Here is a 57,671-nt window from a genome sequence, read left to right as displayed (position 1 = left end):
CTTAGGTCTATCTTCTTACTTACAAGCCTAATGTTGTCGATAAGATCGTCCATACCTTCACCGGTCTCGGTTGAGGTGAAGAGAACGGGACTGTAGTCTATGAAGTATAGGTCCTGTTTGAAGGTTCGCAGCAACGCCTTCCTGCGTCTATCATCAGCAAGGTCCGATTTGCTGAAGACAGCAATGGTCGCCTTACCGTTCTTTTCAGCGAGTCCAGCGATGCGCTGGTCTTGATTGCCAACTCCGTCAGCCGAGTCAATTACCATTAGTATGATATCGGATCTCTCCAGAGCGTCAATTGCTCTCATTACGCTGTAGTATTCAACATTCATTACCTTCACCTTAGACTTCTTCCTCATTCCTGCAGTGTCAATGAAGGTCATTGGTATACCGTCTACAACGACAGTCTCATCGACTGTATCTCGGGTTGTCCCCGAGACTTCAGTTACAAGGCTTCTTGGACTGCCGACTATCCAGTTGAAGATAGAGGACTTTCCCGCGTTTGGCTTACCGACAATTGCTATTTTCAGATCGCTTTCTTCGCCACTTTCCGCTTGTATCGAGTGTCCCAGCGAGGTCAATCGATCGAAGATCTCGTCGAAAAGCAAATCGATGTTAAGACCGTGGGCCGAGGATACCTTTATGGGATCTCCAAAACCAAGTGAAAAGATCTCGTTTCCCATACTTGAATAAAAGTTATCGGGGTTCTCAACCTTGTTGGCAACGAAGATCACTTCAAGTCTCTGCTTTCTCAAGTAATCTGCGAGTTCGATATCGGCACTTGTAAGCCCGCTTCTTCCATCGACAACAAAAAGAATGAGGTCTCCCTCACTCAGAAGCTCAAGGGTGACCTCTTTCATCTTTTCTTCAACGATGTTTTCTGGATTCTCAAATAGTCCACATGTGTCTACAAGCTGAAAGGTTCTCTGTTGCCAGTTAACTCTCCCTACCGTGAAGTCACGGGTAACCCCTGGAATGTCATCAACTATAGCTCTCCTACCACCAACAAGTCTATTGAATAGAGTCGACTTTCCAACATTTGGTCGTCCGATTATCAGGACGGTGGCCACTAGAGGCTTTCTCCTTCTTCCTCAAGCTGATTCTTAATCATTTCTCCAAGGCTGTTGGAACTGACGGTTCCATTATCGTTGAAATCCTTGAGAACTTTCTCGGTCTCGGCCGCTTCTTTATCTTTTATGAGCTGCCTTATCGACACAACCATGTTTCGAGTGTCGTTATCCGGGTCGTAAACCAAACGGATTATCTTGAATTGATCATGCTTACCGACTTCAACCGAGTCCTCGATATTCTCTGTCCGCTCAAGAGATACCTGCGAAACGGGCAAGAAGGCCTCAACACCGTATGAGTCGACCATGATTATTGCTCCAGACTTCGTGAGTCTTGTCACGGTCCCACTAACTTGATCTCCCACAGAAAGCTCTTCGGAAACCTTCTCCCAGGGATCGGGAGTTGCCTGTTTTATGCTAAGCCTCATCCTCCTGTTAACTGTATCTATAGAAAGTATCTTTACCTCTATTTCTTCTCCTTCTTTAACAACATCCTCGATTCTATCGACGAAGTTCCACGAGACCTCAGATACCGGAACAAATCCAGATACGTACTCTTCAAGCTCGAGAATTACCCCGGTAGGCAATACCTTTGCCGTCTTAGCCTTTAGAACGTCTCCCTCTTTGTACTTGTCGCCGATGTTTTCCCACGGGTCGCCCAGGGCTTCCCTGTAAGAGAGTGAAAGGGTCCGCTTTTCTTCGTTTATCTCCTTGATGTTCACTTTGACCTCGTCTCCAACTTCTACAACGCTCTTGAGATCCTTCTTGATGTTTCCCCAGAATACTTCTGAAATGTGTACTAATCCTTCCACTCCGGGCTCAAGCGATACGAAGAAACCGAACGGGGTGATGTTTTTTACCGTTCCAACGACCGTAGAACCGACTTCGTATTTTTCCTTCAAGGTCGACCAAGGGTCTTCCGTCATCTGCTTAAGCGAGAGAGATATCTTCTTCTCTTTTTCATCGATTCCAATTACCTTTGTCCTGACCGTCTCGCCGGGCTTCAGTAGATCGCTTATCCTCACACTTGGATCCCAGCTCATTTCAGATGCCGGAATAAGCGCAGTTACATTGTCGTTTAGCTTCACGAAGGCGCCGAAATTCTTTATTGACTCGACTTTGCCTTCCAGTTCCTGGCCGACTTCGATTGTCTTGAAGTAGGCATTTATTGCCTCTTCCTGAAATGCTTTTAGCGAAACTACTACGTTTATTCCATTTCGTTGTCTCTTAAATCTTATGACCTTGAACTTCATTGTTCCTTCTGGAGCCGGATCTCCCTTTCGGATTCCCGACTCTGAGCCTGGAAGAAATGCGGGCACCGTCTTCAAAAGCCGCACATTGTACCCGGCGTTCGTCTCCGAAACTATCTTTCCGTCAATGGCTTTGCCTTCTCTGTAAGCCTTCTCAACCTTGCTGACCGCTTGCCTGGCATGGACTCTCTTTTCAGAAACAGTGCTTCTTCCTTCCTCTTCGTTGGTCTTGATGACCATGACTTCTATCTTATCTCCAACGTTGTACTCTTCTAGATCATTCACTAACTGGTCCGCAGGAACGAACCCATCGAGCTTCCCGTCCATAATCACCATCAGTCCATCAGGCTGGACGGAGAAAACCTCTGCATCCTTTCTATTTCCTTTCCTTGCCGAGGAAACATCCATCTGTTCAAATATTTCCTCCATGCTCAGGTTTTCATCTTGCTGTTTCATTTTCTCTTCCATTGTTGGTTACCTCCCTCATTTTGTCTATGTAATCCAGTATCTTCTGGATTTGTTCGTACGGAGTTGATGTACCGCTAATCAGAGCAACCTTCCCCATATCACCTTGAGGAAGATCCGATAGATCTGTTGCATGAAGCGCCTTTTTACCGAGTCTCTCTACTATTCTTACAAGCTTCTTTGTATTTGAACTGTTCTTTCCACCTATCACAATAACCGTATCAACTACGCTTGCAAGTCGTTCTGCCTCAGATTCTCTCTGAATTGTGACCTTGCAAATAGTGTTATGAACGGTTACACGACCCCGAAGCTTTTCCTTAACAAACTCTGCGAACTCCTCGAAATCGCTGTTGCTCATCGTAGTCTGCGAAACGATCGCAACACGTTCAAGGCCTTCAAGCTCTTTCAATACTTCGTTATAGTCATCTCCCGGTTCCACAATGAGATACTTGTCAAGCCTACCCGAAAGAGCCGTAACTTCCGGGTGGTTCTTCTTGCCATACACCACAACAAAGTTGCCTTGCTGCTCGAGATCGACCGCCAGGCTAAATACATTGTACACTATAGGACAAGTAAGGTCTATTACTTCATCGAAAACGTGTCGTAATTTCTCCTCCGAAGCCGGATCTACTCCATGAGCCCTTATTACTGCAACGCCATCATGTTTTTCATTCAACAGTCTGTCTTCGATTACTTCAAGACCCAGCTCCCTGAGATCGTTCATCACCTTCTCATTGTGAACGATCTCTCCCGTCGCGAAAACTTTTTTTCCTGATTTTAGAAGCTTAATCGTTTCTCTGACTGCCCTGTCGACTCCGTAGCAAAACCCTACAGATTTCGCAAGGTGCACTTTCTGCCTCTTCTCTGCAAGGGTCACTATGGTAGAAACTACTTCCTCGATACCCATCTTCGTCGTATCTAACGTAATGGCATCCGTAGCAGGCTTTAGCGGCGCAACTGATCTAGTTGAGTCATTGTGGTCTCTACTTTCGATTTCGGCTAGTATCTCCTCTAAATCAGCGGCAATTCCGCTCGATCTGAGTTGTTCCAGCCTTCTCCTTGCCCTCTCGATCACCGAGGCTGTAAGAAAAATCTTCAACTCCGCTTCGGGAATAACCACTGTTCCTATGTCACGGCCTTCCATGACTACGTTGCCTTGTCTTGAAAGACTTCTTTGTTGCTCCGTAAGGAAGTCCCTGACATACGAGTACCTAGCAATGTCCGAAGATAGAAGAGATACCTCTCTCGTTCTTATTTCATCGCCGACCGGAGTGCCGTCTAACGTTATGCCTGAATCAGAGAGCGAAAAATATGTATGACTCATCAACTCCGTCATCGATGCGAGATCGGAGAAACATACACCGGCCTCTCTTGCCTTGAGGGCAAGCGCTCTGTACATCGCACCGGTGTCTATGTAAGTGAAATTCAGTCTTGATGCTACAAGTCTAGCTACAGTCGATTTTCCTGATCCGGCGGGACCGTCGATCGCAATCCTCAAATCTAGTCCCCCGCGTCCCTTACCTGAAGCTTCAGAAGATCCAGTTGATTGCGGGACACCTCGGATGGAGCAGATGTCATTAAATCGGCACCGCTAGCTACCTTCGGAAAGGCAATAACCTCTCTTATAGATTGAGCTCCGACGATTATAGCAACTATTCTGTCTAGTCCAGGTGCGATTCCCGCATGCGGAGGCGGACCGTACTTGAAGGCATCAAGCAGGTAGCCGAACTTCTCCTCCGCCTCTTCACGCGAAAGACCTATGAGATCGAAGACCCTGCTCTGAATGTCTCTTCTGTGTATTCTCACAGATCCACTGGCAACTTCGTATCCGTTGAGAACCAGATCATAAGCCTTGGATCTAACTCTTAGCGGATCGGTTTCGGCGTACTTTTCGAGGTCTTCTAAATCAGGCATAGTAAAGGGGTGGTGTTCGGCCTCAATCCGTCCTTCCTCCGAGTTGTAGGAGAACATCGGAAAATCAGTAACCCAGAGGAAGTCAAACCCCTCTACCGAAAACTCCTCTTCCTTAATAACCTTTCCTCTTATCTGCCCAAGAGCTTTGGAAAGTGCAAGACTCTCGCCAATAGAGAAGAGCACTAGATCTCCTCTTTCCGCTTTGAAGAAGGAAATCACTTTCTCGAGTTCATCGGGACAATGCTTCAGGATAGAGGATTTCAAACCGTCACCCTCTACCTTTGCCCACATCAGACCCCCCAGGGAACTATCTCTTGCCAAGGCGGTATACTCGTCCAGTTTCTTCCTCGAGAAATGGTCTGCCTTACCTTTGACAAGCAATCCCTTTACACGTTCGCCTCTATTTATCGCTTCATTTATGACTCTGAACTCAGTTCCAGCAAAAACCTCCGTGATGTCTCTTATCTCCATCCCATATCTGGTGTCTGGCTTATCGCTGCCATACAGGTCGACAACCTCTTGATAGGTGAATCTCCGGAATGGAGTCGGAATATCTGCCGAGACAGCCTCTGCAAATGCATGCTTCATCAAACCCTCGGCCATAGAGAAGACATCCTCTTCATCTGCAAAAGACATCTCAACGTCTATCTGCGTGAACTCAGGTTGCCTGTCGGCCCGAAAGTCTTCGTCTCTGAAGCACTTTGCGATCTGGTAGTACCTGTCGAAACCAGAAACCATCAGCAACTGCTTGAAGATTTGAGGAGACTGGGGCAAAGCGTAGAACTTCCCGGGTTTCAACCGCGAGGGTACGAGAAAGTCCCTGGCCCCCTCAGGCGTAGATTTCCCGAGAATAGGAGTCTCCACATCCACAAATCCATTTCTGTTTAGATACTCCCTTGCCGCCTGCACAAAACGATGCCTGGTCAATACATTGCGCTGCATCTTCGGGCGTCTTAGATCGAGGTATCTATACCTGAGATGCATCTCTTCTGAGGACTCTTCGTCTATGTTTATATAAATAGGCGGTACTTCTGCATCTGAAAAGAGTTCCAATTCGGAGGCAAACACTTCGATTTCTCCTGTGGGGAGCTTCTTATTTACAGCATCCTCAGGCCTCTTTCTCACAGATCCAGTTACCGAAATGCAGAACTCGTTTCCCAGCTTTAAGGCCTGGCTATAGAGGTTAACATTCTGAGGATCGAAGACAACTTGCGTCAAGCCATACCTGTCCCTAACTTGAACGAACTTGATACCCCCAAGATCCCTGATACGATCGACCCAGCCGTTGAGTGTTACTGCTTTTCCCGTGTCGGATGCCGTCAATTCGCCACAGGTGTGCGTCCTTTTCTTCAACACCAACACCTCCCACAGAGTTAATATTACCATGCCACTTTCTAGGATGGAATCTCGATTTGTGGTAGAATCATTTAGAATATTTCCTTCGGGGAGGTGTAGAAATTGAAAATGAAACTTTTACTTGCCTCACTGCTTATTTTCGGTCTGGCATTCACTTCAGCTTTCGCTGCCGTCAATTATGTAGACGTCAGTTCAAATCACTGGGCATACGATGCGGTGATGAGACTTTCTGACCTAGGCATTCTGACAGGTATTGTTCAAGCCGATGGCAGGACTTACTTCAATGGAAACGATCCACTCACAAGATATCAGACAGCGGTAATGCTGAAGAAGACACTCGATTATGTTGAGCTGAATTTCGCAAAGCATGGCACTGTTCAGCAGTCAGGTACTGTCGATGGAACTATCATGTCCCGTCTTGAAGCTCTCGAGCTTGCCCTTACCGATTCTAGCGGAAGGCTAATCGATACCATGGATCTTCAGTTACGGATCACTGCTTTGGAGAACAGAATCACTTCTCTTGGAATCTCCACCAACGGGAGCGTATCTCAGAGCACCGTTGAATCCTTGAGGCAGCAGATCATGAAGTTCGTCGAGGACCTTTCTCTGACTACGAAGAAGCTCGATACTCTGGCCGTTGACGTTCAAAACGTTCAGAACTCCATGTCAAATCTTGCCGTCATGGAATCGAGAGTCAACGATGCTGTGAGAAGAGTTGATACTCTTAGCGGAAACATCAGCACAATCCAGAGTTCGCTTTCTTCAAACGAAAGATCTATATCCACTCTAGACTCTGCTGTTCGATCTCTCTCGTCTTCACTAAGCGACTACGATGCGAAGCTCAGTACGATTACAAACAGAGCTTCTGCAAACGCTATTGAGATCGCATCTCTAAAAGAATCAATGGCGACAGTGACTGCAAATGTGGCGACTGTTAGGGATCTTCAGAACAAGATTTCTTCGCTTGAGAATCAGATCGCAAATGTGAGGCTTCCCGCCGATGCTGTAAGCAAACTCGATGAGCTTTCTGCGAGAATCAATGCGATTTCCTCTGACTACGCGAAGATCGGTGATTTGCAGAACTATGTGACGAAGACCGACCTAAAGGCGAATTTGAATCTCTACGCAGGTGTTGACGAGCTTGCCAAGGTAAAGAATTCGAACGAATTGCTTACCAAGGATATCGAGACTTTGAGAAAGGACTTCACTTCGGAAACCGGAATCATCAAAGGCGATATCGGCAATCTTCAGAGAAGCATAAACGCGATAAATGAAATCGTCACTATTCACGAGAATGAACTGGCTGGACTGAAGTCTTCTGTCAGCACAGTATCCTCTCTGAGAAGCGACTTGAATGCACTGAATACGAAGTTCAACGCCCTTACCGATCAACAGTCCAAGAACTTCGCTGCAAGTCAGGCGAGTGTTGCTGAACTAGAGGCTAGGATGAATGAAGCAATGGATATGCTGAACGTCTCGGTAGATGCAAACCTGTCAAAGATTTCTCTCAGCATGGATACTATCAATACTCAGCTTGGAAAGAATGAGAGCGAAATCAAGGCTCTCAAGACCAGAACAGACTCATTGGAATCAAGACTGAATGCAACTGTGGTGAACCTCGAGAGATATGTAAAAATAAGCGATCTGGAGACCCAGCCAGTAATCGTAAACCTCTCTGAGAGAGTAGCCGAAATCAACAGCGCAACGATTGATGCAGCCACAAAGCAGGATGTAGAGGCTCTTCAGAAGAAGACTTCTCCTTGGTTGATTCTTTCTACTGTGAGTTCTCTGGCAGCTCTAGGAATATCCATCTGGGTTCTTATTGCCTCAGGCATAATATAGTAGAAGAGCTATCGTAATGATTGACCCGGGGTTTAGCCCCGGGTTTTTGCTATAATTGAAGCTGACGAGTTGTTGCTGGAGGTGCTTGATGAGAGTCGCAGAGATTTCTTCACTTAGTAAACATATAAACGAACACGTACAGATAAGGGGCTGGCTTAGAAGAAGGAGATCGAGCGGGAAGATTCAGTTCCTCTTCTTGAGGGACGGCTCGGGCTTCATTCAGGGCATCGTCGAGAAGTCAAGCGTCCCAGAAAGCGTATTCCAGGTAGCGGCTTCACTTAAGATGGAGTCAAGCGTGATTGTTTCGGGACTTGTGAAGGCAGAAGAAAGAGCTCCAGGCGGAGTCGAACTTTTCGTGGAGGATCTTCAGATAATCCAGATTCCCGAGAAAGACTTCCCGATAAACAAACCGGATCATTCAATCGATTTTCTGATGGACAACAGGCATCTGTGGCTAAGAACTCAGCGTCAGACCCATGTGCTGAAGATTCGTCACGAGATAATCCGTGCCGTAAGGGAGTTCTATAACGATCGAGGTTTTGTGCTTATCGATACGCCTATCTTCACCGGCTCGATTGGCGAGAGCGCAGGCAATACATTCGAGATAGACTACTTCGATTACGGGAAGGCTTACCTCGCTCAGACGGGGCAACTTTATCTTGAAGCAGCAGCCATGGCTCTCGGAAAGGTCTACAACCTTGGCCCCACTTTCAGGGCGGAGAAATCGAAGACCCGCAGACACCTTATTGAGTTCTGGATGAACGAAGCTGAAGTCGCCTATTATGGTCACGATGACAATATTAAGCTGCAGGAAGAGCTAGTAACTTATGTAGTGAAGAGCACTCTGGAACGCGCCGGAGAAGATCTTAAATCAATCGGAAGAGATACATCGAAACTGGAGAAGATCGAGACTCCATTCCCAAGAATAACTTATGACGAAGCAGTGAGACTTCTACAAAACAAGGGATTCGAGATTAATTGGGGCGACGATATTGGGGGTGATGAAGAAACGGCGATTGCAAATGAATTCGACAAGCCGATCGTTGTGGAGCGTTATCCGAGAATGATGAAGGCCTTCTACATGCAGCCTGATCCAGAGAGACCTGAAGTAGTACTCTGCGATGACATGCTCGCTCCTGAGGGCTATGGAGAGATAATTGGGGCATCTGAGAGAATATATGACCGAGACTTGCTTATTGAGAGGATTAACGAGTATGGTCTAGACGTTTCTTCTTATGACTGGTATCTTGATTTGCGCGATTATGGAACGGTCCCTCACAGCGGTTTTGGGATGGGTATAGAGCGTATCGTTGCCTGGATAGCAGGACTTGAGCACATCAGAGAAGCGATACCCTTCGCCAGAACCCTTTACAGAATTCATCCGTAGGAGGCACTATGGAAGAAGAACGTTTTCTTACTCCAGGTAAGGTCCAAGAGGATAGTTCAATAAAGAGCCTCAGGCCGAAAAACCTTGGGGAGTATATCGGCCAATCGAAAATCAGGCGAAGACTTAGCATAGCAATTGAAGCAGCCAAGGTACGTCAAGAGGCCCTTGACCATGTTCTGCTTGCAGGCCCTCCGGGTTTGGGCAAGACCACCCTCGCACATATCATTGCGAACGAGCTGGGCTCGGAGATCTATGTCACATCTGGACCGGTTATTGAGAAACAGGGCGATTTGGCCGCTATCTTGACCGGGCTGGAGCGGAACGATGTTCTTTTCATAGACGAGATTCACCGGCTGAATAGAACCGTTGAAGAGATTCTTTACTCTGCTATGGAGGATTTCCAGCTAGATATTATGATCGGCAAGGGTCCCAGTGCCCGATCGATTCGTCTTGATCTGAACCCGTTCACCCTTGTCGGAGCTACGACGCGCAGTGGTTTCATAGGTGCGCCTTTGAGAAACAGATTTGGAATGATTCTAGAGATGGAGTTCTATCCCGATAAGGATCTGAAACAGATCATTATTAGATCGGCAGCGCTTCTCGGAACATCGATAAGAGAAGACGCGGCAATCCTTCTTGCCCGAAGGTCGCGTGGAACGCCTAGAATTGCAAACAGGCTCCTGAGAAGAGTCAGGGATATCTCCACAGTTGAAGGGGGAAAGGAGATTACAGTTGATACTGTTCAGTCGGCAATGACGCTCCTTTCTATTGACGAGGAGGGACTAGATTCGATGGACAAGCGCCTCTTATCTGTCTTGATTGAGAGTTATAATGGTGGGCCTGCGGGCGTCAAGGCAATCGCGGCATCAATCGGGATAGAACCGGAGACAATCAGCGAAGTCTACGAGCCGTTCTTGCTGCAGAACGGCTTCCTGGTAAGGACAAACCGAGGAAGAATGGTTACGGAAAAGGCTTATCGCCATTTGGGATTCCCATTTGAATCACGTAATTCACCTCTTTGGAACTACATTGATCAGAGAGAAGGGGATGAAGACTAATATGACATTCGGGCTTGATCGCTCAATCTGTTGTGCTGATTTAGATTTCTCTTCGGGCTGATCACAGTTTTCCAATTCAATGTATTCTTTGTAGTCGTTTTACGAATCTGGTAGTCGTTTTTCTTTGTTGTGGGGTGAGAGTTGTGAAGGCAGCGGTGTTCTATAACAGAACGAGAATCTCCTCTGAAACACTGAACTGGCTTTCAAGGGAAATTGAATCTCACGGAATCGCTACTTCGTTTTGTGAGGATGGTACTTCGTGCTTACCGGCAAGAACAGAAGTAATTCTTACCTTCGGTGGCGACGGGACTGTTCTCAAGGCAGTGCCTCTGGCAGTAATGAACGATCTGCCGATAATGAGCTTCAGAGTTGGTAGTGTAGGCTTTCTCGCAGCCTTTGAACTCAGTATGCTCCACACTGCACTTGATCTACTTCTCCTCGGAAAACTTGAGAGCGTCACAAGACATGTAATGGAGATAGAAATCGGAGACTCTATCAGATATGCTCTTAACGACTGCGTTGTAGAACGTTCTTCACCAAGCAGGACCGTTTCTTTCAGTGTGAATGTGTGTGGGCAGAGCAGTTATCCCGTTGTTGGTGACGGTATTGTCTTCGCGACAAACACTGGTTCAACTGCATACTCGATGGCCGCCGGGGGTGCTCTGGTAGATCCAGATGCCGGCTGCTTTCAGGTTACTCCCATATGTCCTCATAACCCCTTCGTCGGATCGGTCGTTCTCGCCGCTTCGAGAAGAGTTCTAATGGAAGTGAGGCAAGACAAGGGCTATCCTATTGAGGTCTACGTTGACGGAACATTTGTTTCGAATATCAGGACGGGAGACAAGATCAACGTCGGTCTTTCAGAAAAGATAGTGTCTCTCCTCAGAGAAGGAAGCTTCGATTTTGTTGCTCTTCTCAAGAAGAAGCTGGCCTTTGGAGGTCGACTGAAAGATGATATCTAAAGTTGGTCTCGAAAGAATAGGAAACCTGAGAATTGAGATTCTCAGAATGGCGCGATATGTCCAGAGCATATTTAACAAGACATCTGTTGCTGTTCTAGAGAGAAATGAACACCAGGCAAGAGATGTGATTTATTCCGACTCTGTGATAGATTATCATCAGGTGGAACTACAAGCAATGATAATCGGCCTAACCGGAATACTGACGCCAACAGGAAAAGAATTAAGACTCTTGACTCTCTCGATGAATATCGTCAGCACTCTTGAAAGTATAGGCGACAAGTGTGTGTTTATATGTGAGAGGGGATTGTCACTTTCAAAGCGTCCGCCGATAGGCTATCATGAAAAACTGAAGACGATGTTCGAATCTGTCTCCGTAATGACAAAAGGCGCAATAGACAATTTGGTTGACCCCTCTCTTTCTGAAGCTGTAAGATTGTGTAAGAATGACGATTTCGTTGATCGAATTCAGGAAGAGGTAAAGACCGATCTCGTTCGCTACTGCGAAGAATCGCCATCAATAATCAGCAGAGCACTAGACTTAATGATGGTTTTCGGAGCTCTGGAAGAGATAGCAGATCATTCGACTGAACTTATGGAAGCAGCAGTGTATATTGAAACCGGCAAATACTATAGATGTGTTAATGACGGTTTCCAACCCATTGATTTCAATGCCCAGAACAACAAGGGGTGATTCTTCTTGAAGACTCTTATAAAGTACATAGGAGCTCAAGCATTAGGTTCGATTTTTATTGGTCTGGTTGGGTTCATAATTTTCGTGAGCTTAGAGTTACTCTACTACTTGTCTGACATGATAATAAGATACAAGGTGGGCATAGATAAGCTCTTCTTGCTCATTTATTACAATCTTCCCGAGTTCATTGTTCTTGGAATACCGGTGGGAATACTCCTGGCTATCTTCTGGGTACTCTCGAGAATGAGATCGGACAACGAACTGATTGCCCTGCAGACGCACGGAATATCTCTCAAACGGCTCGTAATTCCCTTCCTGCTTATTGGGGTTCTTTTCAGCGGCTTTGCTTATCTGCTTAACGACTATCTTGTCCCCACGGCCTCAACAAAGGCAAGTGAGGCAATGGCAAGATTTGTTTACAGACAACCTGAAGTCACGCTGAGAGAAAATGTTTTCATGCAGGACGGTCAGGGGAGAATGATATACGTAAGAAGAATAGATCAGAAAACAAAAGAGCTTAAGAATGTCTCGATTTATGAGGTCTACAGAGGTCAGGTTACGTTGACGACTGCTGAGAGTGCCATCATTGTTCCAAATAAATGGATATTGAGTGATGCCAAGATTTACCAGACAGATGAGTCAGGCTTTCTGGGAGTTGAGATGCATTTCGGTACTGCAGAATTTGAAATTGATGACGACATTGAACGATACCTGGCGAGCTTCAAATCTCCGAAGGAGAAAACTAGTGCCGAGCTGAGAGAAGACATAAAGGCGTTCAAGAACACCGGCATAAATACTTCTTCGCTCGAAGTCGCTCTGCAGGAAAAGTATTCGATGTCGATCGCTCCTCTCGTTATTGTCTTGCTCGGTGTTCCGGTTTCGCTTATGTTCAATCTTCAATCGAAGTCTTGGTCGGTTATTCTGACCTTCTTGCTCGTTGTCATATATCAAGGATCGGGTGCATGGCTTAGCGGTATGGGGAAGGAGAATCTGATTAACCCCTCTCTTGCCCCGTGGATTCCGAATATCGTCTTTTCTATCCTTGGTGTCGTAATCTACTCGCTCATAGATACGAAAGCCAGTTACCGGCTTTCGGAATTCTTCACGAGAATCCTGAAGGGTTCCGCCATTGTTATAATCCTGCTTGTTCCAGGCTTACTCGAAGGATCAAATGTGAGGATCGTGGGGGGAACGATCGCTGGAACGAAAGACGGCAGAGAGATACTCATTGGAGACGGCGTGAGAGTAGAGTACTTCAGTGAGACTATGACGGCAACTATAGATGCGTCGAATGCCTCTATACTGAATATCGACTCCACACCGGAATCGATCTCATTCTGGGGTAACGTGAAGATGGTAAGTGACGAGACAACTATAGTCTCAGATAGATTGATTCTTGATCTAACGAACGAGAGAGTCGAAAGTATGCAGGTGTTCTCGCGCACTGAGATTGAAGTGCCAGCGTCCAGAGGCGATACATCCAAGACAGCTTCGAAAGTCCCGTTCTATGTTTACGGCGATTATGTTCAATCGACTATGGAAGCATCACCTACCCTGAACATAACGGACGGCTACATAACCACTTGCGATAAATCTCACCCCCATTACAGATTCAGGGTCTCATCGGCAGTTGTGACGCCTGGAAAGGGGATGTCGGTGCAGAACATGCTGCTGTACATCGGCAATATCCCGGTATTCTATCTGCCGTACTACTACTTCCCGCTAGACGACCCGGACAGACGTCCCTTCGATGTCGATCTTAGCGGAATTGCAGATGCTCAGACACGGATAACCGTTCGTTACCTGGAAGTCGACTGGCTTCTTCTTCAAGGAACGTGGTACAGAGATTGGATGTCTACCGAAGACGCCTTCACAGCAAAGTCTGTACTCTATACACCTATAGGTGAAATAGAATTCTTCGGTCAATTCGGCCAGCAGAAAGAGACAAGCTACGGCGCTTATGTCTTGCTAAAACCTTCTTTTGATCAAATAAGAATGCAGGGAGGCGCTCTATACATTAGCGGGCCTCCGTTAAAGGAACTTCAGACCCCCTTCACAGGCATTAACTTGGGAGAAAGCATTGTCAAGAACAAAGTAACTCAGCTTGATCCTTTCGCCGTGAAAGAGACGATGGGCGCGACCGAAATGCAGCTCGCTTATGTTCAAATACTCTCCCCCGAAGATTGGGAGTTGAAGCTAGATGTTATCGGAGCTTTCGCAAGATATGACGATAAGAATCTCTGGATGGTCAACGTTCAGAATCTAACGATTCCTTCGGATGAGATTATCGATGCTGGTTTCTTTAAGCTCAGTACCTCGGAGTTCAGAGTCAGCGGTCTTTTCGGCCAGCGATACATAAACAAGAATATCCTGTATTCTCTGAGAGCCAACGCTTCCGCAGTCAAGACTGAGGGAGCGCTGTTCGGTGCAGATTTTTCCGTTCAGTCTTTGAATTTCAAACTAGCATCAAACGCCGCTACTCTTACAGAACTTTTCAGTCCCTCCAATATGGAAGATTTCGTGCTTGAGGTAAATAAGTATCTCTTCGCTGCTGGGAATCTAAAGATCGGCGGCGACGTGAAGAGCACTTTCGACGCTTCTACTACTGAGCTTAACATTACTATGCCGGCAGATAACAAGGGTATCGGCCGCAACTATCTGACCTTTGCATCAGAAGACGGTAAATTGAAAATCAACGGAAGATACGCCCTGGACTACAATTCTATTCATGAAAAGAATAAGGATAGATTGTTCTGGATAGATCCCTTTGACATTGTATATGATGGCTTCATCTCTCTTGAACTGAAGTTCTATTTTGAATCGCGATACGACGGCTCTTTCAAGTTTGAAGGGAAGAAGTTACGTGTATACAAAGACATTGAACTGTACAAAGGTGAATGGGGACCGCTTTCGGTTGGAGTGGTCCTGGAGCCCGCGTATGAAGTGGGCTTCTACTATGATTCAGATGAAGGATGGAAACTCACTAAGAACGAGATACCTGTAACGCTCAAGAACGAGCTTACCTATAGACCATTTGACTGGTACTACGTCAGTGTGCAGTACAATCCAGTGCTAACCTATGACTTCCTGAAAGAGGAATGGCGCCTCGACCACCCGGGAAAGCTGCTGACTGGAATTGAGACGGAGGTCCTCAAGGCCGATTATGTTCTTGAATTGGACTATGAAGAACTGGTGGCCAGTCCTACCGAAATGAATTGGCTGGGAAAGGGCCTTCTTAAGACCGAAGGAGAAGTTGAGTTCTGGGGTCTGAAGTTCGGTCAGAAGACAGAAACAATTTTCATGCCTGTTACTTCCAAAGCCTCAGAGACTGCCTACTCCTTCACTTTCGATTCGAAGGTCTTCTCACATAAGACCGAGAGCAAAGTATTCTGGCAGAGTGAAGACATGTTTGACGACTTCGTCAACAAGGAGAGATTGACCCTCGAAATCGCTACCGAAACAAAACTTGAATTCACTCTCGACTGGACTTTCGATGCCTCGCCAAATGTTGCTGAAGATGAAAGAATGCTGAAGGATCTGGTCTTTGGTTCCTCTATCAAGATCAAAGATTTCGCCTCATTTGGAGTGAAGTTCAGATATCCTTATCTCTCAGGCTCAAGAAAGATGTACGACAGATTGAAGTTTGAGGTGAATGACCTCTCGGTGGGAGAAGTCTCCTGGAGGGCAGCTTCACTGGACTTCACGACGGATTTCACGAAGTTCGATTCAAAGTACAAGTATCCCGAAAAGTATTTCACTAAATCAGAGTCTCAGGCTAGATTCCTGATATGGCAGTCAACAAGGCTGACTATTTCAACTTTCTCGGTCAGCGAGTATTTTATCGCGACCTCTACAGCGTCTGAAACAGGGTATTCAGCATACTCGTTTGGAGTCTCCAATGTCAAACTCGATAACAAGACTATCCTTGGGGGAAGAACGGCGAAATTCGAGGAGTTTGGACTCTCGATGGAGCTCCGTAAAGCAGAGGATTACTACTTCACTATGCACATCAACGAGCTTTTCTTCCCTATGGGCACGCTCTCTGATACTCCAGGAGTTCTCAACAGGCTCTCTCTGGGAATAGACGGAAGCGGTAAGAGGAGCTTCGTAGAGATTGGAACCTATGCAGGAGATGTCTCACTCTGGGATGAATCGATAACGAAGATTTCACCGATGTACTTCGATCTGCACTGTATGGCTCTGGAGCTTGTATTGAGGTTGGGCTTCGGGAGCGAAATCAACACGTTCCAGGACTCCCTTGAGACAATTGCACTAAAATTCTATATAAAGGAACTGAAGGATAGGTATCTTGTGATTGGACTTCACAAGGGTGATCCATACTTCAGGTTCAGATTCTGAGGTGAGAATTGTTGACCGATTACGTCAAAAGAAAGGAATTGCTTCTGGAGCTCAATTCAAGTATAAGTGATTGCTCTCTTTGCCCGCTTAGCTCTTCGAGGACAAACACAGTACCCGGTGAAGGCTCAATCGAGACACCCGTTGTATTTGTCGGTGAAGGGCCAGGTGCCGATGAAGATGCTTCTGGTAGACCATTCGTGGGCAAGGCAGGCGAGCTTCTCACTAAAATACTGGACTCAGTGAAGCTTTCAAGGCAGGACGTCTTCATCACAAATATCGTTAAGTGCAGACCCCCAAAGAATAGAGTTCCGTCTGCAGAAGAACAGAGAGCTTGCTCCCCATATCTTCTCTCACAACTGGCTATAATAAAACCTAAATTGATTGTTGCTCTGGGCGCCACTGCACTTTCGTATTTCGTTGAAAGAGATGGACTCCAGATAACGAAGGTGAGGGGGCAGCTCTTCGATTGGATTGGAGGTATAAAAGTATTCGTCATGTTCCATCCAAGTTATCTGCTTAGAAACGCATCAAGAGCCCCAGGTTCACCAAAGAGTCTTACTTGGGAGGATATCCAGAAAGTCAGAAAGATGTACGATCAACTACTGGCTGGAGAGGAAATTGACATATAGGAGGAAAGCATGGCCGAAAACTATTTGGTGACAGGAGGAGCGGGATTCATAGGTTCACATGTTGTGGATGAGCTTATAGCCGCCGGTAAGATTCCAATCGTTGTTGACAATCTTTCGAGTGGGAAGATTGAGAACCTGGATCCAAGAGCACTGTTCTATGAGCAAGACATCACAGACCAAGAGATGATGGAAAAGGTCTTCATGCTTCACAGACCTGTCGCTCTCTTCCATCTGGCAGCCCAAATAAGCGTTTCTAGATCGGTAAGAGAACCCGAAGAAGACGCGATGATCAACATAATAGGAACCCTGCGACTTCTGAAGATCGCTGCAAAATACGGAGTCAAGAAAGTCGTCTTCTCATCGACGGGAGGAGCGATCTATGGTGATGAGGTCAAGAAGATACCTACAGATGAGGAAGAGCTTCCGAAACCGCTTTCTCCATATGGCATTGCGAAGTTCTCAACCGAGAACTATCTGAGGTTCTTCTCCAATGAGCTTGGCATGAATTATGTGGCTCTGAGATACGCGAATGTTTATGGGCCCAGGCAGGACCCATACGGAGAAGCTGGAGTCGTCGCGATTTTCTCCGAGAGAATGCTCCGAAATCAGGAGGTCGTCATTTTCGGTAACGGAGAATGTGTAAGGGACTACGTTTTCGTCTCTGATGTTGCAAAGGCGAATCTTCTGGCACTCGAAAAAAGTGAAGATTGCATAATGAACATAGGAACCGGAAAGGGAACCTCAGTCAACGAGCTATTCACACAAATGAAGAGAATCACTGGCTATGCAAGAGAAGCCATTCACAAAGAACCGCGTCCGGGCGACCTGAAGAAATCGATTCTAGATGCGAATAAGGCTAGAAACCTACTAGGATGGGAGCCTGAAGTGAAGCTTGAAAAGGGGCTTGAGAGTACAATTGAGTATTTCAGAAATGAACTGGTCTCCTCTTAGTGAGAGATTACGACCGCGAGAGTTCGACGATGTAGTAGGACAGGAACATCTTACAGGAAAGAAGGGAATAATTCGAGGTGCCGTCGAGAGCGGCAAACTCTTTTCAATGATACTTTACGGCCCACCTGGAACCGGAAAGACAACTATCGGAGAAATCATCAGATCAAAGCTGGGAAACCGATATCACTTCGAGTTCTTTAGCGCGAGTCTCCAAGGAACGGCTGATCTCAAGAAGCACTTTGAGCACGCCGAGAGACTGAAGAAAGTAGGTCAGCAACTTGTGCTCTTCGTGGATGAGATCCACAGATTGAATAAGAGCCAGCAGGACGTATTTCTTCCTGTTACGGAAAAGGGCTTGATAATACTGATCGGGGCGACAACGGAGAATCCCAGTTTCGAAGTCAATCCTGCGCTTCTCTCCCGCTGTCGTCTCGTAATTCTCAAGGGTCTCAACGAAAGCGATATTGACAATCTTCTGAAGAAGGCCCTTGAGAAGGACAGGGTTCTCAAGAGTTCGGGAGTGACCGTCTGCGATGAAGTAATCGAAGTGATTTCTCAGAGCAGCGGTGGAGATGCCCGGATTGCTTTGAACCTTCTCGATACTCTTGTGGAGAGCGCTGCGGCTCTTGACAGAACCTCTCTTGATCTTCAGGTTATGAACGAGCTTTCTGTACTTCCTTCGGGAAGGTATACCAAGAAGGGCGAGGAACATTACGATCTGATCTCCGCTTTCATTAAGAGCATGAGAGGAAGCGATCCAGACGCAGCTCTTTACTATATGCTGCGAATGCTAGAGGGAGGTGAAGACCCGAAGTTTATTGCCAGGAGAATGGTAATCTTTTCTTCGGAAGATATCGGCCTCTCCGATCCCATGGCGCTCGTTATTGCCAATGCCACCTTTCAGGCCGTCAGCAATGTAGGACTCCCTGAGTGCGTTCTGAATCTCTCCGAGGCCGCAATCTATCTCGCAGTCGCGACCAAGAGCAATAGAACCTGCAGCGCCATGATGAAGGCAAGGGAGATGGTCAAGGCTACACCTAATCTGGACGTACCTCTTAAGCTGCGCAATGCCGTGACGAAGATGATGAAAGAACTGGGATATGGTAAGGGATACAACTATCCACACACAACTGGAGGGTTTTCACGTGAGTATTATCTCCCAGAATCCATAAAGGAGGAAGTCTTCTATGTTCCCGGAACTAACGGAAAGGAACGATACGTTCTTGAGAGACTTAGGTCACTATGGAAGGGTATGAAGCTCTACCCGGACGAAAAATGAAAAGCTTCATTCTAGAGGATGAAAAGATCATTCAGCTCGAAATCTCCGACATAACCCAACAGGAAGTTGACGTTATTGTCAATGCAGCCAATGGCTACATGAGGCACGGAGGTGGAGTGGCAGGAGCTTTGGTGAGAGCAGGCGGAAAGGAGATTCAGCTTGAAAGTGACGCATATGTTAGGCAGAATGGACCTTTAGGGATCTCCGAAGTAGCCGTAACCGGAGCCGGCAACCTGCTAGCAAAGAATATTATACACGTCTTTGGTCCACAGTATGGAGAACTTGACTTGGAAAACAAACTCTACAATTCGTTCACTAATGTTCTTAACAAGGCTGCCGAAATGGGAGCTGTTACGCTCGCCACTCCGGCAGTCTCCACGGGCATATTCGGAGTTCCGGTATCTATTTGTGCAGATCAGTTTCTGAAAGCGGTTGTAGATCATCTATCAAACAAGTCATCATCGTTGAAACTGATAAAGATGTGCTTGATGGACAAGAAGGCCTACGACGAGTTCCTCAATATCGCTCTAGACTACTTCAGTTCAGAAGGATAACTCTGTAAACTCCTTCTTCGAGAAGACTTTCAGCGGTTTCCTCATCCTTCGTCAGCCATACAGTGAAAACGTCAACATCCTGACCGGCATACTCTGAAGCGATAGGGTCGTTTTCAAGCACGTAGTTGTAGTCTTCTTCGTTAACCCTAACTATCTTGGGCGTTCCAAAGTAATCTGACGGCTTACTTCGATAATCATCGATGGTCATCCCTTCGTACGATTTGCTGCCAATATAACGAAGTATCGGTACGAAATCGTTTGCAGGCACATAGCCGGGCAGCTGAGTCAATAACCCACCATCACTTGTGAAGAACCAGAAAGTAGGCGTTCCCCGTATTTGGAAGTGGGCGTATAGATCACCATAGGTCATCTCCCTGACTTCTTCTCCAACTATGTAAGAAGCCGTTCCGGGATTACTCTTGTAGATCTGAGAGAAAATGAAGCCTGCTCGAAGCAGTTCCTCAACAGTCTCATCAGCAAGCGTCTCCTTAATAAATCTCACGCAATACCCACAGGTGTTATCTGAAAACATTACTATAGCTTCCTTCTCCTGGATCTCTGCCAGTCGCAGTGTCTTGTCAAAATCATCTAGCATTCCGACATAAGATAAGATCATCACAGGTAGAATCAGAGCAATCACAATCAGCATCTTTCTCATAAAATCAACCTCCCGTTACGAACTGTAATAAATTCAGATTGCCTGTCATCGTAATAAGTCCGGCAGCCAATAGCACTACGAAGACCGATATCCTAATAACCATTCTCCACTTACTCTCGCCACTAAACGAGAGCTTGGAGGTAAGCTTCGCTACAACTCCACTGAGGGTAAGGAATGGGATACTCAGACCTAATGAATAAACCAGAAGCATCATGCCACCCTCCGCTATCGCAGACTGGTTTGCAGCCAAGACAAGAATCGAACCAAGAATCGGTCCCGCACAAGGTACCCACACCAGACCGAGAACGGCTCCGAGCACAAAGCCACTAACAGCAGATCCTCCGAACTTCCAAACGTTAAGGTTTACTCCCCTAATTCCTATCTCGAAGAGATAGAGGAAGCCAAAGAGAATGAAGAGGCTTCCAGAAATAACATTCATCAGGACTTCATTCTGCCTTATGAACGTGCCAAGACCTGTTGCACCGATACCAAGAATGAAGAAGAAGATAGACATACCCAGTGTAAAAAACGCTCCTCTTATGAAGCGCGCCTTTGCATCATTTGCTCCACCCATAAGAACTCCAAAGAAGACTGGAATAAGCGGAAGAATACATGGAGAGAAAAAAGAAAGCAATCCCCCTAAGAAGGCGCTGCCGTATGTCACGCTGGTTGTTACAATGGGACTAATCAATGGTGAAAGGCCGATTGTTCCGGTTGCTACAGAAGTCAATTCATTCATATTACCCCTCCCGGGTATATTATAAACTATTCTCGTTTTCCATGCAAATGAACTCTTTGTGAAGAAGTGTAGCATAAGGGCGGCATCAACCATCCGCCACCGAGAATGAGGCTTTACATTGAAGAGCAAGTTTTTTTGCGAATGAATTCTTAGGATCTCTGTTATCAACTCTTGATTCTCCGGGCAATGATGCGCTTTCCATGTTTTACTTGAGGAAGAGAGTACTCAGACTTTGTCTCTTTGCCATCGTTGATTCAAGAGCGATTAAGAGTAGCTTGGCGCTGCGCTCGGAAAGGTTTGTTCTGGAAAATCGCCGTGTTTCTTTGAGTTTGGTGGAACACGTATCAATGGAGGAAGTTTATGGAGGGAAGACTGAGCGTACCTGACGGAAAGATCTGGTATGAAGTCAAAGGCAAGGATCAGGAAAAGACTCCTCTGATTGCTATTCATGGCGGTCCCGGTGTTCCACACAATTATCTGAAGACAATCGAGTTACTGGCCGACGAACGACCGGTGGTTTTCTATGATCAACTGGGGTGTGGAGAATCCAATAGACCTGAGGAAAGGACTCTTTGGAGAATCGATAGGTTTGTGAAGGAAATCGAGTGTCTAGTTGCCGATCTCGGCTTTCCTAAACCTTTTCTTTTAGGCCAATCCTGCGGAACGGTCCTTGCCTGCGAGTACTCTTTGAAACATCCTGATCGCGTTAAGGGACTGGTTCTATCAGGACCCGCGATGAGCATTTCGAGGTTTGAGGAGGACGCAAGGTGACTCATGGTAACATTATCCGATGAATCAAGAGCTGCGATACTTGAGGCGGAAAAAAGCGGTGACTTCGGAAAACCTGGCTATCAGGATGCGATATCGGAGTTCTACAGCAAGTACGTATGTAGAATGGAAACCTGGCCCGAATGCATGAACGATGGTGTAGCAGGGATAAGTGGGAAGTATACAATTATATGTACGGTCCGAGCGAGTTCACTGTGACTGGTACACTGAAGGGTTACGATCTGAGCCCTCGCCTTAGTGAAATAGAGATTCCTGTTTTGCTGCCCTGCGGAGAATACGACGAGGCGACACCAGAAACAACATCCTTTTACGCAAGCAAATTTCGAAACGCAACAGTGAGGGTATTCGAAGATGCTTCTCACGAGCATCATCTCGAAAAGACAGTAAAATACATTCAAGAAGTACGCAGCTTTCTTGATCGTATCGAGAACTGATCAAGGGGAAAACGGTATCTCAACTCAGTGATTCTTCCGAGAGATCACCGCGTTCAGCACAGACTTATTCCTTCTGAACAGCAGGCCTGTATATGATCAGTTCCGAACCTGCAGGAATACGGTCAACCCTAATCAGATCGGGGTTGTATTTCATAATCTCAGAGGTATCGATACGGTACATTTCGGATATCGACCTCAGCGTTTCGTTCCACCCTATAGTATGGATAAAGCCCGTCCCCACCGACCAGTTGTTATCTACGGATGCGCTAACTACAAATCTTCCAAGCACATGATCGATGATCACTTCGGAAACCTCGAGCATGACATCCCTAACCACCGGCCTTCTCTCAAACATGCTGTACCCACCGCCACCGCCGGCCCGATAGCTGCTCATAACTACTTCGTACTTTTCATCCATATCGACAGGCTTTCCCTGATACCTGATACTAAGTACTCTCTCACCAACCGGTCTATCCACAGCAATTATGTATTCTATTCCTTCCCACATATCATAATCTCGACTCGTTAGCTTTGGAGTCAACCAACTTTCTGAGATGGATATCTTGTTGTCAGTACAAGTGAAGTATTCTGCGCTCCTTTCCAGGGCGGCTTTGATGTCTGAACCGGATACCTGAATAACCTTCAAAGTGCTTGACATGGGGTAGATCGAGATAAGATCCCGAATTGTTATTGGCCCTGTCTTCCAGCCTGTAATTTCGTCTGTACAAATGGCGGCACACGAGATCGTTGCACCGGTCGCTTCCATCTGAACTCTGTTTATGAACTGAGCAAGAGGATTATCCTTCATCTTAGCTTCAAGCGGATCTTCTATGAAGAAATCTCCAATAGAAAACCCGACCGGTCTTTCAAGCCATTTCTGGACTCTTGTTTCGAAGTCCTTCAAAGCTCCAACGACATAGTCGTCAGGATCATATGAAGCCATAGACACCTGCTCGACCGACTTTTCAACGATCTGCCAGCCGTCTTCTATTCTCTCCAGCTTCAAGTCAACCTTGCCGACAAACCTTCCGAGACTGGACGGTTGAGAGACAACTACTCCGTCTATTATCTCGGCGATAGTCCTATGTTGATGCCCCGTAAGAAGCACATCAATACCCTCGATTGTCTTTACAAGTTCAAAACCTACATTCTCGTCCGTAAGCTCCTCGGTTGGTTCTCCCGTAGTGAGATCTCTTTCAAAGCCTCCGTGATAAGCAACTATAAGCACATCGACTTCATCTTTGAGTTTAGGAACAAGTTTCTCTGCAACGTTCACAGGGTTAAGAAATGCAAGCCCGGCGATATGTTCTGGATCCTCCCATCTTGGGATAAGGTTCGTGGTTAGGCCGAGAATCGCAATTCTTACGTTCTCGCCTTCTTCTTCAAGAGTTATTATCGAATACGGCTGAAACACATGTTCAGCAGAGTCATCGAAGACAATGTTCGCTGAGAGAAAGGGAAACTCTGCCGAGACCATCGCGTCCTCAAGATTACGTGGGCCGTAGCTGAATTCGCAATTTCCTATCGTAGAGGATGTCAAATCGATCAAGTTCATAGCCCTTATAACAGGATTGATGCCTGAGTTGTCGATCTTCGCAAAGAAATACGAAAACGGCGTTCCCTGGATCAGATCACCTGTATCTATAACAAGTGTGTGTGGATTGGTATGTCTAATTTGACTGACGAAAGAAGAGATCTTTGCCAGACCTACGTCCGAAGAATTTCCCGTCACATAGTCGACAGGAAAAACGCTCCCATGTATGTCGCTTGTATGGAGAATTGTAAGATGAAAATCCGAAGCAAATGAAAGTACAAGAGAAGAGATAATGAAAAACGAAGTAAGGAGCCTTCGCACCTAAACCCCTCCTTTAGCCTCACACCTCAAATTGTGCAGCGAGAAAAGAAAGCGGGATGACAGGCATCCCGCAGAGATTCATCTTGCTGCTAACTTAGAGTCAATTGAGAAGATTCCGTTGATGTTATCGCCGACCATCCTCAGCCTCTTCACGACATCCCTGAAGGTCTTTTCCTCTTCAACCTGTTCAGTGACATACCACTGAAGAAAATCATTCGTTGCGTAATCCCCTTCTTCATCGGAAATCGTGACGAGATTGTTGATCCTTGAAGTGATGTATTTCTCATGTTCGAGTCCTTTTTCGAACACATCTAAAATCGACTTGTAGTTAATGGTCGGTTTCTCAATGCCTGGAATATCAACGGTTGCATCTACGTCCTTAAGGTAATCAATGAACTTCATTGCGTGTTCTTCTTCCTCTTTGGCCTGCTTCCACATGAAGTTCTCCGTACCGAAGTATCCGTTCTTGTGTGCCCACGCGGCCATTCCCATGTAGATAAAAGCAGACTCGAATTCAGCCTTTATTTGAGCGTTGATCTCCTTTTCCATTCTTGCAGTTATCATAGTTAGCCTCCTTCTCCATTCGGTTTAAGCGTCAACAGTTCCTTCATGATATTTTACCACCGCGAAGAGAACTCTCAAAGTATCTTAACGAGTTGGAACCAGCAGTTCACTCTCTGAGCTGTTCTAATAGACTTATACGAAGCAACCTATTCTTAGTTATTTGCTGCCTTTCGATTTGGAATGTCAATCTCATAAATGTATAATCTCTACATAAGGACGGCCAATTTCTCAACAAAGGGGGGTAATAACAATGAGGAAGATCTTCTTGTTTTTCTCAGTGCTGCTGATTGCAGCGGCGCTGATGGCGGCACCACTGAAAGTTGCTTTTGTCTACGTAGCACCGGTCGGCGATGGTGGCTGGAGCACCATGCACAATGAAGGTAGGCTTCATCTCGAGAGAGTTTTCGGGGATCAGATAGTAACTGATTTTATTGAAAGCGTTCCCGAAGGTGGAGAAGCCGAAATTGTGTTCAGAGGATATGCTCAAAGAGGTTATGATTTGATCTTCGGAACCAGTTTTGGCTACATGGACCCTATGGTAAAAGTATCTCAGTCTTTCCCCAACTCAACCTTCATGCACTGTTCGGGTTATATGACCACTGACAATCTCGGTACATATTTCGGAAGGATGTACGAACCGAGGTTCCTTAGCGGTCTAATCGCAGGAGCAATGACCAAGAGCAACATCATTGGCTATGTTGCTGCCTACCCGATTCCGGAGGTTATTCGAGGAATCAACGCTTTTGCAATGGGCGTTCAGTACGTGAATCCGGATGCAAAGGTTCATGTGGTCTGGTCGAATACTTGGTTTGACCCAGCAAGAGAGAAGGAAGCTGCGGAGTCCCTACTCGATATCGGTGCAGATGTCATAACACAGCATCAAGACTCTCCTGCCCCACAGCAGGCTGCAGAAGACCGAGGCGCGCTTTCAATAGGATACAACAGCGACATGACCGCCTTCGCTCCAAACGCATTCCTCGCAGCCCCTGTATGGAACTGGGGTCCTTTCTACGAGTACGTAGTGAGAAGAGTTATGGACGGTACCTGGACCAATGAGCAGTATTGGGGCGGTATTAAGGACGGAGTAGTCGATATCTTCGTTGGCGACCTAGTACCCCAAGGAGTGGCAAAGCTTGTGATGTCGATGAGAGAGGCGATAATCGAGGGTATTATGCACCCGTTTGACGGACCGGTGTATGACCAGTCTGGAACACTGAGATACGGCAAAGGCGAGAGGCCATCGGATAGTGATCTTCTCAGTATGGACTGGTTCATCAATAACGTTGTAGGTAAAATACAGTGAAAACACTGAGGGGCCTTCTGGCCCCTCAATTTCTTTCTTTGGAGTGATATTTCTTGGCTGATCTTTCAGTTCTCGAAATGAGAAACATCACTAAAGCCTTTCCAGGAATTCTTGCAAATGATAACATTTCGTTCGATCTCCGAAAGGGAGAAGTGCACGCTCTACTTGGAGAAAATGGAGCAGGCAAGACGACCTTAATGAATATCCTTTTCGGAATTTACAAGCCCGATGGTGGAGAGATTCTCATTGAGGGAGACAGGGTGTCGATCTCTTCACCTCATAATGCGCTGAAGCGGGGAATAGGAATGGTGCAGCAGCATTTTACTGTAGTTCCCTCCTTCACGGTTGCCGAGAATGTTGTTCTCGGCTTGAAAGACATGGGCTTCTTTGTAAACACAAAATCAGTTGAATCGAGCATAAAGAATCTGGGAGAAAGCTATGGCCTACCCGTGAATCCGAAGGCAAGGGTCTGGACTCTCTCGGTCGGAGAGAAACAGCGAATCGAGATTCTAAAGTTGCTTTATACCGGCGCGAAAGTCATCATTCTTGACGAGCCAACGGCAGTCCTTACTCCTCAAGAGACTGAAGTCTTGTTCAGAGCAATAAGAAAGCTCGTGAGTGAAGGCTCTTCAGTGATCTTCATAAGTCACAAACTTGACGAGGTGCTCCAAATAAGCGACAGGGTTACGGTATTGAGAGGTGGCAGGTTTGTTGGAACTGAAGAGAGAAGTTCAATTGATAGAAGATCTCTCGTAAGAATGATGGTTGGAAGAGACGTTTTGCTGGACTTCGAGAAATCAACAAAGGAACCTGGTACTACTGTTCTGGAAGTTGAAGACTTGACCGTGAAAAATGACAAGAATCTTGAAGCGGTGAAGAGCTTGAGTCTGAACATCCGCTCTGGTGAAATACTAGGCATCGCAGGGGTCGCGGGTAATGGGCAAAGAGAGCTTGCAGAAGCCATTTATGGCCTTAGAAAACCTGTTCACGGTACGATTCGCTTGAACAGCAAGACTCTTCGTCACACGGATGTCGCTCAAAGAATTCGGGCAGGCGTGGCATTTGTTCCCCAGGACAGGAGAGCTCTGGCTACATGTCCCTCGCTGTCAATTACTGAGAACATGTTTATGAAGAACGCCCACACGAAGTACATTCCTCAGTCTCCGTTCAACGTAGATTTTCGTGCAATGCAGAAGGCCACGGAGCGACTCGTCAGCGAGTATTCGATTTCAACTCCGTCGACCAAGACTCAGGCAAGATTTCTTTCCGGAGGAAATCTTCAAAAACTCGTACTCGCGAGAGAGCTGTCAACTAAGCCAACTGTAATCATTGCAGAGCATCCTACAAGAGGTTTAGACGTGGGAGCAATGGAGTTTGTCTATAAATCCCTTCTTGCTCATAAGGATCGAGGAGCGGCTATCCTGCTTCTAGCCGGGGAACTCTACGAGATATTCAGGCTTTCAGATAGGGTTGCTGTGATGTATGAGGGTCAGATAATGGGGTACACACCTCCTGATCCAAAGTATACAGAGGAAATTGGTTTCATGATGGCCGGTTCAAAACAGGAGGAGATCGCGTGAAGTTGAGAATAGAAAAGAGGCTAGCCGTCCCCAGATACTCCTCTATCCTTGTACCGATACTCTCAGTGGCCGCTGCGTTGCTGCTGATGGGAATCATTCTGTTGATCTTCTTCTACGGCCGACTTGGAACCCTGTCTCTTGCATTCAAAGAGACGTTTGAAGCATACAAGGAAATGTTGACTTGGCCCTTTGCGAACAGATACGGGATATTCAGTACACTAATGAGGATGGTCCCGCTGGCTTTCGTTGGGCTCGGCCTTTCATTTGCATACAGAATGAAGATATGGAACATAGGAGGTGAAGGCCAGCTCTATATGGGAGCATTGGCCGCTACCTGGGGAGCTCTTTACTTATTCAAAGATGTCACTTCGCCAGTACTTATGATTCTCCTAATTTCAGTTCTAGGAGCGGCAGCGGGTGGCATTTGGGCCTTAATTCCTGCATTAATGAAGGCATTTGCAAAGACCGACGAGATAGTGGTAACTCTTATGCTCAACTATGTCGCAATATTCTGGGTAGATTATCTTGTATACGGACCGTGGAAAGACCCGAAAGGTTATGGATTCCCGGGGACCGCGCCTTTTCCTCAGCAGGCAAGATTTCCGACTCTCTTCGGAGGCGAATTTCACATTGGCTTTTTCCTGGCAGTCGTGTTGGCGTTCATTCTCTTCTATGTGTACAGAAGGACAAGGTGGGGAATGAACTCGAGAATCGTAGGGGACAATGCGCAAGCAGCCAGATACTCGGGAATCAGCATAATAAAGTACACGATCATTGCGCTCGTTGTTAGCGGAGCAATAGCGGGCTTGGGAGGGGCCGTACAAATGATGGGAGTGCAACACAGACTGCAACACGGCTTCTCTCCAGGATACGGATACACTGCGATCATTGTAGCCTGGCTGGCCAAGCTGAACCCGATTGCAATTCTGCTTGTCGCATTTCTCTTCGGAGGACTACTCGTAGGAAATGATCAGCTTCAGATGTTCTATAAGCTGCCGATGGCTCTGATATCTGTATTTCAGGGGCTGGTACTTTTCAGCCTTCTCGGAGGAGAGGCTATTGCCAAATATAGATTGAGGGTATCGAGAGAGGAGGCAGTCACGAATGAATAATATCGAGTCTTTCATTCTCTCGACACTCAGCGCTACAGTCAGAGCGGGAACTCCTCTGCTGTTCGCGGTTCTCGGCACGATCTTCACTGAAAGATCGGGAGTGATGAATCTCGGATTAGAGGGTCTCATGCTGGTCGGAGCTATTGGAGGCTTCGTCGCCTCATATCAGACTTCAAACCTTCTACTTGCTATACTCGTCGCAATGCTTGCAGGAGCCGTTCTCGGCCTTGTTCATGCCTTCTTCACAGTAACTCTCAGAGTGAACCAGATCGTCAGCGGGCTCGCCATAACTATGCTCGGAACCGGTCTAAGCGGTTTGTGGGGAAGAGACTACATCGGGGTAATCGCAAAGCGTTTTCAGCCTATAAGAATTCCTGTATTATCGGATATTCCATATTTGGGTCAGATTCTTTTCAGTCACGACCTTCTCGTCTACATAAGTTTTCTGCTTGTTCCCGTCATGTGGTTCTTCATTTACAAGACACGACCCGGACTGACCCTAAGAGCAGTAGGCGAATCTCCCGATGCCGCAGATGCTAAGGGTATAAATGTATTCGCAGTCAGATACATCTACACTATTCTGGGAGGTTCAATTACAGCAATAGGCGGAGCTTATCTCTCGTTGGCCTATAACTCGATGTGGATCGAAAACATGACGGCCGGCAGGGGGTGGATAGCCATAGCTCTTGTGCTATTCGCAACCTGGGATCCTGTGAAGGCCTTGATAGGTGCATATCTCTTCGGAGGAATAACTGCCCTTGGATTGAGATTACAAGCAGTAGGAGCTCACGTCTCACCCGACTTTCTCAAGATGCTTCCATATTTGCTCACAATTGTCGTTCTCTTTTTCACTTCGACAGATACGCTGAAGAGAAAGGTAGGTGCGCCGACATCACTGGGAGTACCATATTCAAGAGAAGAGAGAACCTAAAGGAAACAATACGTTCGTTTTTACTGTTGATCCGTAACATTGTTTTGTGGTATAAATTTCCTATCAAAGATATTCGGAGGTTCAAAGTGATGACTCGAGCAGCATTCATAAGTTTTGCATACGCTTATTGGTTTAGGAGGAACGTCCTTTCTTCGGACTCCTCCGGTGTGTGCTTGAGTTAAAATACACTAGAGAGTATAAAAAGAGAGGACGTTGAGAAGCGTCCTCTCTTTTTATTTTAGGAGGGATGTAGAATGAAGCGGGTTCTTGTATGTGTATTACTACTTATTGGAGTTCTTGGTTTCTCAACGCAGACAGTCGGAATTACTTCGATCGTCGAACACCCAGCGCTAGATGCAGTTAGAGACGGAATTATCGATGTACTTGAAGAGAATGGTTTCAAGGATGGAGAGAATATCGTAATCGATTTTCAGAACGCCCAGGGATCGGTATCAACCGCAGTAACAATAGCAAAACAGTTCGTTTCTCTGAACCCTGCAGTGATGATTGGAATTGCCACTCCTTCGGCACAGGCGCTGGTGAACGCCTCGAAGACAATTCCAATAGTCTTCAGTGCCGTCACCGACCCAGTTAGTGCCAGTCTAGTTCCTTCATTTGGCAAAAACCCGGGAAATGTAGTTGGAATCAGCGATATGACGCCAGTCAAGACTCAGCTCCAGCTTCTCAAACTGACTCTGCCACAAGTTGAGACGGTAGGGATTATCTACAATTCAGGAGAGGCAAACTCTGTAACGATAAGGGAGTTTGCCAAAGAGGCTTGTGACGCTCTGGGAATGAGGTTAGTCGATATTACCGGTTCCACAACAGTTGAAATGGTCACCTCTCTTAACGCTCAGATCAAAGATGTTGATGCTATCTACATCGGTACCGACAACACCGCAGCCTCGAGCATCCAGTCGATTTCCAAAGTCGCTCTAAGAGAGAAGATAGCGATAGTCGCGGCTGACATTGACATCGCAAGATCGGGCGGCCTCATCGGCTTTGGATTCAACTACTATCAGGTCGGTAGAGCTACTGGAGAGCTTGTCGTTGAGATTCTTAAGGGTACTCCTCCATCGGAACTTGAGACAAAGATACTTGGACAGGATTCCCTGATTCTTTTCGTAAACACTGACATTGCAGAAGAAATCGGTATTGAGATACCACAGTCTGTTCTTGATCTCGCAAACATCGTTGTAACTAATGGTGTAGAGACGGAAAGGTAAGTCTATGGCGATTCTGGAACAGGGATTGATAATAGGCCTAATGGCCCTGGGAGTTTATATATCTTTCAGAATAGTTGATCTTCCTGACCTTACGACAGATGGATCCTTTGCCCTGGGAGCAGCGGTTGCGGTAAGGGCTCTGGTTTCCGGATTTCCTGCCTGGTTGGCGATAATGCTTGCGGCCGCCACGGGTGCTCTTGCTGGCAGCATAACTGGAACAATCCATAGAAAGCTCAAGATCAACGTTCTATTAGCCGGAATTTTAGTCATGACAATGCTTTACTCAGTAAATCTCAGGGTAATGGGCGGGCCGAATCTCCCTGTTCCTCGAGTCGTTCCTGAAAGGAGCACTCAAAGTTTTGAAGAGATGAGCGGCGGAACTGGTCTTGATGGCCTTTTTGGAGAGCTCGAGATCAATACTGAAAAACGCACAACAAAGACTACTGTTGTTGCAAAGAACATCTTCAACAACGATCTCGACGGATCCGACTTATTGCTCATAGTTCTCATAATTTCTGCTGTGGTTGTAGTTCTTTCGATTGTGCTGAAATCTGATCCTGGGATGACACTAAGAGCTTTTGGAAGTAATCCCTCGGGGGTGGTTTCTTTCGGTATCTCTCAGAATCTTCTCGCTATTGCGGGGCTTACCGTTGCGAACTGCATTATTGGGCTGAGCGGCGGTCTATTCGCGCTTTACAGCGGTTTCTCTGATGCCACAATCGGTCAAGGAATGGTCGTAACAGGACTGGCATCGGTAATAATGGGCGAGATACTTCTGGGAAGAGTTAAGCTCTTCTATGGTCTTCTCTCACCGATAGTGGGAGGTGTTATTTATCAGACGCTTCTCTCTCTGGCAATGAGGTATGGGTACAGAATCGGTTTTCTTGCAAGCGACATGAAACTACTCACAGCAGTCTTTATTATCACGGTAATTGGATTACGACAGCTCTCCTCGAGCGGAGGAAAACGAAAGGTTAAACAGGAGGTGAAGAGGTTATGGTCGAATTCAAAGATCTGACGGTCGTATACAATCAGGGGATGGAAAACGAAAGAGTTGCCCTAAGAAATGTGAGTCTGACAATCCCCGAAGGGCAATTTGTCACCATAGTCGGACCCAATGGAGCAGGCAAGTCAACACTTCTCAAAGTAATTCTTGGTGAAGTTCAGCCCACATCGGGTTTATATATAATCGACGATAAGACGATGAATTGCATGAAGCCTCACAGACTTGCTGAGTTCATCGGAAGAGTCTATCAAGACCCAAATACGGGAATATTTCCGGCTCTTACAATAGCCGAGAACCTGATAATTGCATCGAAGAAAGGCAACAGGCCCTTCAGGTTCAGTTCTGTCAAAGAAGAGGCGATAACTCTTCTTAGGGATCTCGGGCTTGGACTGGAAGACAGGATGAGAACGAAAGCGGGAGAGCTCTCCGGAGGGCAAAAACAGTCTCTGGCTATGGTAATGGCCATCTTGTCGAAGCCCAGGCTGCTGCTTCTTGACGAACACACGGCTGCGCTTGATCCAGATAGCGCCTCAAGAGTAATGGAACTGACAGCCAGAATCAACAGAGAGTACGACATAACTATAATCATGATAACTCACAACATGGAAATCGCCAACTCTTACGGAGAAAGGTTGATGAGATTGATCGATGGTGAAGTTGCAAACGATGGAATAAGAGAGATAATGTCCAGAGCGACTTCAGTTATGTGTTGAGCGGCTCTCGACTCCACCTGTGAAGAGACTCTTCAAGGTGAGCCAGTACGGACCTTTCACATAACCGCTCAAATAATTGATCAACAGTTTACCAGCCGTTTTTCCCTTAAGAAGATCTAGTTTCTCATCAAGATTCGCGTTGAACCTCTTCCTGAAGGCGTCTGCGATCTGCAGATGCCTCGCGATAGGGAAAAGCCTTTCCAGGTATCTTTCGTTTGCGGTCTTTCCCTTGTAACCATCTTCAACAATAGATAGGGCCGCCTGCCTTCCTGAATCAAGTGCAAAGTCAATCCCGGCACCTATCCAGTTATCGATAAGGCCTGCGCTATCGCCCGCAAATAACAGACCTCTTTCCAGGTTGTTCAGTTTCAGCACTACCTCACTGTCGAATGTAGGAATAGGAGTTCCCGAAAGTTCAATTTCCTCATCAAAGACTCTCTTAATCAGTGTGCTCATTTCTTCATAGGAAGAGACATTTTCACAATCAGGATAAATTCCCCCGCCTACTGAATCATACGACTCGCCAGGAAAACTCCAAAGATAACCGTTGGGGACAAACGTTATGGAGGCATTACCCGTTGGAGAGCTGTATCCGTGATATATGACACTGTAACAAGGAGGTTCCTGACCGACTAACTTTGCCCCGAAAACACCTGCGGAGATTATCACGTAATCCGAACTCAACTCTCTGCCGTCTGTCATTATCGCAAAGGCTTCTTTGACTCTCTTGACTTCTAGCACTCTCGAGACAACGAGCCGTCCGTCTCTCTCTAGAATAGATTTTAGAAGGGACTGGTCAAACTCCTTCCTATCGACCTTATTAAAGATAGGCCTCTTCGAAACCAAGGACACTATGTATTTGAAACTTCCTTCCGACAGAGCATTGACCGATAACTCGCGGGTTTCAAAACCCTGGATCTCCACATCCGGAAATACCTGCCTAAGGATTTTTAGTGCTCTTGGCGTCAGCCCGCCACCACAACCCTTTTCCCTCGGAAAAGTCCGGGAGTCCACAAGGACGAAATCAACGCCCTCTCTCAGCAAAACTCTTGATGCGGCCAAGCCCGCAGGACCAGCTCCAATGACAACAACCTTGCTATGCATCCTTTACCACCGCCTTGAGTCTAATGATGAGTAGCACCACAACGATCTCGAGGAAGATTAGAAACATGATGAAGAGAACGCCTGCCATCATGCCGAATTGATGCCCGAGAAAACCGACGAAGAAATTGGAGATAGCTCCACCTATTGAAGCTGCAACAGTAAACATCCCAATGGCAAAACCTATCCCGTCTTTCATGGTGGATATGAGAATCGCCTGAAGCGTAGGGAATGTTCCCGAAAAACCAAACCCGGCGAAGACCACGGCAATACCGATGGTAACTGGAGAACTAAGCAGTAATGCTGCTCCAAAGGAGACAAATGCAATGCTCACCATAAACAAGAGCGATAACTCGTAACCCAGTCGATCAACGAAAAAGCCTGCAAGCAATCTACCAATGAATATCCCCGTCCAGAGCAGTGCGGGAAAGACACTGGCATATCTCATCTCAATGCCCTTCGTCTCAAAAACAAAACTTGAAAGCCACGACGTAAAACCAATTTCATAACCTACATACAGGAGCACTCCGGCGAGTATTAGCCAGAAGACCTTCTTGGAGAACACTTCCTTCTTGAAGTGGGTTGCCTTCTGATTACTGCCGACAAAAGGAATTCTGAAGAGTAACGGAGCAAAAGCTACAAGAAATGCGCCACCGAAAAGAGCAACGAAGAATGGCTTCCACCAAGAATTATAATCAACAAGAAAAGCTGCAACAATCAATGGCGATATGATCGAACCTAGCGCAAATAGCGAGTGCATCAGATTCAATGCTCCGCCCGGTTTTCTGTAGTTCATTCCGGAAACGCCAATTCCAATCGACGTCTCCATCGTTCCTGTTCCGAAGCTTAGAGCCATACTCCCCAGAAGCAGCAGCCAGAATGACCTCCCGATCGAGAGAACTGTCAAGCCACCTGTAATGATTACTATCCCGCCGGCAAGCAACTTGAATGGACCGAACTTGTTCGAAAAAGCGCTCACAAATACCGCCGACAACATGAAAGCAAGAGTAGGAAGTGAAAGAAGTACTCCTGCTATCTGATGATCAATCCCAAAACTCTTCTCGATTGCCGGCAGCGCACTACCCAGTATTATCGATGTAAATCCAAAGAGAAAAAAACCACATGACGAAATAAGGCTGAAAGCTTTCTTCGTGTCCATGAGAGAATTCTATCACGATGAACGGATTGTTTGAACTAAAGGGAAACTCAAAAAAAGCGCAGCCCGTAAGCTGCGCTTTTGAGGTTTTTTCTTCACATGAAGAACGGAGTTACCGGGAAGAGTGAACCAAACACCAGAGAAACAACAGACATCAGCTTGATAAGAATATCCATCGACGGGCCAACTGTATCCTTGAGAGGATCTCCCACCGTATCGCCAACGACAGCCGCTTCGTGTGTTGGAGTACCTTTTCCGCCGAACTCTCCCGTTTCAATGTACTTCTTTGCGTTGTCCCAGGCTCCGCCGGCGTTTGCGCTAAATATTGCGATCATGATAGCGCTTGACAGTCCTCCCATCAACAGCCCTGCCACGGCAGATCGGCCAAAGAGAAAGCCGACAATGAATGGAGAAGCGATTGCAACTATTCCTGGGGTAAGCATTCTGCTTACGGCACCTTTGGTTGTTATCTCAATGCATCTCTTATAGTCAGGCACCGCCTCGCCCGTTCTGATGCCAGGAATTTCTTTGAACTGTCTCCTGATCTCAACAATCATAAGGTTTGCGGTATCGGCCACACCCTTGATCAATAGAGATGTGAAGAAGAAGGGCAACATACCTCCAATCAAAATCCCAATTAGAGTGTATGGCTCAACCAGGTTGATCACCGGATTGTTCACAATCTCGTCGGCAGTTCCCGCCGTACCCCAAATATACGAGACTATGAGGGCAAGGGCGGCAAAAGCCGCTGAACCAATGGCGAATCCCTTTCCGATTGCCGCTGTCGTATTTCCGACAGAGTCGAGCCTGTCGGTGAGCTTTCTTACCTTAGGATCGAGTTTGGCCATCTGAGCTATTCCACCTGCGTTGTCTGCAACAGGACCATAAGAGTCGACAGAGACGATGTATCCAACAAAAGAAAGCATCCCAAGGGCTGCGATAGCTATTCCGTAAACTCCTGCAGACCAGTAAGCGGCAAGAATTGCAATTGCAAGTGTTATTACCGGCCAAATGGTACTTCCCATTCCAAGAGCAAGACCGCCAGTGATATTTATGGCCACTCCGCTCTGGGTATCCTTTGCAAGCTTTCTAGTCGGCTTATATTCATCCGATGTATAGTATTCACTCAGCTTCGAAATGATTATTCCCGCGATGAGTCCGGCTGCTATTGCAAAAAAGAGTCTCCATCTGGAAACAAACTCAGGATTGATGATGAAGCTGTCCTTAAAGGCATAGTCCGGCGCCGCTACTCCAATCACTATGGCCACGGAGCCCAGAACAAGAGCCCCTGTAAAGAGGTTTCCAAAGCTCAAGCTCTTCTGAGCATCTTTGGTCTTCATATTCGCGACCACAAGCACGCCTATCAAAGAGGATAGTACGCCCGCGGCGGCTATTAGAACAGGCAAGATTATCAGGCCGTAATACTGTGCTTCGGTCATCGTCCCGTGATCCGCGAACTTCATGAAGATCGCCAGAACGATCGCTGAGACTATCGAAGCAACATAGGACTCAAGAATATCCGCACCGAGACCGGCGACATCTCCCACGTTGTCTCCAACGTTATCGGCAATGGTAGCCGGATTTCTTGGATCGTCTTCTTCTATCTGCTCTTCGATTTTCCCCACGAGATCGGCACTCATGTCGGCGGCTTTCGTATACATTCCTCCGCCGACCCTATCGAACAAAGCTATGAGACTGGCTCCTAGAGAGTAAGAGCTAATGATCATGATTCCATCAATATAGGATATCCTGCCGAAAGCTCTGGAGATATCCGTGATGTTCTCAAAAACAAACGAGCTCTTGAAAACAAGCATAACAAGTGCCAGACCGGTAAGTGAGAAACCGGCCACAGCAAGCCCCATAACAGACCCGCTTGAGAAGGCAACTTTGAAAGCGTTCGCTAGACCATGCTCCGCTCCCGCTGCAACTCTCGCATTTGCTCTTGTTGCAGCGTACATCCCAATAACTCCGGCCAGCTCAGAGACGAGCGCGCCAAAGAGCAGCACAACTGGATACTTGAACGACTGGAAGATAATCCCTAGAACTGCGGCCAGTACAATAGCCACAAGGAATATCTTTCTTGCTTCTTCTTCAAGGAATGCAGAGGCACCTTCCTGAACATACTTAGAAAGCTCTTTCATCCTATCATTACCTTGCGAAAAGCTCAGAGTCTTTCGCAACATAATGAAGGCAAAAACGGTTGAGATAATCCCTGCTACAAGTGGAAAGTACAATGAGTTCATTCGTTCTCCCTCCTAGTTGCTACTTTATTGGAACACATTTGACTTAGAAATCCCAACTTACATCCCAACGCTCGAAACAGTCTTTAGGCAACTTTTCCACGAAATCATGTCCGCTTCTGAAGACGTATCTGTTTCCTATCATAGGCCTTGATCTACCACCCTTCTGTTTGAGAATGTAAAGGTAATCCTTTGCTCTTGTAACGGCCACATAAAAAATTCTTTCTTCTTCGCTCAGAGAACCTTCTAGTATCGCCATTGAATTCGGCAGATCACCCGGATTCACGGCCAAAATGAAAACTACGTCCCACTCCAACCCCTTCGCCTGATGCACAGTTGAAAGCACAACCGCCGGTTGTTTTTCAGCAGACTCCCGTTCAATATCGATCTTCTCGCTAACGGCAAGATCCTCAAGAAGATCGGAAATCGACCTGTAGCGACCGGCAATCTCAATAAGCCTCTCAACATCCATCCTTCTTTCTCTCGCGTCCGGGAATTTGTCATCTAGATAGGCACCGTAGAAAACCTCATAAAAACGCCTTACAATCTCCGAAGGAGGTTCTTTTTCATCGAGATCACTGAAAAGGGCAGCCAACTTGTCAAGTTTCACCCTGTTGCTTACATGCGACCCAATTACATCAACCGGTTTGTGACCGTCATTAACTGCTGCGGTTATTCCCTGAATTATTCTAAGAGACGTTGCGCTTCCTACACCGGGAAACAGCCTCAAAGTTCTTCCCCAGGATATTTGATCCAGCGGGTTTTCGATAACCTTCAGTATTGCAAGTATATCTTTAACGTGAGCGGTTTCGGTGAATCTGGGACCCGAGTAAAGGGTGAAATTCATCTTTCTCTTGTCCATCTCCATCTGGAGCTCGAGAGAATGATAGTGTGAACGGTATAGAACGGCTATCTTATCGGGGTTTATACCATCGTCTACGTGTTCCTGGATCTTCTGAGCGACAAAAGAAGCTTCTTCCAGATTGTCCCAGGTCTCTGCAACGACCGGAATCGGTCCGTTCATTCTAACCGCCCGAAGTTGCTTTTCAATGGAGTCTTCGGGAACAATGGAGTTAACTAAATCGACAATCTGTGGGGTTGATCGGTAATTAGTCTGAATCTTAAAGATCTTTGCATCTTTGGTAGCAAGAAAATCATAGACGTTTTCGAACCTTGCTCCCCTGAATGAATATATCGACTGGGCATCGTCTCCGACAACTATCAGGTTTCCGTGAATGGAAGACAACATTTCGACGAGCCTGAACTGCAAAACATTGGTATCCTGAAACTCGTCAACAAGAACCCATCTGAAGCGCTCGGCCTCTTTTCGAAGAATCACGGGATTTTCATTGAACATCTTGAGAGCCTTCAACAGCAGATCGTCATAGTCAACACAGTTCTGAAGTGTCTTTTCTTGAACATACCTCTTCCAGATCTCTTCAATCTCGTCATATGAACCGAGAAACTTCCGATTCTGCCTCGCAATCGACTCTCTCAAAGACGAAAGCACGTTTACCGAATAAGAATAGATGCTTTGAAGAACTCCTGCTGAAGGTAGAGTCGAACTGTTGATACCTTCTCTTTCTTCAAGCAACTCCGCCCTACAATGCTTAATGAGATCTTTCGAATCCTCTCTGTCAAGGATAGTGAAATTCTCTTTCAACTCGGCTGCCTTCGAGTATTTTCTCAAGAAGTAATTGCACACGTGGTGGAATGTTCCTGAAAGCATTCCCTGGAGGCTTGATCCGCTGGTTCGCCTGGCCCTATCGATCATCTCTCTGGAAGCGGCCCTTGTGAATGTGACGAGAAGAATATTCTGCGGGCTCACCGAATTCGATACTAGATGCGCGATCTTATACGTAATCACACGGGTCTTTCCTGAACCCGGCCCCGCCACTATCAGTGAACGGCCGTTTGATTGGACGACAGCTTTCAGCTGTTCCTCGTCTAGTCCTTCGCTAAGAAATTCGGGAATCTCTGAACTTTTGAGAGTATATTTCTTCATCGACCACAGCGGCCCCCTTCTGCTAAGATTTTACCATAACGATGAAATCGCTTCACTGAGACTCTTTCGATACCCTGGAGGTAACAATGAATGAAGAAAGCGGTGGAATGAAGCAGATAGTTGTCTCTCTCTTGCTGTTGCTCTGTGTGTTTCTGATAGGAATCTTTGGATACTCAATAATCGAAGGATACCATCCTATCGATTCCTTTTTCATGGTAATGATCACGATCTCAACAGTTGGTTACAGCACCCCTACTGACCTGACTGAAGCCGGGAAGGTGTTCACCAGTATAATTATACTTGCGAGCATCACCATCGTTGTTTACGCAGTTTCAAACATAACGGCTTTTCTTGTAGAAGGAAGAGTCAATAAGCTTATCAGGAGGAGAAGGATATTGAAAACAATACAAAAACTGGAAAACCATTTTATTGTAATCGGAGCTGGCGACCTGGGATCAACAATTGCAAATGAGATATCTAAGAGAAACTATGACGTGGTGATTGTTGAGAAGAGAGAAGAAAGGCTCCGTGATCTGACTAAGAAAGAGGGAGGAAAGCTAATATTCATCTCCGGAGATGCCACAGAGGAAGAGACCTTGAAAAGCGCAGGCGTTGACAAGGCACAAGGTTTGCTCGCATGTCTTCCGGACGACGTAGACAACATCTTCGTAGTTCTAACGGCTAGAGGAATGAACAAAAACATGAAGATAATTTCCAAGGTAACCCATGGTGAGAACATCAACAAGTTGAGTTATGCGGGAGCAGACAAAGTAATTCCCATCCAGGAGATTGGAGCGCACAGAATGGTCGCAATGATGCTAAACCCAACGATCACTGGCTTTCTGGATAGTATCTCGCAATCAGGTTCACTGCAGTTGCGTTTTGAAGAAGTCAGAGTGCCGGAAAGCTTCCCCGAAAAAGGGCAGACATTGGAAGCGCTTAGAATACCACAGAAGATAGGCTTGATTATAATTGCAACAGTTACGGGCGGAGTTAGCAAGTTCAATCCAAGTGCTTCGACAGTAGTTAAGCCCGGTGACAGCCTTATGGTCCTCGGAGGGCATGAGCAAGTACTTAAGCTCCAAAGTTTCCTGAAGGGCGATCTAGAGGGCTGATTGCTCAGTGAGCCAATGTGATAGATCTCAAGGAATCAATGGCGCCTTATGAAAAGCGCCCGGCTTATAGAGATCTCCTATCTCTTATAAGATGAAATCATTATTCAGTCATTAGAGAAATTCAAAATAGGAGGAATCGGAATGGCAGACAAAGCGGTAAAATATTCGGCAAAAGGCATAGACTTCGCACCGGGAATAGCGGGATTCTCTGCGAAGGCAGTAGAGATCAACTCCCCGTTCTCAGGAAGACCCGAGGCTCACAAGTATCAGCATGACCTATATGTAGTGATTTCGGGAACTGCGAAGGTCAAAACTGGAGTGCTCAACGGTGACATAAAAGAAATCTCCGATGGCGAGTTCAGGAGTGAAGAAATGATTGTCGAAGAAGAACACATTCTCCAAATAGGAGATTCACTGCTGATTCCTACCGGGGTAGGCCACTCGCTAATCGTCGAATCCGGGACCTATTCGCAGTGGGTCTTCAAGATTGATAAGAAGTGATCTTGCTGATCAATCGTCCTCCTTCAGCTGTCCAAAAGCATGGACCCGTTCACCGATGAGATCAACCGAGAAAGGGCGTTGTCGAGACGTTCGCTATGCTGACGAGAAGGCGAGAGAAAAGCCAGTCACTGCTGAAGTAAGACGCAATGCCGCCTTCGGCGGGACGCAAGGCTGGCGAAGATCTTGCCAGGTCGCTATGCCCGGAAGAGCATCCGGGGACGCAAGGCTGCCTTCGGCAGGAGGCGAGGCCGACTTCGTCGGGAAGTGATGCTGCTGCGAAGGAAGCCTCTCAGGTCAACCGTCAACGGTCCACCGTCCACCGAAGATCCGCTGTGCGCTTAAGAGCGAGGACCCGCTGATCGCTGCTCAAAACAACGTTCTCCGTCAACGGGCCGCCGTCCACCGAGAAGAGCCGTTGAGCCTGCGCTGGCGCCCTTAGACCCGCTGGTCGCTTGCCAAGAGATCGGGTTGATAGGGGCGGGTTAAGAAATTCGGGTTGCTAAGAGCGGGTTATCAAAACCGGGTTATGAAGATCGGGTGTAGTAAGAGGAAGATTTGTTCTTCGCTCCAGAGCTAGGATTTGTTCTTCGTTCTTGGTCAAAACCATAACTCAGTAACGTGGAGATCCTTACCAGGAGCACGAGGATTACGAGGAAAGTAGATTCATGTAAAATAATCATGGCTGTCATCCCAAGTTACTCATACAAGCTCCTTCCTTTGTCATCCCGTGATGAATTTGCACGGGATCTGGTCTTGAGAACGATCCAAGAATCGAGATTCTGACCAGCATGTCAGAATAACGGGATGAGGTTAGGGAAGGGTTTCGACTTTGCGTCACCAGGAACGAGTTATGAAGATCGGATCTGAAGGATCGGGGCGCACGACTCTGCTTATGCAGACCAGTCGGGCTTTGCCCGACAGCATTGCACACAAATATACTAGTCAGTGCAATTCGTTTTGTTTCAATAGTGGCTGACTTCAATATTCTGGCCGTCCCGTGGGCGAAGCGAACTTCTCGAAAGGATTTCTCTCGTCTCCTCTCGATCTTATCGGTAAACGCGTCCTTGCTTTTGGACGGTCAACGACTCTTCATTTTCAGTGTCTGCTTAAACGAGTGTGGACTGCGACTGGAATGAAAACTCGCGTGCCTCCGAATTTTTCCTGAAGTGACTTACCTAATTCTTACGGTCTCGTCTCTATCGACATTTCCCTTGGAATCATGAATCACTAACTTGCCTTCAGGACTGCTGCCGGCTAACTCCGAAGCAGCGGTAATTGTATCGTCCTTTTCGTCAAACCGATGAATGATTCTCTCTTCACTTTCGTGATCGACTATCCAGGATCCTTCGTGGGGTCTCACATGGTAGATGTTTTCAATAATCTCTTCACTAATACTCGGAATCTTGCGTAGTTCTTCATGGTGATCCATGAAATGCACCTCCTACACATCACTGACAAATCATAGAACCGCGAAGTTCAAAAGCTCATCCAATGTCACTCTCGGAACTCGACTCTCTTGCGAACAAAGCGGCGCCGTAAGCTCCCATTATATCGGGTATTTCGGGGATGAGGATCTCCGTTCCAAACAACTTATTCAAAGCCTCCACTACCCCGGGGTTTCTCGCAACCCCTCCGGTGAAGACAAGAGGTTCTGGAGATCCCAATCTTGAATACATCGCTCCCACTCTTCTTGCTATCGCCTTGAATAGACCGGCCGAAATATCCTCAATTCTTTCTCCCAATCCTATCAGCGAAACAACTTCAGACTCGGCAAATACAGTGCAAACCGAACTGATCGAAATGTCCTTCTTTGATTTTCGGGCAAGCGACGACATCTCTTCGGTGCCAAGCTCAAGAGCAGAAGCCATCACTTCAAGAAACCTTCCCGTTCCGGCGGCGCACTTATCATTCATTGCAAAGTCTTCTACACTTCCCCCGGAATTCAATCGGATAACTTTGCTATCCTGACCGCCTATGTCGATGATTCCTCGGGCTTCGGGGTAGAGTTCGAAAACGCCTCTGGCGTGACATGAGATTTCTGTGATCTTATCACTTGCAGATGATACGAGCAGCCTTCCATAGCCCGTAGAAATGCACTTTCCAATTTGATTTCCATTCTTGCGGGAGAATTCGGTCATCTCCTGTATAAGAACTTCTGCTGTATTCGAGGCCCTAATTCCCGTTTTCAAAGTCTTCGAGAAGAGTATCCTGCCGTTCCCGTCAACCAGAACGCCATTGGTAGTCGTAGAACCTGAATCAACTCCTGCGTAAATCACCGTACTTCCCTCCTCAGCATGCGATACTGATCTGAAGTCGCTCTTCTCCATCAAAGCCCCGATTCTTGTGGTCAGTTGTCCATCTGAATTTAGAGGAAAATCGAGTTCAACTCTGTAACTCTTTCCGTTGTCGCCGGCACGAACAAAGTCGAAGAAGTCGCAAAACTTAGGAACCACAAAGACAGTCGCATCTGCTCTGTCATCTGAAGCTGGAAATGGCTCGGAGAAGCGACCACAAGGAGATCTCCACCTCAGCAGACGTTCGGCAATCGCAACAAGTGGTTCGATGTTATCGGCAGTCTTGCTAGAAAACGGTCTTCTTCCCAGGCAGGTCTCATTTGATACTGTTATTGCGCCGGCCTTCTCCACTGCATTATCGAAGCTTTTCAGATCAGTCACTCCGCCGCTAAGTGCAATCCGTTTTCCCGATCCATCGCTCTTGGCATTAGAAGAGCTTACTTCGGCTTTCCTGCCATCTAGCGCCGAAAGATAAAGCCTTGATAACTCCGTCCCTTCAACCAGCATTTCATTTGCCTGCACATACTCCACAATATCGTTGAATCGGTTTATTCCAGTATGCAGGTCAACTGTAATACCGGAGTTCTGGAGGAAAGCTGTCAGACCGACAAGCTCGCGGCAAAGAAATTTCACCGCGTCAGCGTCTCTCTTCCACGGAAGTCTGAGGATGAAAACCTTGGCTGACGAAAGCTCTGAGAGAAGATCTCCGACTCTGCGCATCGCATCACAAGAGTCGGCTATCAAGAGACAATCATCTGAATTCAGTTCCATCCCTTTTTTGTAGACGGTCTTTGCATAACCGCACAAATTGCATCCAAGTTCGTGACAAGAGGTCGGAGCAGAGGAGGTGATTCTGTGGAATTCACAGGCGCTTCCGAGCATCACTTCCATTGGTATGTAGCTGCATGAATAATAGATCATCTTCTCTTCTCCACAATTTCCAGGAATGCTTCTGTCCTAGTCCGCAGCTGCCCGGCTCCCTGAGATGAATGGTCAACACAGTCACCCGTCAACTCAAGAAAGGGAATTCTCTCCTCTTCGAATATACTCTTCAAGTAACTCACTCCTCCGGCCGACTGTCTGCATCCCCAGTGAGAAAAGTGGATCACTCCATCTACCCTAAAGCTGCGTGCAAGATCCAGGCAGAAGTTTCCACGATCGACCACGCTTCCACAAAGAGGATTATAGACAAGTTTCTCTGCGAGACTCTCAAGTGGTCGCTGTGGATCAACCGGATACATCCAGTCCCACATGAGCTCACTGGCAACCACGAGGTTTTTCGATCCCGGAACGAAGAGATTGAAAAGCTCATTATCGTAATAGGGAGGAATGTGAAGCCAGAGGATCTTCCTCGCGTTTTCGGGAATCGCTTCAAGCCTTTCGTGGATACCTCTGGAGGCCGCCGCAATTCTCCCATCCCCGGCCAGAGTATGAAGTACATACAACGAGTTCATGTGTTCATACAAGTGCTGAGGCAGATACGAGTCTTCCGTTCTGGCTTTCGACTCCTCGAGGTTTTCCATGAGTTCTCTTTCATAAGACAATCTCAACGACAACTCATCCATTTTGAAGGGGGCCCCTGTGATTTCTTCGATCGTACCGACAACTTCTTTCAGTTGCGAGAGAACGTATCCTACAGCCTCACTCTTTCGACCTCTTGGCACATCTATCAAAATGAAAGGAACATCGTATTCCTTGGCTATTCTTTTGAAGGTTGGAAGATTTCCATCGCAGAGAATGCTTGTCGTCATCACCAACTTTGGCGGGGGGAGAAGCTTTCTCATAGATACTCCAACAGAAGCTCTATGAAACGTACAGAGGGAGTCGCTTATTCCCGCCTGTGAAGAATATGCTATCGCCGTGTCCTCAAGATGCATCGACGAAAGCGCTCCAGAAATGCCTTCGGCAGAGACGGGGTTAAGACCCGCAGAAAGAAGAAGCTCAGAAGGGGCCATGAGATTCACCCACACGGTACTGATACCCTTTATTGCAAAATAGACTTCCTCAAGCGCTAGATGATTGACCGTATTGACAAATCGAGGTCGACCCCTGTCTGGAAAATGCCTTCTTCTGAGGTTCTCAAATTCCATGCCTAACTGAAGCCATTTCTTGAACTTTTCGGTATCATCTATGTAATTTCTTAGAAAGCTTCCGAATTTCACACTCTTTCGCGACATCTACTATACTCTCGCTCCTGCCACAATGAATTGCTGTTATCAACCCATTGTCCCTTTGAGTCGGGATATTTGACTGAACTCAATTATAACCTCTTACGAACAAAGAGTCTGATAGTTCACCGGTCAGCTACTTCGCGCCCGCGATATGCTTGATCACTCTGAATCTCTTTCTGCATGACTGGGCGATATTGACCCGCTCTCTCCAAACAGGGCAAAGGAAAGGGATTTCCGAAAGTGATAGCCGTATATCGCAAATTCCACCGACAGTGGGAAAAGCGACGGCTTAAAGAAGGCCGTCCACAGTAACAGTAGCCAGTAGTGTATTCTGCCTCTTTCACGGATTCCAAGTACCCATAGGGACTTCAGAAAAGCCTTAAGACTATCGGAAAGGGGTCTTACATGTCTAGGTGTATTAGGTTTATAGTTCTTAAGAAAGGTAATGACTCTCTGACGGTAAGGTTTAGGAGCGTAGATGCTCTTAAGTATCTCATAGTAACCGTCTTCAAGGTTCTTGAGTCCCATCTTAGGAACTATGTTAGTCAGAATGCTTGTGTTATTTCCAGAGAACTCCGATGCGATCCTGTTCTCTTCTTTCAACCTCATGAAGAGTCTTGTACCTGTAGGCGCAGTGAGGACACCAACCATTGCCGTCACTATACCGCTCTTCTGAATGAAATCGATCATGTTTCTGAATACCGAAGGCTTATCGTGATCGAAGCCCACAATGAATCCGCCCTGAACCTGCAGCCCAAACTGCTGCATCTTCTTTACAGATGAGAGTAAATCTCTGTTTCGATTCTGATACTTACCGCATTCAAGAAGGCTTTCCTCCTCGGTAGTCTCTATGCCGACGAAGACGGTTCCGAAATTTGCGTCGACCATGAGTTTCATGAGTTCATCGTCATCCGAAAGATCAATTGAGACTTCTGTATTCAGTACAAAAGGATAATTCCTCTCTTTCATCCATTCGGCTACTGCCGGAAGAATCTCTCTCTTCAGCTTCGTCTTGTTGCCGATGAAATTGTCGTCCACAATGAAGACTCCCCCGCGCCAACCAGCCTCATATAATGCTTCCATTTCGGCAGTGAGTTTTTCCGCGCTCTTCGTCCTGGGAATTCGTCCGTTTAGCAGAACAATGTCACAGAACTCACAATTATAAGGACAACCTCTGGAATATTGAATGTTCATTGAAGAGTACTTTCTCATGTCAAGAAGCGCCCAGTTTGGAATGGGGCTGGTTCCGATATCTGGAAAGCCGTCAGATCTGTAAATGTGCTTAGCCTGGCCTTTCTCTAAATCATGAAGAAACGGCGCCAGAGTCATTTCTGCCTCGCCAAGAACAAGATGATCGACTTCACTGAACTCCTCGGGTCTGGTTGTGAAAAGCGGCCCGCCCGCTACAGTTTTGACACCAAGCTCTCTGCACCTTTGAATGACCTTCTTTGCCGAGTCAAGCTGAATGTCCATCGAGCTAATCATTACGTAGTCGGATTCTGTGATATCTTCATCACGCAGAGTGTCCGTGTTCATATCGATGAGCTTCTTCTCCCATTCTTCGGGCAACATGGCAGCAACGGTCATGAGACCAAGTGGGGGATACGCCGCTTTTTTAGAAACAAACTTCAAAGCATGCTTGAAACTCCAGAATGTCTCCGGGTATTCAGGGTAAACCAACAGAACTCTCAAGATCTCACTTCCTTTTTTCTTAAGATACCCATGACTCTGTTTCCGTAATAGAACGTTCGCGCGAAACAGTTCAATCTGCGGGATAAGAGACTGCGAAAACTGCCGTGACATTACCTAGAGTTGATTTGGCATCATTTGTTCAGCTGTCGGTCTAAGCCACTTTGCCGTAGTTGTTATAACGAAAGAGTATTCTCATTGAAAACATGGACTCGATTACTTATCCCGCTGTAATATCAATTTTATCACGCAGGCTAGTCAAGAGAACTCGCGAGCAGACATGAAGCACTTTGATCTCAGCGAATTCATGACGAGAATCCTTGGGTCATGACGAGATGCGGCTTCTTTGACATCGTCCTGGTCGAATGGTTAAAATCCTCAGGAGCTGCTGCATGACGGCGAGAATTGCGCAATCAATAAGGACCAGTTTATCTCGGCATCTCTCTCTGTTCAACAAGAACGACTCATAGAACCCACCCCTTACTATTTCGTGAGAGTCACCCAACCTGGCTACAAGAGACTTAAAGGTTTCGGTTTTCCAAGACCTCGCACAAAGCCGAATTGTCAAGAGAGGCTTGTCCAATTGCCTAGTTTTTGTTTCTTAAATGGTGCATCAGACCATTCCCGCCTCGCGAAATTCTCGGCAAATGCTTCACTTACATTGAGTTTCTTGGATTCGCGCTCCCGGTTCAAACGAGAAGCCTATCCCCTGAAAAGGTCTCCACTCAAATTAAATCCACGAACTCTTCTCTCGCAACGAAGAGCGCGGGCAAAGCTTGATCCTAAATCGCATCAAATAATTCGATATATTTACAGAAAGCGTTTATCAAAGATCGCTATATACTTCTTCACCTTCAATGAATACTCTCTCTGTCTTCGCCGAAAGGTTAAATGGATGATCAGTCCAGATAGCAATATCTGCGTCTTTTCCAACTTCAAGTGATCCAACTCTCTCATCTATCTTCAAAATCTTCGCAGCATTTATCGTCACCATCTTGAATAGATCGTCCTCTTTGGAGCCGTAACGTAAAGCCACACCGAGTTGAACGTTCGTATTTTCGAGAGGAATGACTGGATGATCACACATGAAAGCTGCCAGGACGCCTTTTTCGTTGAGTATTCTTGGCGCATCGTAACTCATGTCCTTAAGCTCGAGTTTCGTTCGAAAACCGAAAATAGGTCCAAGAACAACCGGAACATTGTTACTCTTGAGAAAATCTACTATCTTGTAGCCTTCAGTTGCGTGCTCCACAACAAGATCAAAATCAAACTCCTTTGATAGCCTTACTGCAGTCAGAATATCATCCTGTCTGTGAGCGTGAATTCTTGCGGGAATTTCCTTCTTGAGCACTTTTTCTCCTACCTCAAGTTTCGGGTCTATATCCGTGAAGGGCTTCCCCTCTTTCTCAGCAGCCTTCTTCTTCTCAATGTAGGCCCTGACTTTTGTGAAGTAACCACGGATAACAGCTGCCGTTCCCAGTCTAGTGGAAGGCGTTTTCTTGAAACCTTCTCCGTAGACTCTCTTGGGGTTCTCTCCTGTCGCCATCTTCAAACCTGCTGGAGCGCGAACAACCATGTCGTCGACTATCAGGGTTTTCTTGAACTTGAAGATAGCGCCCTGACCCCCGACCGGGTTTGCACTACCGGGAACAACCATGACAGTAGTGACTCCTCCTGATAACGCGCGCTTTATTGCGGCATCCTGAGGATTAAACGCGTCAACGACTGAAACATCGGGAGTAAGAGGATCTGTCGCTTCGTTTCCATCTCCGTAATAGCCGCCTACACCCTCTTCATAGATTCCAATATGAGAGTGGGCATCAATGAAACCGGGGAAAATATACTTTCCCGAAGCATCAATTACCTCTGCATCAGGTTCCTCTATTCCCTGGCCTATCCGCTCAATCTTTCCATTACCGATCAGGACATCGCCTTTGAATGGATCGGATGTGATAGGGTAAACTGTACCATTCTTTAGTAGTATTGACATGAAAGACCTCCTTAGTTCAGTAGTATATTTAGATTCTATCAGAAGTGATACGTAATGCACACTTATCGATATGCCATCTTGTTCTGGAGCCGACTGTCAGGAAGGAGTATATTATGCTTGAAGATGCTGTAGGAAGGGAGTATTCAAGAAACGATCTAGAGAGAAACTGTGCAGAGGCGATGGTTTACGGAGCAAACGAGGAATTCAATCTAAATCTTCCCAAAGAAGCGTTCGACACCATGGGTGCCTTCGGGGGAGGAATGAGAGTTGGAAGCGTTTGCGGTGCAGTAATGGGTTCCCTCGCGGTGATTGGCATTCTTTTCAACAGTGAAGAATTCGAGAAACAAGAGAAAATGAAACGTATCGCCGAAGAATTCCTTGAGGAATTCGAGAAGAGATACGGTCATCTTGATTGCAAAGTACTTAAAGAAAAGTACAGGGATGAAGTTATCGGATGTGAGCCAACCGTAAGAATGGCCGCGAAAGTGCTTGAAGAGATAATCGTCAAGTACGAAAGAGAAAAGACTAACTGATGACGATCAAATGAAAAGAAACGAGAGAGACCAACCGAGAGCTTTGCTTCTAGAAAAACCATATTCGAGAGTATTAAGAGCAAGGAGAGAAAGCAGATCCTGCATAGTAAGAAAAAGCAAAAGGCCCGGGTCGGGGGTTGCGGTAGGGATTGGAAAGAGCAAAGCGATATCAGTTGGCCGTTAAACGGTTCTCCTTTAGCCGAGGGAAAAACCAGTGCTTCGTTCCAGAGCGAGGATCTGTTCTTCGTTCTTGGTCAAACCAGAAAAGCTACATGAGACGAAAAAAGAAGGGTAAGACTCTGAATCAAGTTCAGATGACGCGTTGTGACATTTTTGCTCTTCCGACCTCTTGCCTCTGACCTCAGGCTCTTCCCAAGGACGGGTTCATGATCTGGGACGAAGGACTAAGGACGGCTCTTCACAGCGTTCAGCGGGTCTTTGTTCTTAAGCTTACAGCGGATCTTCGTCCAGTGTACAAAGGGGATTTCATACGACCTCATCTTGTCTGTTTGCTCCTTCCTTGTCTCTGTTCACAGTTCCTCCCTTTCGGTTGTCTGCACAGAGTTGGTTGACTAACCTACAAAACTGGATAACACAGTCCCTTCGCTCCACTCCCATTACAGGAGCTTCATCACTACTACGGACTGTTCCGCCCCTGAATCTGGCATCGGTACTTTCACCCTCGTGGGTCTTCCACTTGCGGCTTTTCCCTTAACATCCAGATCCAGGTTCCCAAGTTCCTAATCGAAGCCTGTACCAGGGTCACGCCACCTATATTCCGGTCACCATCTGGACAGTAAGCAGGTTTCCTCCAGACTTATCCCGGGATAACCAGGTTTCCCGGTTTAGATGACACTACAGGTCCTTACGACACGTTCACGGTGGTTCACTTGTATTCGTCTCCTCTGGTACTCACCTGACGGGATCACTGTCCCGCCTTTTCCCGTAACGTTCACTACCATGGCTCTTTACCACAGCAGCTTACGGTGGTTTGAAGCCTCCACCTGCATGGCGGCTTCGAGGGGCCCTCCCTCATCTTCGATTAAGCATGGCTTGAAGTTACCTTCTTCGCCTTCTTGGCACACTGGAACTTGCAACTGACGGACTTCTCGGAGAACGGTGGACCGTTGACGGTTGACCTGAGAGGCTTCCTGCGCAGCAGCATCACTTCCCGACGAAGTCGGCCTCGCCTCCTGCCGAAGGCAGCAATGCGTCCCCGGATGCTTTCCTGGGCATTGCGACCCGGCGTGATCTTCGCTAGCCTTGCGTCAACAGACTGGCTTTTCTCTCGCCTTCTCGTGAGCGCAGCGAACGTCTCGACAATGCTCTTTCACGATGAATGGCTTGCTCACCCTCAAATAGACAGCACATGTTGCAGACTATTTATATAAAAGACAATGAAGTGTAGCATTGAAGGTTTAATATTTTACCGACCGGTAAGTAAACATCTATTGGGGGTGTTATTCATGGGTATTGTAGAAAGCATGAAAGCTTCTATGCTGAGACAGGCAGGGAAGTATGTGGGTTCAGTTGTCAGAAATTCTTCGACTGAAAATATTGGAAGGCTTTTTGGTACTGTCGCCACTTTGACAAAGGAACCGACGAAGAGCGGTCTGAAGAAACTCACTCAGATGGCCAAGGAAGAGCATCCGATGATCGTTTCCTGGCAGAATGTCTTCAAGAGATCCAGTCCTAAGGCCGTCGAAAAGGCTATGACAAATCTCGTTGTAAATGAGTTCGCATTAGGCGAGAAGATTAGACAGGAGAAGATGCTGGAGCACGAGGTTGTTATTCCTAAGCTTCTAGTAATAAGTCCAACTTACGCTTGTAATCTCAACTGTGTCGGCTGTTATGCCGGTCTTTACGGAAGAAAGTATCAGCTCTCCAAGGAAGAGGTCAGTTCGATCATCCGGCAGGCAAACGAGCTTGGGATTTACTTCTTTATCATCACCGGAGGCGAACCATTCGTCTGGCCGCATCTTCTAGAGATTTTCGAGGAGTTCAACGACTCGTATTTCCAGGTCTACACAAATGGAACGCTCATAACGAAGGAAGTCGCGAAGAAGCTTGGCGAACTTGGCAATGCGACCTTTGCCGTATCAGTGGAAGGTTTCGAAGGCGAAACTGACTGGAGACGCGGACGAGGTACCTTCAACAAGATCAAGCAAGCATGGGAAATCCTGCGAGAAGCAGGAGTAATCTACGGTACTTCTGTCACAGCGACAAGACTCAACCACGAAGTTATGATGAAGGACGAGTTCTGGCAGTTCCTGAAGGACGAGGGCGTTTCTTATGCCTGGGTATTCCAGTTCATGCCAGTCGGTATGAATCCTTCTATGGACCTTGTCCCTACGCCGGAACAGAGATATGAGAGATTCTTCAAGACCGAGCAAGAGAGGCTCGGTGGAGACTTCGCATTCGTTGCAGACTTCTGGAATCACGGATTCCTTACGAATGGCTGTCTTGCCGCCGGCGCAAAGTATCTTCACGTAAATGCAAAGGGTTACGTTGAACCTTGTGTCTTCCAGCAGTTTGCGGTTGACAGTATAAGAGAAAAGAGTCTTCTGGAGATTTTGAAGTCTCCATTCTTCACTGCATACAAGAGAATGGTGCCTTACAGCAATAATCTCTTCAGACCCTGTCCGATTATTGACAATCCGAAAGTCCTCAGAGCCATGGTGAACAAGTTCAATGCGATCCCACAGCACGATGGAAGTGAAAACGTTGTCACAGAGCTTGCCGGACAGTTGGATGAGCTTGCAGCCGGTTGGAAGGAATACGCCGACAAACTCTACTATGAGGAAGGCTTTGCCGAGACCCATCCGGCCCACAGAGGGGTTTACGATTTTGATGTTAGAATGAGAAAGTACGCTAACAACGAAGAGAAGCTTGCTATAGACAAAAAACCTTGAGGGGACGGTGGATCCGGTGCGAGCGAATTTGTCTTCTAGAGAGAGGATTATAAAAGCCGCCCGGAAGGCCTTTGCGGAAAGAGGTCACGACGGCGTAAGCATGTCTGAGATTGCCCAGATGGCAAGTGTGAAGAAGGCCCTGATCTACTACTACTTTCCCAGTAAAGAGGACCTGTTTTACGAAGTCTGGCAGTACTCGATCAACGAACTTGAAGATCATGTCTTTTCGGAAACAAGAAATGAGAGTATCTACGTTTCGAAGCTGAAGAGAATTCTGAGATCGTATATTGATTTCATCACAAGCAAGAATGAGATCAAGAAGATCATGGATCAGGAGAGGGCAAACCTCAGCCGAGAAGATAATGAATCCTGGAAAAGAGTGAGAGATAGGTACCAGATCTTGAAGGAAAAACTGTCTTCGGCAATAAACGATGCCAAGACCGCACATGAGATTTCCAAAGACGTAGATCCCGATAGCGCAGCAGACCTCATATTGAATGGTTTCAGTGTAACGGAAGACCCTAACGGGCTAGAAAGCATACGAGAGATAATCTGGAGGGGCTTGGTTAGCAACTCCGGTGAATGAACCCGACAAAAAATGAGAGGGACAGAATCCCTCTCATTTTTTCATCCCCCTTTTTTTGAAGTCAAGAACCTCTCTAAACTTTGAATATCTCTCCTCAAACTTTTTTCCAGAGATCTTAAGAAACTGAAGATAAAGCATGTCTACAATCATCAGCTGAACGATCCGAGTGACCAATCCGCCTTCTGGAAATACCAGTTTGGAATAGTAGCTTTCCAGGTTCACTTTGGAGTAACCACTGAGCATGGATCTAGCAGGCGTTATAGTGATCACTGATACACCGGACTTCTGCGAAAATCTCAGCGCATCAATAAGATCTGCGGAAGTCCCTGCACTCGAAATGGCAACTATTACCGAGTCACTTTCCAGCGTGTACGCAGAAATCATCTGCTCGTAGCCATTCTCAATCAACTTAACTCTCTTCCCGCTCTGAAGCATCTTGAGATAGAGATCATGACCGGCAAGCGCATCGAAACCAAAGGCGTAAATATCAACTATCTGCGCTTCCGCTAATAGTCGCGCCGCAGCTTCAACATCGTCCTCGTTCAGGCGCGAATATGCTTCGCGAATCGTCGATGACACGAGTTGATCATATGCCTCAAGATCCTCGATCATTACGGAGGATTTCTCTCTTTGAACAAGTAAGTTGAGCTCGCTTGCGATCGCCAGTCTCAGTTGCGTATAACCGGAGAATCCGAGCTTCTTCGCCGCCTTGATTATCATTGAGGGAGCTACCTCCAGTCTTCTCGCCAGATCTTGAACGGGAAGGTCAAGAGCCTCCTCCGGATGACTTATTACGAAAGAGGCAATCCTCTCTTCGGTTTCTGTGAGATGATGAAGCGCTTCATTGTATGATTGAAGAAGGCTACTCATTCTTCGGTGAAGGAGCCTCGCTGTCTTTGAGTACTTCAAACCATTTCGCAAGCTCCGCGCGAATCTCAGCAGGAACATTGGATAGAAAATAAGGATCGTCGTGTGTATAATCAATCATTCCTTCTGCAATGCCGACCCTCTCGGAACTCCCGAATAGCAGCTCCCCCGCCTTGGCCTTCGCAATAGTCTTGCTAACAAGGCGGTCGATATGCTTCAGAAAGCTTGCAAGTATTACCTTCGGGTTCAATGGTATAAGGTTGGAGTCAACGGTGATCACGTATCTACCCCTAACCGACGCCTCTTCAATGACTCCAACACCACTGCCGCCCGCTATTGAAAGAATTATGTCTGCTCCTGCATCAAACTGCTTAGCTGCAAGTTCTCTTCCTCTTGATGGGTCGGACCAGCTGCCTACAACACCAAAAAGAACCTTAGCCGAGGGATTCACCGTTGCGACACCAAGTTCAAAATAGGGTCTCATTATGTTCGTCATGGCAGGATAGGTGTCTCCTGCTATCAATCCCACAACGTTCTCTTCGTTCGCACCCGGCAAATCGCTTGATGTAACAAGTCCAGCGAAGATACCGGCAAGAAAGGTCATCTCGCTATCTCTGAAGGCTGCAGAGTAAGTGTTTGGTAGTGGCTCCTCAATGATTCCGTCCAGTAACGCAAATTTCTGATTCGGAAACATCTGGGCTACTCGCATAACACTTGCCGGCATTCCTTCGGTAAAAGTCATAAGAAGATCGTACTTGCCGAGAGCTGCGAGGCTGACCAACATCGATTCCCATTTTGATTGATTGTAACCGCCTTCGACAATCTTGATCTCGATCTCGTCGGAAGCCATTCCGAGGGCGCCTTTCTGAACGAGCTCATATATGGCGTTCCCGCCAATCTCGCCCGTGATCAAGATCCCAACACTGAATTTCGATGCGGCTAGTGCCGCGCTAATCAGAAGAAGCAACAACAAGAATATTCTTCTCATAATCTCACGCTCCATTTTTCCCACTCAATACGATTATAGTCGTGGTGAATGGAATTCTCAAGAGTGTGAATAATATTCTTGAATCGAATTACATAGTGGAAGATGAACTTGGAGTAGGCTTCTTCATTACGAAACCTTCATACTGGTTTATATTCTGATCCAGGAGTCTGACCACTTCAGAGGAATCAACAAGCCAATGAAGCGAGAAGTCCTCTACGAGCTCAGCGACTTGAACTCTTATTTCGTCCAGATCCTGGCCTGCCATATAAGAATGGTAAGCATATGACCACACGTGAGGAGTTCTTGGACTGGACGATCTTATCTTGCCGAGATCCTCCGCAGCGAGAGCAGAGTAGACCTCTGAATACTGTCCGGGGCTGTCAACTTGCCAGCCAACTTCGCTCCAACTGAAGAAACGCTTGAAGACCGACAACTCGGTAGCTTCATGAGCCTTAACCATGTGATCATCGATGACCACAAGCTCAGCAACTCCATCACCGTCGAGGTCGACAACATTGTCTACCTTCATAGGGTCAACTGCAACTGCGAGAGAGTACACTTTGGAGTCGATGACAGTAATGTAGAAAGCTCCTAGCGGAGTAGAATAATCACCCGTCAGAAACCTGAATATCGTGGTCTTTTCACCATGGTAGGGAACATCGTTGACAATAACCGGTGTCATTATTGTCTTCCCCGCAAGAGTTCCCACTACGATCCCTTCCTTGTAGAACGTAACCACATCTGGGATACCCATAACAGGATCGCCAGACTGGAATTCGAACGTGATTCTTCCCGGAAGGAGCCCATCGTAACATTTCTCGTATACCCATAATGCAGTACTGTCGAGAGTCTCCGTATTCAGTGAAGTCGCGCTTGCTGTAACAATGGCCGTAGGCAACTCAGTAATAGCGTCTGTGCTTACCGGAACCGAAGGGATTGGGATAGAAGGTGCAAGTTCTTCTGCAGGGTCCTCGTCAAAGAAACCATCAAGATTGAATAAGTCATCAAAAGAATCCATGGCAAGAATCTCCCTCGCCAGATCTTCGAAATAGGTAGTTACTGTAGCATCAGAAGAGTCTGTAGAATCGCTGCTCCCCGCCAGACTAGTAATCGTTATAAGGACGAACAACACAAAAAATAAATAGCGAAAAAATGGCATTCTCATACTGACAAATCACCCACATCGCAATTATACGCTATTTTCGGAAACACGAGGCCAGCGGTTTGAAGAGAAGGCCTGAGGGAGCAGAATTTCTTGATTAGAGTGCGTGAAGCTGTATCGGCTAGTCACTATGGATCATAGCTCATTGAAAATCCGTGGCCACGTTGTATAATTGGTTGTTCCACAAAGGAGGTGGTGTACATGGTAGATAACTTTAATGATTTCTTTAACCCCACGGGCTCTTACACCGCGCTTCTTTTGGAATTCACCAGCTGACAGGCTAGTTTCTTCCGATTATTCGACCACGGTGGTAAAAGAACCCGTGGTTTTTTGCTTTTTTTGTTCAAATTACTAGACTAATCGGAGGTAAATGATTACTGGTGAAGTAACTAACGTTCAGAAAGGAATAATAGAAGTGCTCTCTGATACAGGGGATTACTTTCGGTGTCTTCTAGGGGGTAAGCTACTGAGAAAAGAGAGGACCGAGAAGAATGAAGTCACCGTCGGAGACAAGGTCGTTTTCGGAACTCTTCAGAGAGAGCGAGGTGTCATTACAGAGGTTCTTCCAAGAAAAAAGTGTCTCGTGCGAAGAGGTGCAGGAAAAAGAGGGAGTCACTTGGATCAGGTGATCGCGGCCAACGTGGATCAGGTCTTCATGTTGTAGCAGTAAAGGATCCTCCTTACCGCAAGAGCTTGATCGAAAGATACATCACTGCGGCGAGAGGACCCGATCTAGATGTCATGATCGTCTTCAACAAAGCCGACCTTGGTATTGAAAAAGAGGCAGCCGATGATATTCAGAACTATCGCGAATTGGGTTATCAGGTCTTTCTCACGAGCACTTTGACCGGGCAAGGCCTGGAAGAAGTGAAGGAGAGCCTCAAATACAAATCCTCCGTACTCGCTGGCAGTTCCGGTGTCGGAAAGTCTTCCCTAGTAAACGCGATTTGCAGGAGCAATGTGAAGACCGCTGAGGTAAGTGATTCTACCCATAAGGGAAAACACACGACAACCTCATATCAAGTAAACCTTCTTCAAGATGGCGGAAAATTGATCGATGTTCCCGAAATGAGAGAGTTTGCAATCAGTGGAACGGAAGGGCTTGACGAAGTCTTTGAGGATATCGCCGAACTCTTTGCCAAGTGCAGGTTCAGAGACTGCATTCACACTGTCGAGCCAGGATGTGCCGTTCGGGAGGCTGTGACAAACGGAATTCTTGATGAGAAAAGACTGCGAAACTACTCGAAGATGAAGAAGGAATCGTGTGGCTCTTGATTCCGAACTAAATGGAGGAGTACAGATAGTTGTTGAATAAAGCCTAGTTATTCAAGTGATCGGGCCATAATTGCTTTTTAGCAATAGGTTCTAACGCTTGCTCCTTTTGCTCACTGCTAAATTGGCAGGCCCTGCTTGAAAAAGGCAAAGATTGAGTAAAGACATCTCAAGTCCTTCCCGGAACTCCGTTTCTTACAAGCGCATAGTGAATTGAGAATGCGGTGGTACGGCTGGCATTCTTTTCGTTTTTTCCCTTGTTTAGTCTGAAGTTCCCAAACTGAACAAGCAAGAAATAGCTATCTGAAATGATTTCAGAGAAATGAAGTGGTTATTTCTGTCTACGTTTTCTGAGTTGTTTCAGTCCGACGAGTTCAAGCGCTTTCCTCTGTACCTCGTTAGGAGTTGTTATTAT

The 57,671-nt window shown here is 46.7% G+C and carries 46 protein-coding genes (1 of these 46 running past the window's edge); 26 read left to right on the top strand and 20 right to left on the bottom strand.

Annotated features, from left to right (window positions below; genetic code table 11):
- The 4 genes in view from der to aspS are tightly spaced (at most 2 nt apart) and all read right to left on the bottom strand, a layout consistent with a single transcriptional unit that may run on beyond the window.
- Positions 1 to 1,070, bottom strand: partial view of a ribosome biogenesis GTPase Der gene (gene der / locus Q502_RS05125; RefSeq protein WP_099830737.1) — the 5' portion only. The gene continues 256 nt to the left of window position 1, outside the view; 1,070 of the gene's 1,326 nt are visible here — the first part of the coding sequence; the start codon lies at positions 1,068 to 1,070; its stop codon lies off the left edge, out of view.
- Positions 1,070 to 2,785 carry a S1 RNA-binding domain-containing protein gene (locus Q502_RS05120; RefSeq protein ID WP_099830736.1) on the bottom strand — a complete coding sequence of 572 codons (1,716 nt, stop codon included), beginning with the start codon at positions 2,783 to 2,785 and terminating at the stop codon, positions 1,070 to 1,072. Before Q502_RS05120 ends, der begins: the two co-directional genes overlap by 1 nt.
- Complete coding sequence (cmk, locus tag Q502_RS05115; RefSeq protein ID WP_099830735.1) at positions 2,757 to 4,280, bottom strand: (d)CMP kinase; 1,524 nt, start codon at positions 4,278 to 4,280, stop codon at positions 2,757 to 2,759. The genes Q502_RS05120 and cmk overlap by 29 nt, the downstream gene beginning before the upstream one ends.
- 2 nt (positions 4,281 to 4,282) lie before the next feature.
- On the bottom strand, positions 4,283 to 6,082 hold the full coding sequence (gene aspS / locus Q502_RS05110; RefSeq protein ID WP_180977952.1) for an aspartate--tRNA ligase: 1,800 nt from the start codon (positions 6,080 to 6,082) through the stop codon (positions 4,283 to 4,285).
- Between the two features lie 78 nt (positions 6,083 to 6,160).
- Here aspS and Q502_RS05105 point away from each other — a divergent pair, with 78 nt between their 5' ends.
- The 10 genes from Q502_RS05105 to Q502_RS05060 all read left to right on the top strand — a co-directional run bounded on the left by Q502_RS05105 (position 6,161) and on the right by Q502_RS05060 (position 19,764).
- Positions 6,161 to 7,894, top strand: coding sequence for an S-layer homology domain-containing protein (locus Q502_RS05105; RefSeq protein WP_243392431.1), 1,734 nt, complete (start codon positions 6,161 to 6,163; stop codon positions 7,892 to 7,894).
- 88 nt (positions 7,895 to 7,982) lie between these two features.
- Positions 7,983 to 9,281, top strand: coding sequence for an asparagine--tRNA ligase (gene asnS, locus Q502_RS05100; protein ID WP_099830732.1), 1,299 nt, complete (start codon positions 7,983 to 7,985; stop codon positions 9,279 to 9,281).
- 8 nt (positions 9,282 to 9,289) lie between these two features.
- Entirely contained in the window at positions 9,290 to 10,339 is a 1,050-nt protein-coding gene (ruvB, locus tag Q502_RS05095) for a Holliday junction branch migration DNA helicase RuvB (RefSeq protein ID WP_099830731.1), read from the top strand.
- Positions 10,340 to 10,482: 143 nt separating this feature from the next.
- Positions 10,483 to 11,301, top strand: a complete 819-nt coding sequence (locus Q502_RS05090) for an NAD(+)/NADH kinase (protein WP_243392422.1) — start codon at positions 10,483 to 10,485, stop codon at positions 11,299 to 11,301.
- A complete protein-coding gene (locus Q502_RS05085; RefSeq protein ID WP_099830729.1) occupies positions 11,291 to 11,992 on the top strand; it encodes a phosphate uptake regulator PhoU in 702 nt (233 codons plus the stop codon). Before Q502_RS05090 ends, Q502_RS05085 begins: the two co-directional genes overlap by 11 nt.
- A gap of 6 nt (positions 11,993 to 11,998) precedes the next feature.
- The gene (locus Q502_RS05080) at positions 11,999 to 16,351 is read left to right on the top strand and encodes an LptF/LptG family permease (protein WP_099830728.1); all 4,353 of its coding nucleotides are present in this window, start codon (positions 11,999 to 12,001) and stop codon (positions 16,349 to 16,351) included.
- 11 nt (positions 16,352 to 16,362) lie between these two features.
- The gene (locus Q502_RS05075) at positions 16,363 to 16,980 is read left to right on the top strand and encodes a uracil-DNA glycosylase family protein (RefSeq protein WP_099830775.1); all 618 of its coding nucleotides are present in this window, start codon (positions 16,363 to 16,365) and stop codon (positions 16,978 to 16,980) included.
- A 9-nt stretch (positions 16,981 to 16,989) separates the two neighbouring features.
- Positions 16,990 to 17,931 carry an NAD-dependent epimerase/dehydratase family protein gene (locus Q502_RS05070; RefSeq protein ID WP_099830727.1) on the top strand — a complete coding sequence of 314 codons (942 nt, stop codon included), beginning with the start codon at positions 16,990 to 16,992 and terminating at the stop codon, positions 17,929 to 17,931.
- Positions 17,897 to 19,210 carry a replication-associated recombination protein A gene (locus Q502_RS05065; RefSeq protein ID WP_099830726.1) on the top strand — a complete coding sequence of 438 codons (1,314 nt, stop codon included), beginning with the start codon at positions 17,897 to 17,899 and terminating at the stop codon, positions 19,208 to 19,210. The genes Q502_RS05070 and Q502_RS05065 overlap by 35 nt, the downstream gene beginning before the upstream one ends.
- Positions 19,207 to 19,764 carry a macro domain-containing protein gene (locus Q502_RS05060; RefSeq protein ID WP_099830725.1) on the top strand — a complete coding sequence of 186 codons (558 nt, stop codon included), beginning with the start codon at positions 19,207 to 19,209 and terminating at the stop codon, positions 19,762 to 19,764. The genes Q502_RS05065 and Q502_RS05060 overlap by 4 nt, the downstream gene beginning before the upstream one ends.
- Here Q502_RS05060 and Q502_RS05055 read toward each other — a convergent pair.
- Together Q502_RS05055 and Q502_RS05050 are read right to left on the bottom strand one after the other, a co-directional pair.
- Positions 19,748 to 20,422 (bottom strand): thioredoxin fold domain-containing protein, encoded by a 675-nt coding sequence (locus Q502_RS05055; protein ID WP_099830724.1) that lies wholly within the window; start codon positions 20,420 to 20,422, stop codon positions 19,748 to 19,750. The genes Q502_RS05060 and Q502_RS05055 overlap by 17 nt on opposite strands.
- A 4-nt stretch (positions 20,423 to 20,426) precedes the next feature.
- Positions 20,427 to 21,161 (bottom strand): cytochrome c biogenesis CcdA family protein, encoded by a 735-nt coding sequence (locus Q502_RS05050; protein ID WP_099830723.1) that lies wholly within the window; start codon positions 21,159 to 21,161, stop codon positions 20,427 to 20,429.
- A gap of 360 nt (positions 21,162 to 21,521) precedes the next feature.
- Between Q502_RS05050 and Q502_RS14585 the strand changes: the two genes are divergently transcribed.
- On the top strand, positions 21,522 to 21,932 hold the full coding sequence (locus Q502_RS14585) for an alpha/beta fold hydrolase (RefSeq protein WP_243392420.1): 411 nt from the start codon (positions 21,522 to 21,524) through the stop codon (positions 21,930 to 21,932).
- Between the two features lie 3 nt (positions 21,933 to 21,935).
- Positions 21,936 to 22,148, top strand: coding sequence for a hypothetical protein (locus tag Q502_RS14580; RefSeq protein ID WP_243392419.1), 213 nt, complete (start codon positions 21,936 to 21,938; stop codon positions 22,146 to 22,148).
- 300 nt (positions 22,149 to 22,448) lie between these two features.
- On the opposite strand, the gene Q502_RS05040 is transcribed toward Q502_RS14580, so the two are convergent.
- Both Q502_RS05040 and Q502_RS05035 read right to left on the bottom strand, forming a co-directional pair.
- On the bottom strand, positions 22,449 to 24,239 hold the full coding sequence (locus tag Q502_RS05040) for a 5'-nucleotidase C-terminal domain-containing protein (protein WP_099830722.1): 1,791 nt from the start codon (positions 24,237 to 24,239) through the stop codon (positions 22,449 to 22,451).
- A 78-nt stretch (positions 24,240 to 24,317) separates the two neighbouring features.
- On the bottom strand, positions 24,318 to 24,803 hold the full coding sequence (locus tag Q502_RS05035; protein WP_099830721.1) for a ferritin: 486 nt from the start codon (positions 24,801 to 24,803) through the stop codon (positions 24,318 to 24,320).
- 250 nt (positions 24,804 to 25,053) lie between these two features.
- Here Q502_RS05035 and Q502_RS05030 point away from each other — a divergent pair, with 250 nt between their 5' ends.
- From Q502_RS05030 to Q502_RS05000, 7 genes are all read left to right on the top strand, one after another.
- Positions 25,054 to 26,106 (top strand): BMP family ABC transporter substrate-binding protein, encoded by a 1,053-nt coding sequence (locus Q502_RS05030; RefSeq protein ID WP_099830720.1) that lies wholly within the window; start codon positions 25,054 to 25,056, stop codon positions 26,104 to 26,106.
- 53 nt (positions 26,107 to 26,159) lie between these two features.
- The gene (locus Q502_RS05025; RefSeq protein WP_099830719.1) at positions 26,160 to 27,686 is read left to right on the top strand and encodes an ABC transporter ATP-binding protein; all 1,527 of its coding nucleotides are present in this window, start codon (positions 26,160 to 26,162) and stop codon (positions 27,684 to 27,686) included.
- Entirely contained in the window at positions 27,683 to 28,798 is a 1,116-nt protein-coding gene (locus Q502_RS05020) for an ABC transporter permease (RefSeq protein ID WP_099830718.1), read from the top strand. Before Q502_RS05025 ends, Q502_RS05020 begins: the two co-directional genes overlap by 4 nt.
- Positions 28,791 to 29,729 carry an ABC transporter permease gene (locus tag Q502_RS05015; RefSeq protein ID WP_099830717.1) on the top strand — a complete coding sequence of 313 codons (939 nt, stop codon included), beginning with the start codon at positions 28,791 to 28,793 and terminating at the stop codon, positions 29,727 to 29,729. The genes Q502_RS05020 and Q502_RS05015 overlap by 8 nt, the downstream gene beginning before the upstream one ends.
- A 254-nt stretch (positions 29,730 to 29,983) precedes the next feature.
- Positions 29,984 to 30,955 carry an ABC transporter substrate-binding protein gene (locus tag Q502_RS05010; RefSeq protein ID WP_099830716.1) on the top strand — a complete coding sequence of 324 codons (972 nt, stop codon included), beginning with the start codon at positions 29,984 to 29,986 and terminating at the stop codon, positions 30,953 to 30,955.
- A gap of 4 nt (positions 30,956 to 30,959) precedes the next feature.
- Positions 30,960 to 31,973 carry an ABC transporter permease gene (locus tag Q502_RS05005; RefSeq protein ID WP_099830715.1) on the top strand — a complete coding sequence of 338 codons (1,014 nt, stop codon included), beginning with the start codon at positions 30,960 to 30,962 and terminating at the stop codon, positions 31,971 to 31,973.
- Positions 31,952 to 32,674: an ABC transporter ATP-binding protein gene (locus Q502_RS05000; protein ID WP_099830714.1), complete on the top strand. Its 723-nt coding sequence runs from the start codon at positions 31,952 to 31,954 to the stop codon at positions 32,672 to 32,674. Before Q502_RS05005 ends, Q502_RS05000 begins: the two co-directional genes overlap by 22 nt.
- Here the strand turns inward: Q502_RS05000 and Q502_RS04995 are convergent.
- From Q502_RS04995 to Q502_RS04980, 4 genes are all read right to left on the bottom strand, one after another.
- Positions 32,660 to 33,778 (bottom strand): FAD-dependent monooxygenase, encoded by a 1,119-nt coding sequence (locus Q502_RS04995; protein ID WP_099830713.1) that lies wholly within the window; start codon positions 33,776 to 33,778, stop codon positions 32,660 to 32,662. The genes Q502_RS05000 and Q502_RS04995 overlap by 15 nt on opposite strands.
- Positions 33,771 to 34,934, bottom strand: a complete 1,164-nt coding sequence (locus Q502_RS04990) for a sugar MFS transporter (RefSeq protein ID WP_099830712.1) — start codon at positions 34,932 to 34,934, stop codon at positions 33,771 to 33,773. Before Q502_RS04990 ends, Q502_RS04995 begins: the two co-directional genes overlap by 8 nt.
- Before the next feature lie 92 nt (positions 34,935 to 35,026).
- The gene (locus Q502_RS04985; protein WP_099830711.1) at positions 35,027 to 37,174 is read right to left on the bottom strand and encodes a sodium-translocating pyrophosphatase; all 2,148 of its coding nucleotides are present in this window, start codon (positions 37,172 to 37,174) and stop codon (positions 35,027 to 35,029) included.
- 43 nt (positions 37,175 to 37,217) lie between these two features.
- Positions 37,218 to 39,176: an ATP-dependent helicase gene (locus Q502_RS04980; RefSeq protein ID WP_099830710.1), complete on the bottom strand. Its 1,959-nt coding sequence runs from the start codon at positions 39,174 to 39,176 to the stop codon at positions 37,218 to 37,220.
- An 86-nt stretch (positions 39,177 to 39,262) separates the two neighbouring features.
- Between Q502_RS04980 and Q502_RS04975 the strand changes: the two genes are divergently transcribed.
- Both Q502_RS04975 and Q502_RS04970 read left to right on the top strand, forming a co-directional pair.
- The gene (locus tag Q502_RS04975) at positions 39,263 to 40,291 is read left to right on the top strand and encodes a TrkA family potassium uptake protein (RefSeq protein WP_099830709.1); all 1,029 of its coding nucleotides are present in this window, start codon (positions 39,263 to 39,265) and stop codon (positions 40,289 to 40,291) included.
- A gap of 141 nt (positions 40,292 to 40,432) precedes the next feature.
- The gene (locus tag Q502_RS04970) at positions 40,433 to 40,792 is read left to right on the top strand and encodes a hypothetical protein (RefSeq protein WP_099830708.1); all 360 of its coding nucleotides are present in this window, start codon (positions 40,433 to 40,435) and stop codon (positions 40,790 to 40,792) included.
- Positions 40,793 to 41,963: 1,171 nt separating this feature from the next.
- Here Q502_RS04970 and Q502_RS04960 read toward each other — a convergent pair.
- The 5 genes from Q502_RS04960 to Q502_RS04940 form a co-directional block, all read right to left on the bottom strand.
- Positions 41,964 to 42,221, bottom strand: coding sequence for a DUF2188 domain-containing protein (locus tag Q502_RS04960; protein ID WP_099830706.1), 258 nt, complete (start codon positions 42,219 to 42,221; stop codon positions 41,964 to 41,966).
- A 55-nt stretch (positions 42,222 to 42,276) separates the two neighbouring features.
- Positions 42,277 to 44,007, bottom strand: coding sequence for an acyl-CoA dehydratase activase (locus Q502_RS04955; RefSeq protein ID WP_099830705.1), 1,731 nt, complete (start codon positions 44,005 to 44,007; stop codon positions 42,277 to 42,279).
- A complete protein-coding gene (locus Q502_RS04950; RefSeq protein ID WP_099830704.1) occupies positions 44,004 to 45,263 on the bottom strand; it encodes a 2-hydroxyacyl-CoA dehydratase subunit D in 1,260 nt (419 codons plus the stop codon). Before Q502_RS04950 ends, Q502_RS04955 begins: the two co-directional genes overlap by 4 nt.
- Positions 45,264 to 45,416: 153 nt before the next feature.
- On the bottom strand, positions 45,417 to 46,949 hold the full coding sequence (locus Q502_RS04945) for a B12-binding domain-containing radical SAM protein (protein WP_099830703.1): 1,533 nt from the start codon (positions 46,947 to 46,949) through the stop codon (positions 45,417 to 45,419).
- Between the two features lie 823 nt (positions 46,950 to 47,772).
- Complete coding sequence (locus Q502_RS04940) at positions 47,773 to 48,936, bottom strand: amidohydrolase (protein ID WP_099830702.1); 1,164 nt, start codon at positions 48,934 to 48,936, stop codon at positions 47,773 to 47,775.
- Between the two features lie 113 nt (positions 48,937 to 49,049).
- On the opposite strand from Q502_RS04940, the gene Q502_RS04935 reads away from it, so the two are divergent.
- The 3 genes from Q502_RS04935 to Q502_RS04925 all read left to right on the top strand — a co-directional run bounded on the left by Q502_RS04935 (position 49,050) and on the right by Q502_RS04925 (position 52,967).
- Positions 49,050 to 49,469 carry a C-GCAxxG-C-C family (seleno)protein gene (locus tag Q502_RS04935; RefSeq protein ID WP_099830701.1) on the top strand — a complete coding sequence of 140 codons (420 nt, stop codon included), beginning with the start codon at positions 49,050 to 49,052 and terminating at the stop codon, positions 49,467 to 49,469.
- Between the two features lie 1,466 nt (positions 49,470 to 50,935).
- Positions 50,936 to 52,381: a radical SAM protein gene (locus Q502_RS04930; protein WP_099829451.1), complete on the top strand. Its 1,446-nt coding sequence runs from the start codon at positions 50,936 to 50,938 to the stop codon at positions 52,379 to 52,381.
- 7 nt (positions 52,382 to 52,388) lie between these two features.
- Entirely contained in the window at positions 52,389 to 52,967 is a 579-nt protein-coding gene (locus Q502_RS04925) for a TetR/AcrR family transcriptional regulator (RefSeq protein WP_258394267.1), read from the top strand.
- Positions 52,968 to 53,000: 33 nt separating this feature from the next.
- Here Q502_RS04925 and Q502_RS04920 read toward each other — a convergent pair whose 3' ends face one another.
- The 3 genes from Q502_RS04920 to Q502_RS04910 form a co-directional block, all read right to left on the bottom strand.
- The gene (locus Q502_RS04920; RefSeq protein ID WP_099829452.1) at positions 53,001 to 53,837 is read right to left on the bottom strand and encodes a MurR/RpiR family transcriptional regulator; all 837 of its coding nucleotides are present in this window, start codon (positions 53,835 to 53,837) and stop codon (positions 53,001 to 53,003) included.
- Positions 53,830 to 54,822, bottom strand: a complete 993-nt coding sequence (locus tag Q502_RS04915; protein WP_099829453.1) for a BMP family ABC transporter substrate-binding protein — start codon at positions 54,820 to 54,822, stop codon at positions 53,830 to 53,832. Before Q502_RS04915 ends, Q502_RS04920 begins: the two co-directional genes overlap by 8 nt.
- A gap of 88 nt (positions 54,823 to 54,910) precedes the next feature.
- Entirely contained in the window at positions 54,911 to 55,840 is a 930-nt protein-coding gene (locus tag Q502_RS04910; protein WP_258553704.1) for a hypothetical protein, read from the bottom strand.
- A 514-nt stretch (positions 55,841 to 56,354) separates the two neighbouring features.
- Here Q502_RS04910 and Q502_RS14575 point away from each other — a divergent pair.
- Both Q502_RS14575 and rsgA read left to right on the top strand, forming a co-directional pair.
- Positions 56,355 to 56,648, top strand: a complete 294-nt coding sequence (locus Q502_RS14575; protein ID WP_243392268.1) for a hypothetical protein — start codon at positions 56,355 to 56,357, stop codon at positions 56,646 to 56,648.
- 29 nt (positions 56,649 to 56,677) lie between these two features.
- Positions 56,678 to 57,259 (top strand): ribosome small subunit-dependent GTPase A, encoded by a 582-nt coding sequence (gene rsgA / locus Q502_RS14570; protein WP_243392269.1) that lies wholly within the window; start codon positions 56,678 to 56,680, stop codon positions 57,257 to 57,259.
- Positions 57,260 to 57,671: the final 412 nt, after the last annotated feature.

The sequence above is a fragment of the Mesotoga sp. Brook.08.YT.4.2.5.2. genome (assembly GCF_003351125.1).
Lineage (GTDB): Bacteria > Thermotogota > Thermotogae > Petrotogales > Kosmotogaceae > Mesotoga.
The sequence above is the reverse complement of the archived record's forward strand: the minus strand, read 5'-3'. Positions and strand labels throughout refer to the sequence as shown.

Bases quoted from the DNA above. Each gene is read 5' to 3' on its own strand.
- Q502_RS05005 (WP_099830715.1), top strand. From the start codon at position 30,960: ATGGCGATTCTGGAACAGGGATTGATAATAGGCCTAATGGCCCTGGGA.
- Q502_RS04980 (WP_099830710.1), bottom strand. From the start codon at position 39,176: ATGAAGAAATATACTCTCAAAAGTTCAGAGATTCCCGAATTTCTTAGC.
- Q502_RS04960 (WP_099830706.1), bottom strand. From the start codon at position 42,221: ATGGATCACCATGAAGAACTACGCAAGATTCCGAGTATTAGTGAAGAG.
- aspS (WP_180977952.1), bottom strand. From the start codon at position 6,082: ATGGTAATATTAACTCTGTGGGAGGTGTTGGTGTTGAAGAAAAGGACG.
- Q502_RS04915 (WP_099829453.1), bottom strand. From the start codon at position 54,822: ATGAGAAGAATATTCTTGTTGTTGCTTCTTCTGATTAGCGCGGCACTA.
- Q502_RS05055 (WP_099830724.1), bottom strand. From the start codon at position 20,422: ATGAGAAAGATGCTGATTGTGATTGCTCTGATTCTACCTGTGATGATC.
- Q502_RS05010 (WP_099830716.1), top strand. From the start codon at position 29,984: ATGAAGCGGGTTCTTGTATGTGTATTACTACTTATTGGAGTTCTTGGT.
- ruvB (WP_099830731.1), top strand. From the start codon at position 9,290: ATGGAAGAAGAACGTTTTCTTACTCCAGGTAAGGTCCAAGAGGATAGT.
- Q502_RS14580 (WP_243392419.1), top strand. From the start codon at position 21,936: ATGGTAACATTATCCGATGAATCAAGAGCTGCGATACTTGAGGCGGAA.
- Q502_RS04990 (WP_099830712.1), bottom strand. From the start codon at position 34,934: ATGGACACGAAGAAAGCTTTCAGCCTTATTTCGTCATGTGGTTTTTTT.
- Q502_RS05085 (WP_099830729.1), top strand. From the start codon at position 11,291: ATGATATCTAAAGTTGGTCTCGAAAGAATAGGAAACCTGAGAATTGAG.
- Q502_RS05015 (WP_099830717.1), top strand. From the start codon at position 28,791: ATGAATAATATCGAGTCTTTCATTCTCTCGACACTCAGCGCTACAGTC.
- Q502_RS05120 (WP_099830736.1), bottom strand. From the start codon at position 2,785: ATGGAAGAGAAAATGAAACAGCAAGATGAAAACCTGAGCATGGAGGAA.
- Q502_RS04985 (WP_099830711.1), bottom strand. From the start codon at position 37,174: ATGAACTCATTGTACTTTCCACTTGTAGCAGGGATTATCTCAACCGTT.
- Q502_RS05030 (WP_099830720.1), top strand. From the start codon at position 25,054: ATGAGGAAGATCTTCTTGTTTTTCTCAGTGCTGCTGATTGCAGCGGCG.
- Q502_RS04930 (WP_099829451.1), top strand. From the start codon at position 50,936: ATGGGTATTGTAGAAAGCATGAAAGCTTCTATGCTGAGACAGGCAGGG.
- Q502_RS05050 (WP_099830723.1), bottom strand. From the start codon at position 21,161: ATGAATGAATTGACTTCTGTAGCAACCGGAACAATCGGCCTTTCACCA.
- Q502_RS05105 (WP_243392431.1), top strand. From the start codon at position 6,161: ATGAAACTTTTACTTGCCTCACTGCTTATTTTCGGTCTGGCATTCACT.
- Q502_RS14585 (WP_243392420.1), top strand. From the start codon at position 21,522: ATGGAGGGAAGACTGAGCGTACCTGACGGAAAGATCTGGTATGAAGTC.
- Q502_RS05035 (WP_099830721.1), bottom strand. From the start codon at position 24,803: ATGATAACTGCAAGAATGGAAAAGGAGATCAACGCTCAAATAAAGGCT.
- Q502_RS04975 (WP_099830709.1), top strand. From the start codon at position 39,263: ATGAATGAAGAAAGCGGTGGAATGAAGCAGATAGTTGTCTCTCTCTTG.
- Q502_RS04940 (WP_099830702.1), bottom strand. From the start codon at position 48,936: ATGTCAATACTACTAAAGAATGGTACAGTTTACCCTATCACATCCGAT.
- Q502_RS04970 (WP_099830708.1), top strand. From the start codon at position 40,433: ATGGCAGACAAAGCGGTAAAATATTCGGCAAAAGGCATAGACTTCGCA.
- Q502_RS05070 (WP_099830727.1), top strand. From the start codon at position 16,990: ATGGCCGAAAACTATTTGGTGACAGGAGGAGCGGGATTCATAGGTTCA.
- asnS (WP_099830732.1), top strand. From the start codon at position 7,983: ATGAGAGTCGCAGAGATTTCTTCACTTAGTAAACATATAAACGAACAC.
- Q502_RS04955 (WP_099830705.1), bottom strand. From the start codon at position 44,007: ATGATCTATTATTCATGCAGCTACATACCAATGGAAGTGATGCTCGGA.
- Q502_RS04920 (WP_099829452.1), bottom strand. From the start codon at position 53,837: ATGAGTAGCCTTCTTCAATCATACAATGAAGCGCTTCATCATCTCACA.
- Q502_RS05000 (WP_099830714.1), top strand. From the start codon at position 31,952: ATGGTCGAATTCAAAGATCTGACGGTCGTATACAATCAGGGGATGGAA.
- Q502_RS04995 (WP_099830713.1), bottom strand. From the start codon at position 33,778: ATGCATAGCAAGGTTGTTGTCATTGGAGCTGGTCCTGCGGGCTTGGCC.
- Q502_RS04910 (WP_258553704.1), bottom strand. From the start codon at position 55,840: ATGGATTCTTTTGATGACTTATTCAATCTTGATGGTTTCTTTGACGAG.
- Q502_RS04935 (WP_099830701.1), top strand. From the start codon at position 49,050: ATGCTTGAAGATGCTGTAGGAAGGGAGTATTCAAGAAACGATCTAGAG.
- Q502_RS05060 (WP_099830725.1), top strand. From the start codon at position 19,207: ATGAAAAGCTTCATTCTAGAGGATGAAAAGATCATTCAGCTCGAAATC.
- Q502_RS14575 (WP_243392268.1), top strand. From the start codon at position 56,355: ATGATTACTGGTGAAGTAACTAACGTTCAGAAAGGAATAATAGAAGTG.
- Q502_RS04950 (WP_099830704.1), bottom strand. From the start codon at position 45,263: ATGTCGCGAAAGAGTGTGAAATTCGGAAGCTTTCTAAGAAATTACATA.